The 43694-nt window shown below is 46.6% G+C and carries 37 protein-coding genes; 21 read left to right on the top strand and 16 right to left on the bottom strand.

Going from position 1 to position 43694, the window contains the following annotated elements; all coding sequences use genetic code 11:
* Positions 1–150 precede the first annotated feature (150 nt).
* A complete protein-coding gene (locus B3S93_RS08660) occupies positions 151–1287 on the top strand; it encodes a PepSY-associated TM helix domain-containing protein (protein WP_292402812.1) in 1137 nt (378 codons plus the stop codon).
* A gap of 8 nt (positions 1288–1295) precedes the next feature.
* Here B3S93_RS08660 and B3S93_RS08665 read toward each other — a convergent pair whose 3' ends face one another.
* The 5 genes from B3S93_RS08665 to B3S93_RS08685 form a co-directional block, all read right to left on the bottom strand.
* Positions 1296–2030, bottom strand: coding sequence for a cytochrome b/b6 domain-containing protein (locus tag B3S93_RS08665; protein ID WP_292402810.1), 735 nt, complete (start codon positions 2028–2030; stop codon positions 1296–1298).
* Positions 2031–2115: 85 nt separating this feature from the next.
* Positions 2116–2547 carry a bacteriohemerythrin gene (locus B3S93_RS08670; RefSeq protein ID WP_292358323.1) on the bottom strand — a complete coding sequence of 144 codons (432 nt, stop codon included), beginning with the start codon at positions 2545–2547 and terminating at the stop codon, positions 2116–2118.
* 1 nt (position 2548) lies between these two features.
* Positions 2549–3382 carry a thymidylate synthase gene (locus B3S93_RS08675; protein ID WP_292358325.1) on the bottom strand — a complete coding sequence of 278 codons (834 nt, stop codon included), beginning with the start codon at positions 3380–3382 and terminating at the stop codon, positions 2549–2551.
* A gap of 118 nt (positions 3383–3500) precedes the next feature.
* Positions 3501–4439, bottom strand: coding sequence for a sigma 54-interacting transcriptional regulator (locus B3S93_RS08680; RefSeq protein ID WP_292402807.1), 939 nt, complete (start codon positions 4437–4439; stop codon positions 3501–3503).
* 15 nt (positions 4440–4454) lie between these two features.
* Positions 4455–5207: a sulfite exporter TauE/SafE family protein gene (locus tag B3S93_RS08685; RefSeq protein ID WP_292402805.1), complete on the bottom strand. Its 753-nt coding sequence runs from the start codon at positions 5205–5207 to the stop codon at positions 4455–4457.
* 145 nt (positions 5208–5352) lie between these two features.
* Here B3S93_RS08685 and B3S93_RS08690 point away from each other — a divergent pair, with 145 nt between their 5' ends.
* A complete protein-coding gene (locus B3S93_RS08690) occupies positions 5353–7401 on the top strand; it encodes a TonB-dependent receptor (RefSeq protein WP_292402802.1) in 2049 nt (682 codons plus the stop codon).
* A 25-nt stretch (positions 7402–7426) separates the two neighbouring features.
* Positions 7427–7828 (top strand): c-type cytochrome, encoded by a 402-nt coding sequence (locus B3S93_RS08695; protein WP_292402799.1) that lies wholly within the window; start codon positions 7427–7429, stop codon positions 7826–7828.
* A 76-nt stretch (positions 7829–7904) separates the two neighbouring features.
* On the opposite strand, the gene B3S93_RS08700 is transcribed toward B3S93_RS08695, so the two are convergent.
* The 11 genes from B3S93_RS08700 to B3S93_RS08750 all read right to left on the bottom strand — a co-directional run bounded on the left by B3S93_RS08700 (position 7905) and on the right by B3S93_RS08750 (position 21929).
* Positions 7905–8435 carry a hypothetical protein gene (locus B3S93_RS08700; RefSeq protein WP_292402796.1) on the bottom strand — a complete coding sequence of 177 codons (531 nt, stop codon included), beginning with the start codon at positions 8433–8435 and terminating at the stop codon, positions 7905–7907.
* A gap of 54 nt (positions 8436–8489) precedes the next feature.
* Positions 8490–9995 (bottom strand): exopolyphosphatase, encoded by a 1506-nt coding sequence (ppx, locus tag B3S93_RS08705; protein WP_292358336.1) that lies wholly within the window; start codon positions 9993–9995, stop codon positions 8490–8492.
* 134 nt (positions 9996–10129) lie between these two features.
* Positions 10130–10846, bottom strand: coding sequence for a phosphate signaling complex protein PhoU (gene phoU, locus B3S93_RS08710; protein WP_292358337.1), 717 nt, complete (start codon positions 10844–10846; stop codon positions 10130–10132).
* A gap of 23 nt (positions 10847–10869) precedes the next feature.
* The gene (pstB, locus tag B3S93_RS08715; protein WP_292358339.1) at positions 10870–11712 is read right to left on the bottom strand and encodes a phosphate ABC transporter ATP-binding protein PstB; all 843 of its coding nucleotides are present in this window, start codon (positions 11710–11712) and stop codon (positions 10870–10872) included.
* Positions 11712–13379 carry a phosphate ABC transporter permease PstA gene (gene pstA, locus B3S93_RS08720; RefSeq protein ID WP_292402793.1) on the bottom strand — a complete coding sequence of 556 codons (1668 nt, stop codon included), beginning with the start codon at positions 13377–13379 and terminating at the stop codon, positions 11712–11714. Before pstA ends, pstB begins: the two co-directional genes overlap by 1 nt.
* A 12-nt stretch (positions 13380–13391) precedes the next feature.
* A complete protein-coding gene (locus B3S93_RS08725; protein WP_292402790.1) occupies positions 13392–15668 on the bottom strand; it encodes an ABC transporter permease subunit in 2277 nt (758 codons plus the stop codon).
* 155 nt (positions 15669–15823) lie between these two features.
* Positions 15824–16780: a PstS family phosphate ABC transporter substrate-binding protein gene (locus B3S93_RS08730; protein ID WP_292358344.1), complete on the bottom strand. Its 957-nt coding sequence runs from the start codon at positions 16778–16780 to the stop codon at positions 15824–15826.
* Positions 16781–16921: 141 nt separating this feature from the next.
* Positions 16922–18211: a phosphate regulon sensor histidine kinase PhoR gene (gene phoR, locus B3S93_RS08735; RefSeq protein ID WP_292358346.1), complete on the bottom strand. Its 1290-nt coding sequence runs from the start codon at positions 18209–18211 to the stop codon at positions 16922–16924.
* Positions 18212–18223: 12 nt separating this feature from the next.
* Entirely contained in the window at positions 18224–18916 is a 693-nt protein-coding gene (gene phoB / locus B3S93_RS08740; protein ID WP_292358348.1) for a phosphate regulon transcriptional regulator PhoB, read from the bottom strand.
* Between the two features lie 81 nt (positions 18917–18997).
* Positions 18998–20221, bottom strand: coding sequence for an organoarsenical effux MFS transporter ArsJ (arsJ, locus tag B3S93_RS08745; protein ID WP_292358349.1), 1224 nt, complete (start codon positions 20219–20221; stop codon positions 18998–19000).
* 58 nt (positions 20222–20279) lie between these two features.
* Complete coding sequence (locus B3S93_RS08750) at positions 20280–21929, bottom strand: inorganic phosphate transporter (RefSeq protein WP_292358351.1); 1650 nt, start codon at positions 21927–21929, stop codon at positions 20280–20282.
* A 136-nt stretch (positions 21930–22065) separates the two neighbouring features.
* Between B3S93_RS08750 and dsbD the strand changes: the two genes are divergently transcribed.
* The 18 genes from dsbD to B3S93_RS08840 all read left to right on the top strand — a co-directional run bounded on the left by dsbD (position 22066) and on the right by B3S93_RS08840 (position 43373).
* Positions 22066–23904, top strand: a complete 1839-nt coding sequence (gene dsbD, locus B3S93_RS08755; RefSeq protein ID WP_292402787.1) for a protein-disulfide reductase DsbD — start codon at positions 22066–22068, stop codon at positions 23902–23904.
* A gap of 135 nt (positions 23905–24039) precedes the next feature.
* Positions 24040–24477 carry a type II 3-dehydroquinate dehydratase gene (gene aroQ / locus B3S93_RS08760; RefSeq protein WP_292358353.1) on the top strand — a complete coding sequence of 146 codons (438 nt, stop codon included), beginning with the start codon at positions 24040–24042 and terminating at the stop codon, positions 24475–24477.
* A 9-nt stretch (positions 24478–24486) separates the two neighbouring features.
* A complete protein-coding gene (gene accB / locus B3S93_RS08765) occupies positions 24487–24957 on the top strand; it encodes an acetyl-CoA carboxylase biotin carboxyl carrier protein (protein WP_292402784.1) in 471 nt (156 codons plus the stop codon).
* 54 nt (positions 24958–25011) lie between these two features.
* A complete protein-coding gene (gene accC / locus B3S93_RS08770; RefSeq protein WP_292358356.1) occupies positions 25012–26352 on the top strand; it encodes an acetyl-CoA carboxylase biotin carboxylase subunit in 1341 nt (446 codons plus the stop codon).
* An 11-nt stretch (positions 26353–26363) separates the two neighbouring features.
* Positions 26364–27233, top strand: a complete 870-nt coding sequence (gene prmA, locus B3S93_RS08775; RefSeq protein ID WP_292402781.1) for a 50S ribosomal protein L11 methyltransferase — start codon at positions 26364–26366, stop codon at positions 27231–27233.
* Positions 27226–28227 carry a tRNA dihydrouridine synthase DusB gene (gene dusB / locus B3S93_RS08780; protein WP_292402779.1) on the top strand — a complete coding sequence of 334 codons (1002 nt, stop codon included), beginning with the start codon at positions 27226–27228 and terminating at the stop codon, positions 28225–28227. Before prmA ends, dusB begins: the two co-directional genes overlap by 8 nt.
* Complete coding sequence (fis, locus tag B3S93_RS08785) at positions 28224–28514, top strand: DNA-binding transcriptional regulator Fis (RefSeq protein WP_292358361.1); 291 nt, start codon at positions 28224–28226, stop codon at positions 28512–28514. Before dusB ends, fis begins: the two co-directional genes overlap by 4 nt.
* A gap of 29 nt (positions 28515–28543) precedes the next feature.
* A complete protein-coding gene (gene purH, locus B3S93_RS08790; RefSeq protein ID WP_292402775.1) occupies positions 28544–30109 on the top strand; it encodes a bifunctional phosphoribosylaminoimidazolecarboxamide formyltransferase/IMP cyclohydrolase in 1566 nt (521 codons plus the stop codon).
* Positions 30110–30122: 13 nt separating this feature from the next.
* The gene (locus tag B3S93_RS08795) at positions 30123–32756 is read left to right on the top strand and encodes a class I adenylate cyclase (RefSeq protein WP_292402773.1); all 2634 of its coding nucleotides are present in this window, start codon (positions 30123–30125) and stop codon (positions 32754–32756) included.
* 54 nt (positions 32757–32810) lie between these two features.
* Positions 32811–33839, top strand: coding sequence for an N-acetyl-gamma-glutamyl-phosphate reductase (argC, locus tag B3S93_RS08800; protein ID WP_292402770.1), 1029 nt, complete (start codon positions 32811–32813; stop codon positions 33837–33839).
* Positions 33839–34543, top strand: coding sequence for a DUF6776 family protein (locus tag B3S93_RS08805; RefSeq protein ID WP_292402767.1), 705 nt, complete (start codon positions 33839–33841; stop codon positions 34541–34543). The genes argC and B3S93_RS08805 overlap by 1 nt, the downstream gene beginning before the upstream one ends.
* A gap of 8 nt (positions 34544–34551) precedes the next feature.
* Positions 34552–34989, top strand: coding sequence for a bactofilin family protein (locus B3S93_RS08810; RefSeq protein ID WP_292402764.1), 438 nt, complete (start codon positions 34552–34554; stop codon positions 34987–34989).
* Between the two features lie 151 nt (positions 34990–35140).
* Positions 35141–35485, top strand: a complete 345-nt coding sequence (gene erpA / locus B3S93_RS08815) for an iron-sulfur cluster insertion protein ErpA (protein ID WP_292402761.1) — start codon at positions 35141–35143, stop codon at positions 35483–35485.
* A gap of 130 nt (positions 35486–35615) precedes the next feature.
* The gene (locus B3S93_RS08820) at positions 35616–36905 is read left to right on the top strand and encodes a DUF2254 domain-containing protein (protein WP_292402757.1); all 1290 of its coding nucleotides are present in this window, start codon (positions 35616–35618) and stop codon (positions 36903–36905) included.
* A 77-nt stretch (positions 36906–36982) separates the two neighbouring features.
* Positions 36983–37609, top strand: a complete 627-nt coding sequence (locus B3S93_RS08825; protein ID WP_292402754.1) for a TetR family transcriptional regulator — start codon at positions 36983–36985, stop codon at positions 37607–37609.
* A 3-nt stretch (positions 37610–37612) separates the two neighbouring features.
* A complete protein-coding gene (locus B3S93_RS08830) occupies positions 37613–38785 on the top strand; it encodes an efflux RND transporter periplasmic adaptor subunit (protein ID WP_292402751.1) in 1173 nt (390 codons plus the stop codon).
* A gap of 2 nt (positions 38786–38787) precedes the next feature.
* Complete coding sequence (locus B3S93_RS08835) at positions 38788–41934, top strand: efflux RND transporter permease subunit (protein WP_292402748.1); 3147 nt, start codon at positions 38788–38790, stop codon at positions 41932–41934.
* A complete protein-coding gene (locus B3S93_RS08840; RefSeq protein WP_292402746.1) occupies positions 41931–43373 on the top strand; it encodes an efflux transporter outer membrane subunit in 1443 nt (480 codons plus the stop codon). Before B3S93_RS08835 ends, B3S93_RS08840 begins: the two co-directional genes overlap by 4 nt.
* The last annotated feature ends 321 nt before the right edge of the window (positions 43374–43694 follow it).

Here is a 43694-nt window from a genome sequence, read left to right on the forward strand (position 1 = left end):
AGGCGCTCCTCGTGCCTTGATTGACACTTTTTCAGCTCACAACAGAGGCGGAGATGAAAGATCAACAAGCCCTAGCCCATAACTTTTTTCGTTGATTCGCTGTCGATATTCGGCAGCGAATCAGCTACGTCATTCGGATAAAAGCCCACCATGAAAAACGCCCGCCGACTCTGGCTGAGCATTCATTTATATCTCGGTTTAAGTATCGGTGCTGTGCTGGTATTACTGGGGTTGACTGGCAGTATTCTGGTGTTTTATCTGGACATCGATCAAATCTTCAATTCGCAAATGGAACCCACCAGCGTTCCTTACGAAATGCCGGCCCAACAGGAAATTTTGGATGCTCTGCAACAGGCACATCCCACTCGAACCGATCCGTGGCGTATTGAACAGCCAATGCATACAGACTGGCCAATTATGGCGCGTTATTACACACCAGTTGAGTCCAATGGAAAAAACTTTGCGCCGTTAATGCTGACCGTGGATCCCGTCACATTGGAAGTCACCAGCTCCCGTTTGTGGGGGGATTATGCAATGACCTGGATTTACGATTTGCATTACAGTCTGCTGCTGGAAAAACCCGGCAAAATCATTATCGGCATTATCGGGCTGATTTCTTTGATCTCGTTTATTTCGGGGATTTGGCTTTGGTGGCCGGGTTGGGTTGGCTTGAAACACGCATTAAAACCGCAGCTTCGCTCTGGCAAAGCTCGACTCAATTACGATCTGCATGTGTTGTCGGGTAGTTATGGGTTAGTATTTTTGCTGATTTTAAGTCTGACCGGTGCAGCACTCGCCTTACCTGATGAGACGGCCATATTGGTGAAGCCTTTTTCACAGTTAACCAGTGCACCGAAGATTGCCTTAGACCATGGCGAAAGTGCAGATCTAATTACGGCGGATCAGGCTGTTGAGATTGCCAAAAACCGGTTTCCTGACGCGGAATTACGTTGGGTTGAAACACCGGGTTTGAATAACCAAAAAGCCTGGCGCATTGCGTTTTACCAAGAAGGAGAACCCAGTCGACGTTTTCCACGAACTCAGGTGTGGATTGATCCAATTAGTGGAGAGATTTTAGGGCTTCGTGATACTAAAAAAGACACTGGTGGCGATGTATTAATGCACTGGTTACATCCATTGCATAACGGTGAAGTGTTTGGCATGACCGGCCGGATTCTGGTGTTTATTGCTGGCCTTTTACCGCTGATATTATTTGTGACCGGTTTGATCCGTTGGTCACAAAAGCGCCGGGCCCGGCGACTGGTGAACAGTCGCCATAAGGCTTAACGATTTAGTTAATCCGCATCAAAGGGTTTTTCTTTAAAGACTTTCTCACCGGTAATCATCGCTGAGGTCAGGCCATTACGTCTGCGTTTTTCTTCCACGATAACCGCGGCGATATGAATCACGATCGACAACATCAATAGATAAAACAGATAGGTATGCAGCGTGCGAAAAGGTTTCCGAAAATCGCGCATTTCCTGGTAGGCGATGGGGTCGACACCCTGTTTTTCATAGGGCTGAACAATCGCGATAGCCGCTTCATCCTCCGCGACCCAGGCTTTCATTTGAGAACCAAATGGGGCCATGTATAAGTCAGTACTTGCTAACATCAGGCCGGTGATGCCTTGGCCTATCATCAACAGAAACATCACTAAAATGCTCCAGCGACCTAATGGATTGTGCCCGAGAAAATGCACATTTTGTCCAATTTTACGACCTTTCATATAAGCCTGGAATTGCGCTTTATACACTTTGCCAAACGGTAAAAAGGCTTTCCAACGGGCGAAACGGTTACCCAAAAAAGCCCAGACAAATCGGGCCAGTAAGTTGATCACAAACACATAACCCACCCAGATATGAGTGGCTTTAAGTAGGATTTTGCCATCATCAGTAACGCCCAAATCCTTACTGAACATCAACACTAAACCAATTGCCAGTAATCCCAGAATCGCCAGCACATTTATCCAGTGAAATAAACGAACGCCTCCATCCCATACCGGATAAGCTTTTAAGGTTGATTGTGCCATTATTATGTTCCTTACATTTATCAATTTACCCGTAGCTTAAGCTTGTTTACTTAAATTAATATTAACTACGTTAAAGTGTACTAAATCAGCTTGTACGACAGTAATCACCTTCCCATTTCTGTAAAAATGGCGTGATTTTTTTATGAAGCTTCAGATGGTTCTGCCACCAGTCTTTGAGAAATAGCAGCAATATCTGCGGTTCGTTATCTCTCAAGCCCAGACGGCATTGAATATCAAACTCATCCATTATTTTTGCTTCATCCAGCCGATATTGCTTCAGCAGAGGGCTTTCCAAGGCGTGCAAAATACCTTCTTCAGTTTTGAAATGAAAATTCAGATAGCTTTTCAATACATTGACGGTAGGCATCAGATCTCGCAACCCATAGCCCTGCTGAATAAAATAATGCAGTGAATTGATTATCGCCACCGCTCCACGATGCTGTTCATCAATGATCGGCTCGCCTTGCTGAAACGCATCCTGCCAGACGATATAGAGTGGTTTTGTCAGTTTTTCCATCTCAGACCGCTATGGGCGCTTTAATATGGGGCTGAGCCACATAATCAACTATTTCAAAATCCTCAAAACGGTAATCCAGAATAGAGGCAGGTTTTCGATGAATTTTCAGCTTTGGCAATGGGCCGGGAGTCCTTTGTAACTGCGTTTCAACCTGATCGAAGTGATTGCTGTAGATATGTGCATCGCCAATACTCAGCACAATTTCGCCGACATCCAGATCGCATTGCTGAGCCAGCATATGCGTTAGAAAGGCTAATGAAGCCGTGTTATAGGGATTGCCAAGAAACAAATCGTTGGAGCGGATATACAGCGACGCGCTGAGTTTGCCGTTGGCGACATAAAACTGGTAAAGAACATGGCATGGTGGCAACGCCATTCGGCCTGCTGCGGCATTTTCCCAGGGCTTTTGTTTTTCGTCCGGTAACAGGGCGACATTCCAGCCGTTGATAATATGCCGACGGCTATCGGGGTTACTTTTCAGCCCCTCGACTAATGCCAGAATCTGATCATAGGTTTTACCATCAGCACCTTGCCAGTTACGCCATTGTGCGCCATATACTGGCCCAAGTTCACCCTCTGGAGTGGCCCATTCATCCCAAATCGAGACGCCGTTCTCTTTGAGATAACGAATATTGGTTTCGCCACTGAGAAACCACAGAAGTTCGTGCAGAATGCTGCGAATATGCAGTTTTTTTGTGGTCAGTAACGGAAAACCTTCCGCCAAATCATAACGCACCTGCCGACCAAATACTGAGCGGGTTCCGGTACCGGTTCGGTCACCTTTGTCAGTTCCGTTTTCCATCACATCGCGAAGTAAATCGAGATATTGTTTCATGCTTGATTACTCGTTTATTGCCGTGCCGCTACTGTAAACCATAAGCGCTTTTTTCGCACTGACTGCGGGTTAGTTTGTCGGATCAAAACCCTTTTTAAAAACATTCAACCTCTAAAGTTTATTTTGCGTCGTCTGAGAGGCCATATTTTTGCATGCGATATAGCAAGGTATCGCGTGTAATGCCTAATAGTCTTGCGGCTTTGGAGCGGTTACCAGCGGCCATTTCCAATGCCTGTTCAATCAAATCAAGTTCAATTTGTGCCAAATCAATTCCGGTTGGTGGAATAGAGAACTGCTGAGGCGTGACGGCGGAATTTTGCAGCATTTCCGGGGGCAAATCGGTGAGTTGCAGCATGCTTCCCGGTTGTAACAAACTGAGGCGCTGGCAGAAGTTCGATAATTCACGCACATTACCGGGCCAATTATATCGCTGCAATTGTTGAATCACTTCTTTGGAAAACCGCAACGGTGCATTGTTGCCCGCAAATTGTTTGGCGAAATGGGTTAATAACAATGGAATATCTTCACTGCGATGATTCAACGGTGGTAATTCCAGCGGCACAACCTGCAGACGATAATAGAGATCTGCGCGGAACCGCCCGGCTTTGACTTCGGCAGGTAAATCCACACTGGTTGCGGCCAGAATACGTGCATCAATAAGATGCAGCTTATGACTGCCGGCCAGCTGGCATTCACCAGCTTCGAGAAATCGCAGTACTTTTGCCTGCACCGTTAATGGCAAAGCATCAACTTCATCGAGAAACACTGAACTGCCCTGCGCCGCCAATAAGCGCCCCGGTTCTATCACCTCACCATCCGCATTGGCCCGGCCAAATAAATCCACTTCGGCATCGTGCACCGGTAATGCGGCACAATTAATAGTAACCATCGGTTTATCAGCACGGCGACTTAACTGGTGCAATCGTTGTGCGACCAGCTCTTTACCGGTTCCGGTCGCACCACATATCAATACGCTGGCATCACTTAATGCAATCATTGGCAATACACGCTGAATATGCGTGATTTGCGGAGAGTGGCCGATCATTTCTGTCGTCATGTGGGCATGCTCACCTTAATGCTGATGTCCGTCAGACGAATCATCTGTTACTGAATCAGTGACCGGATTCAACTCCATCGTCCCATGATGATGTTCGCCCTGTGGCCAGAGTAAAACCAATAGCGCCATCAGAATAATCATGGCACCGGCCAGTTTGCGAAACAGTTGATTACGCGCCAATGACGCCAGCATGCCAGCAAACATACCTGCCCCCATCACCGCCGGTAAAGTACCTAATCCAAACGCCAGCATCACTGATGCGGCATACACAACATCACCCGTAGTGGCAGCAACGGCAAGCCCGGCGTAAACCAGACCACACGGCAACCAGCCCCAAACCGCACCTAATAAAAAGGCTTGTTTCAGACTGCGAACAGGTAACAGTTTCTGACCAATGGGTTGCAGCTTGCGCCAGATGGGCGCGCCGATTTTCTCCGCATGGGCAAATTTGGGAAACCAGCCAGCCAGATACAGGCCCATGCCAATCATCACCAAAACCGACAGATAACGTAAAAAGGGCAAACCATTGATTTGCGCCAGAGGAGAGGCAAGTAGACCGACCAGTCCACCCGCAATGGAATAACTCAGGATACGACCGATATTATAGTTCAAAACAAATGGCAGCATTTTGCGTGGCTGCTCGCGAATATGGGCGGGCAAGGTCAATGTTAATGCGCCAATCACCGAACCACACATGGCAATGCAATGCGCCGAACTGAACAAGCCCAGCAGAAAAGCAGTAACTAAAGAAGTTGTGAGCGCATCCATTTATATGGCCTGAAAATCATCTTGCGGACAGATTAACATTTTAACCCTGTAATAATTGTGTGATTTGCCATAGTGATTCTGCAAATAACCCATTTCCCATCCATTAGCCTTTTCTAAAATAGTTTTAAACAGCTTGGAGAGGATTATGTTCAAAAAAACAATTTTAGTCTCATCGTTATTGCTGGCGTTAAATCAGCCAGCGATGGCAGAGCATTTCAGCTTACCGGAAATGTCGGTTCAAGGTACTGCCGGAGAAGGCACTCCTTTGGAATTACCTGCTCATGCTGAGGCCAGTAGTGACAGTGCTGAATGGCTGAAGAAACTGCCGGGGGCCAACGTAAATCGCAATGGACCGCTGACCAGTATCGCACAATATCGTGGTTTATTTGGTGACCGGGTAAATACGCTGGTTGATGGCGTACGCATTAGTCAGGCGGGGCCAAACAGTATGGATTCGCCACTCAGCTATATTGCTGCATCACAACTCGACAATCTCACTTTGTACCGTGGGATTGCGCCGGTAAGCTCCGGTATTGAAACCATTGGCAGCACCATTCAGGCCAGTAAAAAACAGATTAGTTTTACCAACAGTGATGAAGTTGAATTTCATGGTCAGGCGACTTCGGGCTATGCGCACAATAATGATAGTTACCAATTAGGTTTTCTGGGTGGATTGGTAAACCAGAATCATCGTCTTCAATTAGGCTTAACCCGCGACAAAGGCGATGATCAACGCTTTGATGGCGGTAAGATTCTACCCAGTCAACATGAACGTGACAGTTTTGCTCTGGGCTATGGCTATCAAACGGATGAATTGGAAATGTCATTGGATGCAGAACACCATGATACTGGCAACACCGGGACGCCTGCATTGCCAATGGACATTCTGTTTGCCCGCGGTGAGCGTTATAAAGCCGAAATCAGTCAGCAATTAACCAATGGTGGTCTCGTCTCCGCCCGGTTGAATTATCAGGATGCCGATCATCTGATGAATAACTTCAGTCTGCGACAGGCGCCGGTCAGTCCGATGCAATACAGGCAAACCTATGCCGATGTAATCTCCCACGGCTATCAATTGCATTATCAGCAAGATGACTGGATGTTTGGTTTTGATGCCGATAATGCTACGCATAATGCCACTATCTTTAACCCCAATAACCCGGCTTTTCTGGTCGAGAATTTCAATAATATAGAGCGCGATCGCTATAGCCTTTTTGCCGAGTGGGATGGTCAGTTGAATGATGCCTGGCTTATGCAGACCGGTGTGCGTTACAGCCTGGTCGATATGGATGCTGATGCTGTGACAGCGAATGGCCCAATGGGCGCCATGCTGGCCTTACAGCAACGCTTTAATGATGCGGATCGTGACCAGACTGAACATCTTGTGGATCTGGCATTTAACCTGACCCGTAAATTATCCAGTGATCTGGATTTACAAATGGGTGTGGCCCGCAAACAGCGTGCGCCTAGTTATCAAGAACGTTATTTGTGGGGACCGTTTCAATCCACATCGGGTCTGGCAGATGGCAACAATTATCTGGGTGATATTAATCTGGATCCAGAAACAGCTTATCAATTTGAACTGGGGCTGGACTGGCATCAGCCCGATTTTGCGTTGTCACCACGAATTTTTTACCACCATATCAATGATTATATTCAAGGTGTCGCTGCCACCGATCCGCTGGCGATTGCCGCCAGCACCATGATGGGTGATAGCACACCATTGCAGTTCAGCAACGTGGATGCTCAGCTTTATGGTGTGGATACCAGTTGGTTTGCCGCCTTGAATGATCACTTGCAGCTGGATGGAACAATAAGCTATGTTCGTGGTGAACGCCGTGATACCAGCGATAACCTCTATCGTATTGCACCATTAACGGCCCGCACACAGCTCAGCTACGTTGAACTTGATTGGCAGCTTGGGGTGGAACTGGTCAATGTCGCCGCCCAATCAAAAGTGTCAGCAGAAAATGAGGAAGCTAAAACCAGTGGTTACAGTTTAATTAATCTCACCGGCGAATACCGGTTTACCCAGCAACTTACTGTTTATGCTGGGGTGAATAATGTTTTTGATCGTCGATATGACGATCATTTGGGGGGCTATAACCGGGTAGTCAATCCGGATATTGCCATTGGTGATCGCATACCGGGAGTAGGCCGAAATGCTTACGTCACACTGTCGATGTCCTGGTAATCGGTTGTTTCTAAGGAGAATCACGATGCAAAACGTTAAAAAACACAGCTTTTTTATTCTGATGGCAGGTGTGTTAGCTTTCAGCTCGCTTAGCTTTGCCGAAGATAAACCGTATACCGTCACGGATGGACAGTTCTTGGATAGTGAAACCTATAATGGTTATAAGCTCTACCGCAACTGGTGCGCCCGCTGTCACGGCACAGTTGGACAAGGAATGGTAGGGCCAAATCTGGCGGATAGTTTAAACGTCATCACCAAGGAGGAATTCATTGCCACGGTAACCCATGGCAAGATGGGACAGATCGGCATGATGCCAGCTTGGGAAAGTAACCCAAAAGTGATGGAAGGCATGGATCAAATTTATGCCTACCTTAAAGCCCGTGCTGATGGTGCCATCGGCGAAGTCAAGCCCAAAAAAGCCAAATAGGCTCACTCCATCGGCTCTTGCTAAGGCTAGGGTCTGTTGAACTTTCAGACCCTAGACCTAGAGCCAGTCACAAGGATTAGTGCAGTTGGAAAGTAGCCTGGCGACGCTGGCCATCATCGGTAACAAACCGGAATTTCAGTGTCGCTGCAGAGCGCAATTGCTGAGCATTAAGCGCGACATCGCTTAACAGAAAATCAACGGTTTCAGCCCGGCGGTCTGCCATGATCGAAGTAAACACATCACGTTGTCTGACCTGTTGAAAACCCTTCGGCAAAGGCTGAGGGTCAACCTTTGTCAGTAAATCACTGGCGGATCCTGAAAAATCATAAAACACGGTTTGCTCTGCTTTAGCTGGTGACCCACAGCTGAGGTTTCCATGTTCAAGTGAGATGGGCGTTTGATCATCAATTTGCAGCAGAATCAGTTCATTATGGGCAAAACTGGCCGTGTGTCTGTCGCTGATGATTAACGTGCCCCAGTGCTTGCCATCCGGAGTTTGACTGATGGTAAAGTGATCTCCTGTCTCGCTCTGATAACGCATTTCTTCAGCATAAAGCGGTGACACCAACATCACAGCTGACACCATTATCGATAGAGATTTCCACATAACCCTGCCCTCACTTGTAAATAATTGACTGTTGCTGTGAGGCGAAATTCCATTTTAATCCCGAATTTTCAGACGGATATCAATTTCCTTGAGTTCCTGCCTTTCCTGCAATAGATCGGCTTCGGTCAATGGATGTTCTTCCAACCAGCCAGAAGGCAGGGTCAATATTAACGTATTACGATGCAGACTAAGGCCAACATGGGTATCGGTTTTTTCACTACGCCCACGATTGAATACTAGTGATAAACGTAACAGAATCGTTAATCGCAACGTAGCCTGCTGCATATCATCCGATAACTGCTTGATATGTTTACGTGGAAAACTCCGTCGCTGGCCTCGTACCATCGCTGCGAGTGCCTGCTGTTCTTCTCTGGAAAAACCCGGTAAATCTGAGTGCGCTACTAAATAAGACGAATGTTTATGATATTGATAATGCGAAATTTCCAGTCCAACTTCATGGAGTTTGGCCGCCCATTGCAAACGGTGTAACTGTTCTTCGGTATTAATTTGCCACTCAGCAGCCACTTGCTCATATAATTCGGTGGCCATTTTACTGACGCGCTCGGCATGGGCTTCATCTACATGGTAACGTCGTGCCAGGGAGTTTACGGTGCGATCACGTTCATCGTCATGTTGAATACGACCTTGCAGATCGTAAAGCAAACCTTCACGTAATGCTCCATCCGAGACGATCATGCGATCAATTTTTAACCGATCAAATGAGGCTTTCAAAACCGCGACACCACCGGCCAGCACATTGGCCCTTTCAGGACTCAAACCTTCCAGTTGAAACTTATCCTGATGACCTGCTTCCACCATGTGAGCAATGATTTTATCCAGCGCTTCATTCGTGATAACGCCGTTTTCACTCCAATTCTGCGCCGTGACAATACTGGCCACAGTGCGAATGGTTCCAGAAGCACCTACCGCCTCGACCCAGCCAAGGTTTTGATAAGGCCGTTGAATAGAACGTAATTTGATTGCTGCAGTGAGTAACGCCGCCTGCATACGTAATTGACTGACGTTGCCATCATTGAAAAACCGTTGACTGAAACTGACACAGCCCATTTCCAGACTTTCGCGGCGTAGCCCTTCCAGGCCCTCGCCAATGATAAATTCGGTACTGCCCCCACCAATATCCATGACCAGGCGACGGGTGTTATCAAACGCCAGTGAGCGGGAAACGCCCATGTAAATCAGTCGGGCTTCTTCTTCACCAGTGACGATCTCAATAGGATGCCCCAAGGCCTGACGGGCTTTGCGAAGAAATTCACGACTGTTTTCAGCGATGCGTAAGGTATTGGTTCCGACGACCCTCACCTTGCCTGCCGGTAAATGGCGAATACGCTCACCAAATCGCTCCAAACAGGCAATGGCACGTGTCTGGGCCTCCTCAGAGAGGACATTCTGCTTATTCAACCCGGCACGCAACTGCACCATTTCACGCAGTCGATCCATGATCTGGAAATGTCCATCCCTCAGGCGGGCAATAATCATATGAAAGCTGTTAGAACCAAGATCTACAGCGGCAAGTACATCATAATCTTCGGGTGTTTCCATAAACTCAGCTTGCTTATACGAAGGTGATGGCATTTTGCCTGACTAAGACCATCGATGCTATGAACTTTGCGTTTTATACTCAAAAAAAAGCCCGCTTCCATAATGGAAACGGGCCTAAGTCGCACCGAGAGAAATTATTCGCCGCCTTTAATTACTTTTTCCATTTTTTCGACGGATAAATGTCTGACATCCTTGCCTTCGACCAGATAGATAATATGTTCAGAAACATTACGTGAATGATCGCCAATCCGTTCCAGCGAACGCGCTGACCACATCATGTCGATCACTCTGCTGATAGTACGGGGATCTTCCATCATATATGTCATCAACTGACGCATAATGCTTTCGTATTCAGCATCAACCTGACGATCTTCATGTGCTACCTGCAAGGCAGCATCCACATCAAATCGCGCAAAGGCATCCAGAGTGTTATGCAACATACCTGACACATGCTGACCCAAGGCGTGCAGTTCACGGTAATTCTTTTTCGGCCGATCTTTTTCAGCCAGATTTAGTGCCATTCTGGCAATGCGTGCTGCTTCATCGCCAATGCGTTCCAGATCGGTAATGGTTTTCAGAATACCGGTCACCAGACGTAAGTCACTGGCGGTGGGCTGGCGCAGTGCAATAATCTGAATACATTCTTCATCAATGCTGACATCCAGTTTATTAACGTCTTCATCGCCACTGATTACCTGACGAGCCAGATCGGCATCCCCCGTAATCAAAGCTTCCATTGCCTCCGAAACCTGTTTTTCGACCATACCACCCATGGCTAAAACGCGGCTGCGGATATCTTGAAGCTCTTTTTCGAACTGTTGCGAAATATGTTGTGATTGATTTGTAGCCATAAAGGATCTCCTGAACCTGCAGCCTAGCCGTAACGGCCAGTAATATAGTCTTCCGTTTGTTTTTTGCCAGGATTGGTAAATAACTCATCCGTGGCACCAAATTCGATTAATTCACCCATATACATAAACGCTGTGTAATCCGAGACTCTCGCCGCCTGTTGCATGTTATGTGTGACGATGACGATGGTGTATTTTTCTTTCAGCTCGTAAATCAGTTCTTCGATTTTAAGCGTAGATAAAGGATCCAGAGCTGAGGCCGGTTCATCCAGCAATAATACTTCCGGTTCAATAGCAATGGCACGGGCAATCACCAGTCTTTGCTGTTGACCGCCGGACAGCCCCATTGCTGAGGATTGCAATCGATCCTTTACTTCATCCCACAATGCAGCGCCTTTCAGCGATTTTTCCACGACCTTATCCAGCGTCTGGCGATCGTTCACACCTTGTAAACGCAGGCCATAGGCAACATTTTCATAAATTGTTTTTGGAAATGGATTCGGCTTCTGGAATACCATGCCAACTTTACGACGCAAATCAGATACATTGACTGCCGGCGAGTTCAGTTCTTCGCCATCCAGCAGTAATTGTCCCTGAATATTGACGTTATCAATCAAATCATTCATTCGATTGAAACATCTAAGGAAAGTTGATTTACCGCACCCACTTGGACCAATAAAAGCCGTTACTCTATGACGCGGAATGGTCAGGTTGATATCTTTTAATGCCTGAGCGTCGCCATAAAACAGATTGAAATTTTTAATTTCAATACAGGCAGTTTCATCAGCCATATTCAGTTTCGGGCCACGATTCATTGATTCGATATCAATACCACGCGCCGCGTTTTTTTGTTGATTGACTGCTTCCATTAGTTATCACTCGCTTTAAAGTTTTCACGCAGACGATTACGGATACTAATCGCCGTTAAATTCAACACTACAATTATCAGCAACAACAGAAATGCTGTGGCATATACCAGTGGACGCGCTGCTTCAACATTCGGGCTCTGAAAACCCACGTCGTAAATATGGAAGCCCAGATGCATAAACTGACGATCCAAATGCAGATAAGGCGCAACAGAATCTACCGCTAACGCTGGCGCCAGTTTCACCACACCCACCATCATCAACGGAGCAACCTCACCCGCTGCTCGGGCGACCGCCAGGATTAACCCCGTCATCATAGCCGGAGCCGCCATTGGAATAACTGTACGCCATAAGGTTTCTGCTTTAGTGGCGCCCAAAGCAAGACTGCCTTCACGCATCGCTCGTGGAATACGTGACAGACCTTCTTCGGTTGCCACGATAACCACCGGCACGGTGAGAATAGCCAGGGTTAACGACGCCCACATCAAACCGGGTTGACCAAAGGTTGGGGAAGGTAATTTTGCCTGGAAGAATATCTCATCAATATTGCCACCAAGGAAATAGACAAAGAACCCCAGACCAAATACACCGTATACGATTGACGGAACACCGGCCAGGTTATTGACCGCGATACGAATCGTTCTGGTTATAACCCCCTGTTTTGCATACTCTTTCAGATAAATTGCGGCAATGACACCAAAGGGCGTGACGATCACAGACATAATCAATACCATCATCACGGTGCCAAAAATGGCCGGGAAAATCCCGCCTTCAGTATTGGCTTCGCGTGGCTCGCCGGAAATAAACTTCCACACTTCATGAAAATAGTGCTGCAGTTTTTCGAAACGATTCATGTCGTTCGGCTTCACAACATCGACGATTTTCGCCATCGGAATGACCACTTCATCGCCATTGGACATTTGCATGACCACCTGATCACGTATCAAAGCCTGGCTTAACTCGCTGAGACGGATTTGTAATTTTGCGTATTTTTCATTTTGTACCGCTCTTGCAGCTTCAATCTCAGCATAGGCAGCATTATCTTCAGGTACGTTATCCAGCTCCAGACGCCGCTCATCCAGACGCAAAGATTCAAGTGCCTGATTTATTTTGCCGATTTCGATCTTTTCAATATATTTGATTTCAGCAACCAGGTTATTGCTTCGGTCCAGCCTTTGCTGAAATTCTGGCCAGGCCTGTTCACCATCGGCTACCGTTTCGCCCTGTTGCTGCACGGACAGCAGATAACCATAGAAATGCCCCCATTCACGACGTTCAATAGACAGGATATCTTCCGGGTAGCTGACCTCCCCCATCCAGTCTTTGTTGATCCAGCGAAAATCCAGGCCGAACTGGTCGCGATTACCGATTTTCAGCAGGTAACGCTCAACACTAATCTGACCTTCTTTTAGCTGGTAATCAGAAGGCACTCTTTCGGCAGGGACCACTTCATGATCAACTCTTTCACCGATTAAAACCGTCGGCTCCAAACCAGGCTCGTTATATTCCACTGACATAATATCTGCTGGCCAGAAATGACTCAGGCCACGAACCGCTATCAATAAGACCAGACCAATAACCGCGATCAGACTGATGGAAACCGCACCGGCATTCAGCCAGACCCACGGACTACCACTTTGATACCAGGATTTAAATGTTGAATTAGACATGCTGATCTCTGTTTAAAGGCTGCTATATTTCTTACGCAGACGCTGGCGAACCAACTCTGCAAGGGTGTTAAACACAAAGGTCGCTGAGAACAGTACCAGCGCTGCAAGGAACAGCACACGATAATGGGTACTGTTGACTGCTGCTTCAGGCATTTCTACCGCGATATTGGCTGATAAGGCTCTGAATCCCTCAAAAATATTGAAGTCCATAATTGGCGTATTACCGGTCGCCATCAATACAATCATCGTTTCACCTACCGCACGCCCAAGACCGATCATAACGGCCGAGAAAATCGCCGGACTGGCGGTAAGTAACACCACTTTTGTTAAGGTTTGCCAAGGTGTTGCACCCAAAGCTAGTGATCCGATGGTCAATTGTTTGGGCACACTGAAAATGGCATCTTCGGTAATCGAAAAAATGGTCGGGATAACAGCAAAGCCCATTACCATACCAACGACTAACGAGTTACGCTGGTCATACCCGATACCGGTTGATTCCAGCCAACCTGGCATATCACCATCAAATAACAGTTTTTCCAATGGCAGACTTAATTTCATCGAAACAATACCGACCAAAATAACGACTGGAATTAAAATCGCCGCCTCCCAACCATCTGGAATTCGCTGGCGCAATGATTTAGGTAATTTGGTCCATAGCCAGGCTGTGAGCAACACCATAATGGGAGTGAGGATCAGAATACTAAAAACACCAGGCAGGTTGTTTTCCACCAGCGGGGCCAACCATAAACCTGCCAGAAACCCTAGAATAACGGTTGGTAAAGCTTCCATGATTTCAATGGTCGGTTTCACCAGATTACGCATTCGCGGTGACATGAAGTAGGCGGTAAAAATCGCTCCCATAATGGCCAGCGGTACTGCGACCATCATGGCGTAAAATGCCGCTTTAATGGTGCCGAAGGTTAATGGGGTAAGACTGAGTTTCGGTTCAAAGTCACTGCTGGAAGACGAAGACTGCCAAAGATACTCAGGTTCGCTACGACTTTCATACCAGACTTTTTCCCATAAAGAATGCCAGGAAACTTCAGGGTGTTCATTTTCAATTTCATGAAACTGCGTTTCACCATCCCTTGCAACCGTTATCAGACCATTTGCCCGGGGTGACAGGGCCATTTTGGCATTGGCGTCGGCCAGAATGTTCTCCACCAACAGATTTCTCTCTGCTGTGGTGTGATAAATACCGATATCACCGGTATCATCCAACGCAACAAAGCCTTTACGAGCTTGTTCAGCCAGGATGCTACGGATGGGTGCTGTCTGTTCAGAGAAGCTTCTGACCCGCTCAATGGTGTAATTATTGTCAGCATCACGCACAGGAAACCACTGGTCAATCTGGCCGTCACTGCGTCCTATTAATATTGAAATACCGCCCGTCAGAAATTCTGCTGCCGTAATTTCAACATCCTCAGGTACTGCGCTGACCCGCTGCAGCATTCTGACATCGTCTATATTCTGTACATCGTAATAGGCAATATCACCATCATTGTGAATGACATATAACTCACGCTGATCGATATCTAGCCGAATCATCGACACCGGAGCATTACTATCCAAAGGGATTTCGCGGTTTTCGCTGTCCAATGTAAAGTCGGTTTCATCAAGAAAGTTCACATCCTTGGTAATCCGCGACATAACCAGTCGATTATCAGCAGTGAGTGCCACCAAGGTGGTGAGATCATCATAACTTTGAACCGTCAGCATCTGCAGCGGCTGTCCCTGTGGATCGACTTCGACCAGTTCTTCACCAATGGGATACCGGATCTCTGGTGTAATCAGTCGCTGTGTTCCCTGCGGATAACTGATTTTGTAGGCTTCCTGAAAGACTATCGCCTGACCATTATCCAGCCCATAAGCAAACACACCGGTTGAGGCACTACCTGCTGAGAAACTGCTGATGGAACTTTCAGCTGGAATGGGTAAATCAAAAGTGGCTATTTCATTGCCATTATGCGCATTAAAAAAACGTAAATTAGCTTTTTCATCCAGCGATAACGCCACTTCATTATATTCATCCAGGGTCAGATGAACATTATTGATTGGCTCTTGTTCAAATTGTTGTTCGGTTCGCAGATCTGCGCTATTGAAGAGTGGTATGACCACATATAGCAGATAAAAGAAGATCAGCACGATGGCGACAATCACCATAATGCCACCACCTGTTACAACGACCCGGGCTAATTTATCTTTAAACTCGCGCCAATTTCGCCGACGACGGGCCGTTTTTGAATTTGCAGCAGCTATAACGCTGTTTTCAATAGTTTGCTCAGCCATAATCTGATTTGGTTTCCGTTTAAGAAATACGCACGCAACATGGTGATTGCTTAATTTTAATACTGCTAATCAATCTGCAGGCAAATTGATTAACGCTATTAGATAAAAAAACCCCGCACATCTTGCAATGTGCGGGGTAATTTTAATTTGCAATATTACTTCAGCATTTCCATATATTTTGCTGCAGTTTTAGCTGGCAATGGAACATAACCATCTTTAACAACAACTTCCTGACCCACTTTAGAAAGAATCATTTTCATGAATTCACGGTCAAGTGGTGACATTGGTTTGTTAGGTGCTTTGTTCACATAAACCCACAGGAAACGTGACATTGGATAAGAACCATCAGCAGCATTTTCACCACTTGCTTCAATGAAAGGTTGACCCGCTTCTTTCGCCAACGGAACCAGTTTTACGCCTGATGTTTTGTAACCAATACCGGAATAGCCCAGACCATTGGTTGATTTAGTCACACCTTGAACAACTGAAGCTGAACCTGGTTGCTCATTTACAGTGTTTTTGTAGTCACCTTTGCACAAAGCGTTATCTTTAAAGTAACCGTAAGTACCTGATACTGAGTTACGACCATATAACTGGATTGAACCCAGACCTTCAACACCTAATTGTGACCAGTCAGTGATATCTTCTGGATAACCACACTTACGTGTTGCTGAGAAAGCAGCATCAACTTGAGGGATAGTCATGCCTTCAATTGGGTTGTCTTTGTGCACATAAACAGCCAGAGCATCGATAGCAACAGGGATAGCTGTTGGTTTGTAACCGTATTTGTTTTCAAATTCTTTGATTTCGCTGTCTTTCATCTCACGGCTCATCGGCCCAACGTTTGATGTACCTTCAGTTAACGCAGGAGGCGCAGTTGAAGAACCAGCCGCTTGAATCTGGATGCTGACATTAGGATATTCACGTTTGAACTCTTCTGCCCACAAGGTCATCAAGTTAGCTAATGTGTCAGAACCGACGCTTGATAAGCTACCTGAAACACCGCTTGTTTTTTCATATTCTGGCAGGTTTGGATCGACGTCTGCAAAGCTGGCAGCGGAAAACGTCATTGCCAAAGCGGCGCCGTATAAAGCAAATTTTTTCTTGAACATGAGTCATTAACTCCTTGGGTTAAAAATAAGTTCCAACGCTTACCGCGTTGAGCACCCGAGCAGTATCGCGATTAACTGTGACAAGGATATGAAAGAAATATGACAATACTGTGACATGACCGAAAACAGTAGTCAGTAAGGCTAAATGTCTATTTTATCCATCACATTTTTGGCGGGAAAACAGCATTTAAAACTTGAACCTTCACCAATAGCACTCTGAATCAACAGTTCAGCTTTGTGTCGTTGCAACACATGCTTGACGATGGCCAGCCCAAGTCCTGTACCACCGGTTTCCCTGGCACGACCACTATCAACACGGTAAAAGCGTTCTGTTAAGCGGTCGAGATGATGCTGGGCAATACCTTCACCGGTATCTTTTACCTCAATAACAGCAAACTCACCCTCGATATCCCATCTGACATCGATCTGGGTTTCTGCTGGGGTATATTTGACTGCATTAAAGACCAGATTGGAGATTGCGCTGCGTAGTTCATCAGCATCTGCCATTAGCCATTTTTCACTCAAACAATGCAGGTTGATCTGATGTTGATGAAAATGTTCCAGTCGTTTGGCATCCTCCACCACGCTATGCAATAACTTGCAGATATCCGTAGGTCGGTGTTGCAACGGCTTTTCACCGGTTTCCAGTTGAGATAATGCCAGCAGATCCTTGATCATAAGATGCATTCGTTGGCTTTGTTGCTGCATTACCGGTAAAGCCTGTTGCCAGAGCTCCTGATCACTTTCCGTGGTCAAGGTTTCCAGATACCCCCGTAAAACCGTCAATGGTGTACGCAATTCATGCGATACATTGGCCACAAAATCACGCCGCATACGCTGCAGTTTCTGTGTCTGGGTGATATCTCTGGCGATCAGCAACCTGTCCTTGCTTGCATACCGAACGACTTTGAATTCAAGCTGAATGCGATCATTCATCGGTGAAACGGCTATAACCGATTCCTCGGCGTCACCATCAAGTTCCAGTAATTTTTGGAATGCCGGGTCGCGAACCAGATTATTGACTCTGACGCCATTGTCATGCGGCCAGTTGATTCCCAATAACGTCATGGCTGAGGTATTGGCCCAACTGACTTGACCAAACTCGCCCATTACCACCACCGCATCAGGTAAAGCCGCAGTGGCCGATTGGAAACGTTTTAAATAACCGGTGAGCTTTTTTTTACGACTGCTGTTTTGTGCGCGCATCTGTTCGATCTGCCGACACACGTCATTAATAACCCCTTCGGCTTGCGGAGAACTGTTTTTCTTAGGTTTATCCAGCCATGCCTGCAACTGGTTCCATTTACTCTGCATCCAGAAAATGTAAATAAGTGCAGCGACAAACAGAAAAGCCATCATATGACCAACGACCAGTCCCACAAAACCGGCCAGACTGAGCACGGTCAGTAAACGCCAATAATCCCATTGCATCAGACGATCCTGCTATTCAGCAGAAAAACGGTAACCGACACCGCGAACGGTTTGTACCAGGTTGTCATGACCGCTGGGTTCCAGCGCCTTACGCAGACGACGAATGTGCACATCCACTGTGCGCTCCTCTATATATACGGTATCGCCCCAGACAAAATCCAGCAGCTGGGAGCGGTTATAGGCTCGCTCTGGGTTTTTCATAAAAAAGTGTAGTAAACGGAATTCGGTCGGTCCCAATTCAATGCGTTCACCATTCACCGAGACCCGGTGGCTTTTGGTATCCATAACCAGTTCACCCATCTGCAATTTCTGGGCATCATCATCTTCCATCGGACGACAACGACGTAAAACCGCTTTAATTCGTGCAATTAATTCAGGTGGGGAAAATGGTTTATTAATATAGTCATCAGCACCGACGCTCAGACCTTTCACCATATCTTCACTTTCGCCTTTGGCGGTGAGCATAATCACGGGAATGGATGCTAAAAACTCATTGGCACGCAGACGGCGGATAAACTCGATGCCATCAATTCCAGGTAACATCCAGTCCAGCAAAATCATGTCTGGTTGTTGATTTTTCAACCAATCCAGCCCCGTTTCGCCATCCTTGACTGCTTCGCAGGTAAATCCCGTTTGACGCAGACTGAAATTAATCATGTCACGAATGGCGGCGTCATCTTCAACCAGTAATACTGATATGCTCATATCCGATTTTTTCCTGAACTATTTTTCTAAGAATAAAGCTTAACGGCTAAATATGACAATTTGATAACAACGCTGAAAGCTTTATACAGTCTGGTCTTTGCGCGGTAACATTTTTGAAATAAAACTGGCGGACAGAATCATTAAGGCAGAAATGACCAGACAGGCTGCTAACCCGGAAACCTGATAGACCCAGCCAGATAATAATGTACCAAACAATCTTCCAGCCGCATTAGCCATGTAATAAAAACCGACATCCAGGGAAACCCCAGCCGCATCAGCATATGACACGATAAGATAGGAATGGATTGCAGAATTGATCGCAAAGATAGCGCCATAAATTAATAAGCCGACAGTTAAAGCAGGTATGACAGCCCATTCAAAATATACCGAGGCGGCAATCAATAACGGCAACACAAAGAGGGGTAAGGACCATAGCCAGACATGATAGCCATCAGGAGCATTTTGTCTGGAAAAGCCAGTCAGCTTAGGGGCAAGTGCCTGCACAATACCGTAAGCAATTACCCAAGCCGCCAGCAGACCACCGACATAAATAGGTGACCACTGTAATTGGGCATGCAAAAACACTGGTAAGGCCACCACAAACCAGATATCTCGAGAACCAAACAAAAAGAACCTTGCCAACGACAAATGATTCACCGGTGCACTTTTTGACCAGATATCACTGAATTTTGGTTTATTTTTGGCTTTACCCAGATCGCGTTGCAACATGACGATGCTGAAAATCAACACTACCAGAAGCACAATCGCCATGGCCAGTATCGCGCCACGAAAACCGATCCAGGAAAGCAGGGCCGCACCGACAAAGAAACCAACACCTTTCAGGGCATTTTTGGAGCCGGTAAGGATGGATATCCATTTAAATAAGGTTGATTGGGCGTTATCAGCCACCAGCATTTTGATGCTGGATTTGGCACTCATTTTATTCAAATCTTTGGCAATACCGGAGAGTGCCTGCGCGACCATGACATACGCCACAGTGAGCCACTGCGGATCCACCAGCAGCATTGCCAATGCAATAACCTGTAATAACAAGCCCAGATGCATTGTGACGTTTAACCCTACTCTGGCGGCCAGCCAGCCACCGACCAGGTTTGTCACTATGCCGAAAAATTCATACAGAACAAACAGCATTGCCACTTCAAGCGGGCTGTAGCCCAGTTGATGGAAAAACAATACCACCAGCATGCGTAACGCACCGTCGGAAACGGTAAACGCCCAGTAGCTGAAGGTCACCACCAGATATTGCTGAATCGCAATGGGCAATGCTTTAAGTTTATTCAGCATGTTCAAATCGTCCTGACAAATAAGCTGAAAATAATATGTCAGTTTAATGAAGATTTGATTACAGCATGATGCCTCTAATCATAAAGAAGATGCAGGCTGATAAAGTTGCCGCTGCTGGAACGGTGACCACCCACGCTGTGACGATCTTTTTCACCATATCGCGTTTAACGAACAGGTTTTTCTTTTCTTTTTTGAGGACTTTTTTGGCTTTTTTCAGCGCGGACTCTTCCTCATCAATCAATCGATAAAGCTCGGTAATACGTTGATATTCATCCACGGTTTTGGAGGGTTTTTTCTCCAGTTTTTTCAATTCGCCGCGCAGTGCATTAAGCATCTTTTTATCATCTTTGATTTCGGCTTTTTCGCGATCAATCTGGCGTTCGATTTTATTTGATTCATCCAGCCATTCACGCAGGAACCCAACCCCAAATACCCCACCAATGGCAATATGCGTTGTACTGACCGGCAATCCGAGCTGACTGGCAATGATGACGGTCAAAGCAGCAGCCATAGCGATTGAATAGGCTCGCATCTGATCCAGCTCGGTAATTTCACCACCTACGGTACGAATCAGCCTTGGACCATACAGACCCAAGCCAATGGCAATACCTAAAGCACCCACGGCCATAATCCAAAGCGGAATACCGGCTTTATCGGTGATACCACCTGACATAATGGCGTCATTTATTGCGGCCAGAGGACCGATGGCATTTGCCACGTCATTCGCACCATGAGCAAAACTTAATAAGGCCGCAGCAAAGATTAACGGAATAGTGAATTGTGCATTGACACTGGCACGATCATTTTTCATGTATTGCAGATTACTGGCCAGAGACTTTTTAACGATCCAGAACACCAGCACCCCAATCAGAAAACCAATCAATGCAGCAGCCAAAAAACTGGGGTTGGCTTGCGGAGCTATATCGACAATTGGCAGTCCATTCAGCGTAGTTATGAATTGCCCCCATACCTGCTTAAGCCCTTTGATCACCAGATAAGTGGAAAAAGCCCAGGCCATCACCGAAACATAAATCGGTACCCAACGATAGGAAGCCTGAATTTTGTCGTCGCGAAAAATGATGGTTTTTTTGATAGCCAATAAAAAAGAGGCCGCAATAATGCCTCCCATCAATGGCGAAATAATCCAGGAACTGACAATAGCCCCCATAGTGCCCCAGTCAACAATACCAAAGCCAGCGGCAGCCATACCACCGCCCATTACCCCCCCCACTATTGAGTGAGTAGTTGATACAGGCGCTCCGGCGACGGTTGCCAGATTAAGCCATAAAGCCGCTGCTAATAATGCAGCCATCATGGCCCAGACAAAGGTTTCGGTATCGGTACCAAATTGCTTGATATCAATAATGCCGCCTTTAATAGTCGACACCACTTCGCCACCAGCGATAAAGGCACCGGCTGCCTCAAAAATCATTGCGATCATAATCGCGCCGCCCATAGTCAGCGCCTTGGAGCCGACCGCCGGGCCAACATTATTGGCTACATCGTTGGCACCAATATTCATCGCCATATAACCACCGAACACGGCGGCAATGGCTAGAAACAGGTTATTGGGAACACCACCCGAGGTAGCAAAACTGTATGCAAGAATGCCAGCGAGGAAAAATAGAGCGAAGCCTATTCGGGCTAATTCGGCATGGCTTTTTTTGTAGGCCTGTTTTTCAAGTTTATGAATGGTTTTGATTTCCACAAGACACCTGTGTTTCGCCAAAAAAGAAGGCAATTATTACAGTTTAAAGACAACATGACATCCTGTTGCACTCACCCGTGTAACGTTCGACTGTTAGAATGGTCTGTAACTGCAATGAATCAGTGGCGATAATGTAATGAAACAATTTTTAATCCTGCTCATGCTGCTCAGCAGTTTTTCCGCACAGGCGCGCCCGAGCCTGTTGGAGAAATTTGGTTTCGACAGTGCAGACTCTCCTCCTGAAGTTGATGAAGCCTTTGACTTTGAAGCGATAGTGACTGATCCCGAAACGATATTGGCAGGCTGGCAGATAATGGAAGGAAATTATCTGTATCAGAATAAAATCCGCTTCGAAATAATCGGGGATGACTCTGTACAGTTGGGCGAATTTACTTTGCCCGGCGGGCATATGAAAAATGATGCATATTTTGGTTTATCCGAGGTGTATACCAGCGATGTGCAAATCAAGCTGCCGCTGATACGTACTCAGTCCGAACCGACCCGCATCACATTAACAGCCCATTATCAGGGCTGCTCTGAAACGTTTGGTATCTGTTACCCCCCTACCCGCAAAACCTTCGATCTGGAGTTACCGGCAACAACCACAGTCAGCAAGACTGCAACCACTGAGACACAAACCTCGGCCCCGACCTCACTGCTATCTTCCACACCCCTAAGTCAGCAGGATGAAATTTCACAGCGTCTGCAAAATGACAATCTGTTGCAAATTCTGTTTGGTTTTCTGGGGCTCGGCTTATTACTGGCCTTTACCCCCTGCGTTTTCCCAATGATTCCGATTTTGTCCGGCATTATTGTCGGCCAGGGTGAGCATATTACGACCCGCCGGGCGTTTATTCTGTCACTGATTTATGTACTGGCCATGTCCGTTACCTATACAGTGGCAGGGGTTTTAACCGGCTTACTCGGCGGCAATCTCCAGGCTATGCTGCAAAATCCGTGGGTGATATCAGGCTTTGTTGGCATTTTGCTGTTACTGGCGTTATCGATGTTTGGCTTTTATGAATTGCAGTTGCCACATGCTCTGCAACAACGATTGCATCAACTCAGCCACCGTCAGCAGGGCGGTACATTAGCCGGCGTGGCATTGATGGGGCTGCTATCAGGATTAATTGTCGGGCCCTGCCTGGCTCCACCACTAGCAGGTGCCTTATTATTTATCAGTCAGCACGCAGATCCGGTGCTGGGAGGTGCGGCATTATTTGCAATGAGTATCGGCATGGGAATTCCGTTACTGATTATTGGCACCTCAGCCGGAACCCTGCTGCCCAAAGCCGGACGCTGGATGGAAAATATCAAGGCTTTTTTCGGTGTGATGCTGCTCGCTTTGGCGATATGGATGCTGGATCGCATTCTGCCGGGTTGGGCCATTCTGTTTATGAGTGGCGCCCTGCTGGTGATGACCGCAGTGTATCTGGGTGCCCTGAACAATCTACCGATTGAAGCAACTGGCTGGCAAAAATTCTGGAAAGGTCTGGGACTTTTATCACTTATCACGGGTGCATTAATGCTCATCGGCAGTGCCAGCGGCGGACAATCCATTTTGCAGCCTTTGCATAAATTAAGCCTTTCGCCCGGCACAACAGCCCCTCAACCCGCTCTGCAATTTACCTATGTCAACTCACTGGAAGAACTGCAGTCTCAGCTGCAGCAAAGTAATAAGCCGGTGATGCTCGATTTTTATGCCGACTGGTGTACCGATTGCAAAAACATGGAACAAACGACTTTCCGTGATGCCGAGGTCATCAGCACGTTGCAGAATTTTACTTTGCTGAAAGTGGATCTCACAGACAATACTGATGCGCATCAAACCTTGTTAAAATCATTGCGGGTATTTGGTCCACCCAGCATGTTGTTTTTTGACGAAAATGCAGAAGAATCGGCTGAACATCGTCTGGTCGGGCACGTCTCAGCCGCCCAGTTGAACGCTCATCTGGCGGATTTCCAGGCCAGATAATTAAAACTGCAAGAACTTCTCTATTTCGACGAAATTAGCGACAAAAAGCCGGATTTTTAGTTAAAAAGCTGGACAATAAAGCGTTAGCTGGTGCAAAATCTCGGCTTATATTTCCAGTGTTGGTGTGTTGTTATTATGGCGAAATTTCTAGTATTGCATGGCCCCAATCTGAATTTGTTGGGTCAGCGCGAGCCTGAAATTTATGGTGCCACCACGTTAGACGATATCAATACCCGCCTGGCTGAGTTAGCTCAGGCTGATGGCCATCAACTTGATTCACTGCAAAGCAATGCCGAACATGAATTGGTCTCGGCTATACAATCAGCACGTCAGCAATATGATTTTATTTTAATTAATCCCGCAGCTTTTACTCACACCAGCGTAGCCATTCGTGATGCATTAGCTGCGGTCGCAATACCTTTTATAGAAATACATCTTTCCAATGTGCATCGTCGTGAAGCATTCCGGCAACAGTCCTACTTTTCAGATTTGGCTGTTGGCGTGATTTGCGGTCTCGGTGCTCAGGGATATGAATTGGCATTACAAGCTGCCACTAAACAACTCAACCCTTAAGGCTAAATCATGGATATTCGTAAAATAAAAAAATTGATTGATTTGATTCAGGAATCGGATGTTGCTGAAATCGAAATTTCTGAAGGTGAAGAATCTGTTCGTATCAGCCGCGCCAGTTCCGCTTATCCACAACAACAATATTTTGCTGCACCACAACCCGCACCTGCTGCACAGAGCACACCGTCATTTGCCAGTGATGCGGCAAACACCGCGACGGCAGCAGCGGCAACAAAATCCTCTAACGAAGCCAATGCTGTGCGCTCGCCCATGGTTGGTACCTTTTACGGTTCACCCTCACCCGATGCGGCGGCTTTCGTGGAAGTAGGTCAGCAGGTATCCGCCGGTGATGTGATTTGCATCATCGAAGCGATGAAAATGTTCAATCAGATTGAAGCGGATCGTAGCGGTATTGTTAAAGCCATCCTGGTTGAAGATGGTCACCCGGTTGAGTATGACGAACCATTAATCGTTATCGAATAATTTTGCTGACAGCTTCGGCTGTTATGGCAAACCAAAAACTGCGGATAAAACAACATGATTGATAAAATTGTCATCGCTAATCGTGGCGAGATTGCTTTGCGTATTCTCAGAGCATGCTGGGAATTAGGCATTAAAACGGTTGCTGTTCACTCTGATGTGGATCGTGATTTGAAACATGTATTACTGGCTGATGAAAGTGTCTGCATTGGTCCAGCGGCATCGAACCTCAGCTACCTGAATGTCCCCGCGTTGATCAGTGCCGCCGAGATTACCGATGCAACGGCTATCCATCCCGGATATGGCTTCCTGTCTGAAAATGCAGACTTTGCTGAGCGTGTTGAACAAAGCGGCTTTATTTTTATCGGTCCGCGTTCTGAAACAATTCGGATGATGGGTGACAAGGTTGAAGCCATCAAAGCGATGAAAGCGGCCGGGGTTCCGTGTGTTCCCGGTTCAGACGGCCCGCTGGGTAACGATGATCAGACCAATCTGCGTCTGGCAAGAGAAATTGGTTATCCGATTATCATCAAAGCCGCCGGCGGCGGTGGTGGACGTGGTATGCGTGAAGTGCATAGTGAAGCGCATCTGCTCAATGCTATTTCCCTGACCAAGAGTGAAGCAAAATCTGCCTTCAGTAATGATATGGTTTACATGGAAAAATTCCTGGAAAACCCACGTCATATCGAGTTTCAGGTGCTGGCCGATGAGCATGGCAATGCAGTGCATTTAGGTGAACGGGACTGCTCAATGCAGCGTCGTCATCAGAAAGTCGTCGAAGAAGCACCGGCTCCGGGTATTACCCCTGAAATGCGTGCTCGCATGGGTAAAGTCTGTGCCGATGCCTGTGTCCGCATTGGCTATCGCGGTGCGGGTACCTTTGAATTTCTTTATCAGGACGGTGAGTTCTATTTCATCGAGATGAACACCCGCATTCAGGTAGAGCATCCGGTCACTGAACGGGTCACCGGTATTGATCTGGTTGCCGAACAGATTCGTATTGCTTCTGGCATGCCATTATCATTCAGCCAGGAAGACATCATTATCCGTGGTCATGCCATTGAATGCCGAATTAACGCTGAAGATCCACGTACTTTTATGCCAAGTCCTGGTCTGGTCACCCATTATCATGCTCCGGGCGGTGCGGGTATTCGTATGGATTCACATCTGTACAGTGGCTATAAGGTTCCACCTAATTATGACTCGTTAATAGGCAAACTCATTGCCTATGGTAATACCCGTGAATCAGCCATTGCGCGGATGCGTACTGCATTGAAAGAAATTGGTATTGAAGGCATTAAAACTAACGTTGAACTACAACGTGACATTATGGATGACACGCATTTCCAGACCGGTGGCACCAATATCCACTACCTTGAAAAGAAACTCGGACTTTAAGTCCGTTCGTTATGGCCTGGATCCAACTTATTTTTACCAGCTCACCGAAGCAGGCAGAGTCATTATCTGATGCTCTGTCTGAATGCGGAGCAGCCGCTGTTACCTTTCAGGATAACGCTGATCAACCTATCTATGAACCAGCTATTGGTGAAACCCCTTTATGGTCTGCGACGTCGGTCATCGCCCTGTTTGATGCCGAGACAGACACAGAATCACTGCTGACTGCCCTTCGCTCCCAGATTGGCGAGTTGCCTGACCATCGTATTGAAGCCGTGGAGGATAAAGACTGGGAACGCGAATGGATGGAAAATTTCAAACCCATCTGTTTCGGTGAGAAATTATGGATCGTGCCCAGCTGGCATGAACCGCCACAGCCCAACGCCGTCAATATTCTGCTGGATCCGGGACTGGCCTTCGGTACGGGAACGCATCCGACAACGGCTTTATGTCTGCAATGGCTGGATAAAGCCGATTTAACCGGTAAAACCGTAATTGATTATGGTTGTGGCAGTGGCATCCTGGCGATAGCCGCCGCCTTGTTAGGCGCCAATAAAGTGATTGGTGTAGACACTGATCCACAGGCATTGGAAGCAACTCAAGCCAACGCACAACGTAATGGTGTGATCATCGAGACCTACCTGCCACAGCATTGCCCAACGGTTGAATGTGATTTACTGCTAGCGAATATTCTGGCGGGTCCTTTAATGGAACTGATGCCACGCTTTGTAGAATTAACCCGACCTGACACACAACTGGTGTTATCGGGGATTCTGGATGTGCAGGCGGAAACCGTTAGCCAGCATTACCAGACCGAGTTTAAGATGGATAACGCGGTTGTGCTGGAAGAATGGGTGCGTTTGAGTGGAGTTCGTCATGGCTGATAAAGCGCTATCTATCGGTCCTTATACCCTGCCAAATAATCTGTTTCTGGCACCGATGGCCGGGGTCACTGATCGTCCTTTTCGCCAATTGTGTCGAAAACTCGGTGCCGGAATGGCGGTTTCAGAAATGATCACTGCCAATAAAGCGTTATGGGCCAGTAAAAAATCACTATTACGTGCCAACCATGAAGGTGAACCAGAGCCACGCAGCGTACAGATTGCCGGCGCCGATCCACAGATGATGGCTGAAGCTGCACGCCATAATGTGGCGGAAGGCGCCCATATTATTGATATCAATATGGGTTGCCCGGCGAAAAAAGTCTGTAATGTGATGGCCGGTTCAGCATTGCTGCAACATGAAAAGCTGGTCGGCGAGATTCTGAAAGCCGTAGTGAATGCCGTTGATGTTCCGGTGACATTAAAAATCCGTACCGGCTGGGATCGTGATAATCGTAATGGCGTCAGGATTGCCCGAATTGCCGAAGATGCTGGAATTAAGGCTCTGGCAGTACATGGCCGAACCCGTGCCGATGCCTATAAAGGTGATGCCGAATACGACACCATTGCTGAAATCAAATCCCGTATCGCCATTCCTGTCATTGCCAATGGTGATATCGAAACGCCAGAAAAAGCCTTGTTGGTTTTACAGCAAACCGGTGCTGATGGTTTGATGATTGGTCGGGCTGCCCAAGGCAACCCTTGGATATTCCAGCAGATAAATCATTTTCTGCAAACCGGTGAGAATTTGGCAGAACCCTCTGTAACAGAAGTGCAACAAATCTTGATTTGTCACCTCAACACGCTGTACGATTTCTATGGTGAATATTCCGGTGTGCGCATGGCACGCAAGCACATTGCTTGGTACAGCAAAGGGTTACGTAATGGCAATGCCTTTCGCCAACAAATGAATACACTGGAGAAAGCTGAACAACAGCTGGCTTTTACAGATGCATTTTTTGCGCAACTCGCTGACAAGGATTCACTGGCCGCATGAATAAAGCATTGAACGACGAATTTGCTGACTGTATTGATCTGGGCGTAACCGCGGAACAACAACACGCGCCCTTAAATCAATGTGTCACCAATGCACTGAAAACCTACTTTGAACAACTGGACGGCCACTCCCCTGCTAATTTATATGAAATGCTGATGACCGAGGTTGAAGTACCTCTGTTACAAGCCGCCTTGGCCCATACCCAAGGCAATCAAAGTCGCGCTGCTGAAATTCTGGGCATTAACCGCGGCACGCTACGAAAAAAACTCAAGCAATACGGCTTGTAAACAAGCCTGAATCCCAATCTGGAATCCTGATGAACTCGATTAAACGCGCACTGTTGAGTGTTTCTGACAAAACCGGCATTGTTGAATTTGCCAAACAACTGCAAGATCTGAACGTTGAACTACTCTCCACCGGCGGTACAGCTAAATTACTTAGCGAAGCCGGCCTGAACGTCAAAGAAGTCTCCGAACACACCGGTTTTCCGGAAATGATGGATGGCCGCATTAAAACCCTGCATCCGAAAATTCATGGTGGCCTGCTGGGTCGTCGGGGCAAGGATGACGACATCATGCAGCAACATGACATCGCTCCAATTGATTTGGTAGTCGTAAACTTATATCCGTTTGAAGCCACCGTGGCGCGTGAAGACTGCCCGCTGGAAGACGCTATAGAAAATATTGATATTGGCGGCCCGACCATGTTGCGTGCAGCAGCAAAAAATCATGCTGATGTGACGGTTGTTGTAGATCCGGCTGATTACTCGCGAGTCATTGAACAGATTCAATCGCAGGGTGGAACGGATGATCACACCCGTTTTGATCTGGCACTGAAAACCTTTGAACATACAGCACACTACGATGGTGCGATTGCCAATTATCTTGGCACTATTCAGGCTGATAAAAGCAAAGCCGCATTCCCGCGTACATTTAACAGTCAGTTCCAGCTCAAACAAGCGATGCGTTATGGGGAAAACCCACATCAAAAAGCTGCTTTTTATGTGGAGAAGCAGGCTGAAACCGGTTCAATCGGTGCCTCTACCCAGTTACAGGGCAAGGAATTGTCCTATAACAACATCGCCGATACTGATGCCGCGCTGGAATGTGTCAAAGTCTTTAACGACAAACCGGCGTGTGTCATTGTTAAGCATGCCAATCCCTGTGGTGTCGCCACAGCAGATGATTTGCTGACAGCCTATGATCTGGCCTATCAAACCGATCCGACTTCGGCATTTGGCGGCATTATCGCCTTTAACCGTGAACTGGATGGAAAAACGGCACAAGCCATTATTGATCGTCAGTTTGTTGAAGTGATTATCGCACCTAAAATCAGTGATGCCGCCAAAGCCGTTGTCGCTGGCAAAGCCAATGTGCGTTTGCTGTGCAGTGGTGATTTCCCGACGACTCCTGCCACTGATTTTGATTTCAAACGTGTGACAGGTGGGTTACTGGTGCAGGATCGTGATATCCAGATTGTCAGCGAGGCTGAATTAAAAGTTGTCACTAAACTGCAGCCTACCCAAGAACAACTGGCTGATCTGCTATTTGCGTGGCGTGTAGCCAAATTTGTGAAATCCAATGCGATTGTCTATGCCAAAAATCAGCAGACGGTTGGAATTGGCGCCGGCCAGATGAGCCGTGTGGTTAGCAGTCGCATTGCTGGAATTAAAGCCAATGATGCAGGCTTGACTGTTCCGGGCGCAGTAATGGCATCCGATGCCTTCTTCCCGTTCCGTGATGGTCTTGATGCGGCTGCCGAAGTAGGTATCAGTGCGGTAATCCAACCGGGTGGTTCGATGCGCGATGACGAAGTCATTGCTGCAGCGGATGAGCATGGTATTGCAATGGTCTTTACCGGCATGCGGCATTTCCGCCACTAAGTTTGAGTGACTTGTGGATCGCGCCCAGGCTCTACGTGTATTTCAGGCACATAACCGCGCCCGAATCAGCCGTTTAATAGAGCTGGCACCACACAAACAGGCGATGTTCTATCGCCTGTTGCCATTATTATTTCATATCAACCATAAACTGCTGCCGGGGTTTGTCAGTGATGACTGTCCGGCTGGCATTATGGATTACCAACCTGATAGCGAAGCGCTCAACAGTGCTATCAATCTGAATCGAAATTTCAGTCATCGCCGCAAAGCATTAAGACGTTATGCATTACGCGGTATCTACTTGCTTAATCCTGCAGGACAAATCCGCTATCCAGACCCTGCCAGCTTTGATCTATGGCTGGTGCATCATGCCACCTTAAAACCTGATCAACTGGCTATTTTGCAAAACAAAGTTGAAGGTATTGTTCAGTGGGCGGCAACGCTGGGCATTGAGTTGCGATTTCGATTACTGGATGAAACACAGTGCCAAAACGAGACTATTTCAAGTGCCGAAAGAGAAGCATTTTATTTACAGGGTCTGTGTATTGCCGGCAGCGCCCCGCTTTGGTGGTTAATTACCAGCGAAGAACATCAGACATATTTGCAAATTGCTGAAAGGTTATTGTCGCAAAGAGGCTTAACCCAAATCAGTTTGCTGAATTTTGGTTTTGATCGCTCCCCCCATCCTGAGCACCTGTTTAATCAGGCCTGCCAGATGTTTAGCAAAGCTATTGATGGTGATGTAACAGCATTTCTGGATTTAATCTTTATACAGTCTCAATTGAAATTATTTCCTGGGATTGTGCATTTGTCTGACCGCTATAAAGAAAAGGTCGAGCATGGCGAAACCGATAGTCTGCAAGTAGAACCTGCCAGTCTCAAACTGACCGAAATAGAAAGAAACGCAGCGAATGATGTGCAACAACTAGCAAGGCAGGCTTATTATGTTTTGTGTGGAGAACGCTTATCCCAACAGGTAAAACATCCCCAGTTTGCCTGGCGCCGCCATAGCCTGCAAAGCATTTATAAAGACTGGAACTGGTCGGCAGAAACCTTAAAAAAAGAAGATAGCCGTTCAACCTGGGATTATCCCCAACGTCATCAATGGTGGTCGAGTCTTAGCCCAAAACTAAATGGATTCGCATCAGATCTGCAGCAGTTTGCCAGGCAGCATCCGGGCAGCGATGCGAGTCAGCTCAAGGTGCTGGAAAAAGCACTCGCGCTATCGCTGGATACTACCGAGTCAATTATTGAACAATTACCAGTTGCGCTACAAATGACAGATGGGCCGGAGCAACTTTACCTTTACCGGTTCACTGATCAAATGGAATGGAAACTCAGCTCAATACCGCTTAATGACGCGAAACAGGTTGGCCTGAAACAGCATAAATCGCTGACATATCTTCTGGTGTGGGCCGTTCGCAATCATATTCTGACCACACGTAGCTGGTTAAGAGTGGCAGATCAAAAGCAGCAGATAAACATTAATCTGGTACTTGAACTGACCCAAAACTTGTTGAAATCATCATTACCGTTGCATCAGAGCGTCGAGAGTAAGGAAGTATTTCTGCAACCGGCTAAAGCGGAGCGTTTAATGCTGTTTGCCAATCTGCAAACGACTGGTAATGATATCCAGCAAAGTGGTCCGATACAGATGGCCAGTCTGAACAATGATCCCTTAAGTTATACTTCAAACAGACAGAATCTTGTCAGCAGTCTGGATCTGTTGCTCTATACCAGTTGGGGACAATGGCATCATTACCGTTTTGATGGCAATAATGCGGTCACTGAAGCCCTAAGCCAGGTACTTAAATGGCAGCCAACCGCACAACTGAGCAGCCATATTTCATGCTGGTGCGCCACCGGCTTTTTTGGTCAGGCGATTAATACCCGTTTGCAGCAATTGTTTGACGCCGTATTGACCCATTATCAATATCATCCAAGGCAAGGTCGTTATCTGATGCTGCTGGGAGACCATCTATCTCAGCTGCAATGGCAAGATGATCAACTGCAAATAAAACAGTTTGCAGCAGAAAAAGACCTCAAGCATGCTCTCGCAGAGGAACAAAAACATTACCTGCCGACCCGCGTCGATAGCTATCTGGATAGTGACAATCTGCTTAATTCGATGCTGCTATATCAACAACCGCAGACAGTAAGTTTGTTTGCCTATCGCCTGACAGATACCACAGAGATCTATGTTATTGATGAACTCGGACGTCTGCAGCAATTTGCCTATCCATCATTAACGGAAGCGCAGATCCTTGCCCAGTTGAAACTGTTTATTAGTAATAGCGTGGGTGATGCGGTAGTGCAATGCGATTGTTATCAACTTTTAAGACAGCAACAGCGTTGGCAAATAAATCCGATCCAACCCTCCAGACCAGAGTCAGCCACGTTCTCGGTTATTTGGCAGATTACCGGTGCTCAACTGGCATTAAGCCTGAAGTCACAAACCGTTAAAACCGATCTCGGTGATCCGCAGCTCATTCCGCTTCTGGCTGAATTATTTCAACACAATACGGGTCATAAACCTGCGATTTATTTCATTGATAAATTACAGTTTGTGCCTAAGGCACCTTATTCGAGTCTGTTTTTCCTGAACCGCAAATACGAATTAGAGCAGCAGTTTAATCAGGTAAAGCTTTAGATTTCGCCGCAGCTCTTTTATGATGTGGAACCTGACTCATTACAAAGAATACGTATGATTAAAGTAGGAATTGTTGGTGGCACGGGATATACCGGTGTTGAACTGCTTCGTTTATTAGCCATTCATCCTGAGGTCTCTCTGGAGATCATCACTTCACGCAGCGAAGCTGGTATGCCGGTGAGTGATTTGTATCCTAACCTTCGCGGCCATGTTGATTTGTGCTTTACCGTTCCTGATGACGATGCATTAGCGGCCTGTGATGTGGTTTTCTTTGCCACCCCTCATACCGTTGCTATGGCAAGTGTGCCATCGTTAATCGATCGTGGCGTTAGAGTGATTGATTTATCAGCTGACTTTCGACTGAAGAATATCCCGTTGTGGGAGAAATGGTATAACACTCCCCATACCTGCCCACATTTAGCAGAACTGGCCGTCTATGGATTGCCAGAGCTCAATCGTGAAGCCATTCGCGAAGCACAGTTAGTGGCTGTTGCCGGGTGTTATCCGACTGCTGTGCAGTTAGGCTATATGCCTTTGCTGGAAGCTGGGCTGATTGATCCACTACATTTGATTGCTGATGCGAAATCAGGTGTCAGCGGCGCCGGACGCAAAGCCAGCTTTGGCACTATGCTGACTGAAGCCAGCGAGAATATGAAGGCCTATGCCGTTGCCGGTCATCGTCATTTACCTGAAATCCGTCAGGGTCTGAATCAGATGCATGGCACCGAAGTAGGTCTGACGTTTGTACCTCATCTCACACCGATGATTCGTGGTATCCATGCCACTTTGTATAGCCAGCTACTCAAATCAACTGATCTACAAAGCTTATTTGAGCAACGTTTTGCTGATGAACCCTTTGTTGATGTAATGCCCGCAGGTTCTCATCCTGAAACCAGGAGTGTACGTGGTGCCAATATTTGCAGAATAGCCGTACATCAACCTGAAAATGCTGATACTGTTGTGGTGTTATCAGTTATTGATAATCTGGTTAAAGGCGCATCAGGACAGGCGATACAAAATATGAATATCATGTTCGGTCTTGATGAGCGTCTTGGCATTAACCACATAGCAACCCTACCCTGATGAGCTCACCTCTCGATAGTTACGTTATAAAACCAAAGCGCCCGCTGCGCTTTGTTGTCTGGTTAATAATAGCTATCGTTATCAGTGGACTTCTCCAGTGGTACTGGTTTAATCGTGACAGCGGCAATACAGCCCAGCTGATCGAGCAAAATCAGCAAATGACGGAACAGATTGCTGCAATGAAAACCGAGCTGATACAACAGTCGGAGCTGCTGCAAAACCAGGAACAAGTTCAGGCCATGCATCAGGCAACAGCCCAGCAATTACAGAATCGATTGCAACAACTGCAAAAGAAAGTAATTGAGCTAAATAAAGAATTACTTTTTTATCAAAATATTACCCAGGGTAACAGTACCAGTGAACTGCAAATCCGCGATTTGCAGTTACGGCCAGAAACCGAGAACTCAGATCAAGTTCGCTATCGGTTGGTCATTACTCAGGGTAAAAATATCAGCGAACCGATTACCGGTGAGGTGATTATCCGATTGCAAAATACTGAAGGTGAAGGCGACGAGGCCAAAGCGATCGATCTCAACATCACCGAGCATCCTCTTAATCTCCGTCATGTTCAGGTTATTGAGGGTGTCTTCAATCTTGGTGAATTATCAGATCCTGAACAAATCAGCGTCAGTTTGCGCCAGAAAGACAAAATACTAATTTCACGCAGCTTTGATTGGCAAACAGAAACACCCGTCGGGCAATGAGGTAATTCATGTTCAGCAGCAAAAAAAATAAACGGCGTAAGGCCGCCCGTATTGACACATTAATTGGTGAGAACACCCATTTTAAAGGCGATATTCACTTTAGGGGTGGTTTACGAATAGATGGTGTAATCACTGGTAATATTACTGCTGATGAAGGTGAGCCCGCATTATTAACGCTGAGTGAAAAAGGCCGCATAGAAGGCGAAGTCCGGGTGCCATTTCAAATTATCAATGGTGATGTCAAAGGCAATTTATATGCAGTTGAACATATTGAACTCGCCAATAAAGCACGTATCAATGGCAATGTTTTTTATAAGTTGCTGGAAATGGCAGTTGGCAGTGAAGTCAACGGAAAATTAATTCATGTCGGCGAAGCGGAAGAAACCGACTTGAGCCTTGAACATTCCCAAACCGATCCCAATTTAAACCTTGAACAACAGACCTAGGGGCTGTTGATCTTTCAGAGCCGCTTCTGTTTTGACTGAAAAATGGCCTCAATAATTGGTAGCGCTTAAAGATAAAGAGACCATAATACTTGACTATTTTAGTCAGAATTGGATAATAAATGAACAATCTTAGATATCAACGGAGTAAATCATGACGAGCGAAATGCCAAGTCCAGTTCTATTCACCGATTCGGCTGCGTCAAAAGTCAGCGAACTCATTGCCGAAGAAGGTAATGATCAATTAAAACTGCGCGTATTTATCACTGGCGGTGGTTGCTCCGGGTTTCAATATGGTTTTACATTTGAAGAAGAAGTCAGTGAAGGTGATACCGAAATCGAAAAATCCGGTGTCACTTTATTGATTGATCCTGCGAGTTACCAATATCTGGTAGGTGCCGAAATTGACTATACTGATGGAGTGGAGGGCTCACAATTTGTGATCCGTAATCCTAACGCTACGACAACATGTGGCTGTGGTTCTTCTTTCTCTCCATAACCGTCCCTGAACATAATTGAATCAAAACCACTATACCGCCATGCGGTGTAGTGGTTTTTTTATGTCCATTGATTTTATTTTCTAATCGCAGACAAACTGATATAAAGTTTATTTAAGGAAATCCACCTGCATGCTCTCCAAATGGCAATGGTTACTCACACAACTCACTCGCACATTATGGGTTCGTGCTTCTTTTTTTGCGTTGCTCGCAGTGGTGACAGCTCTGATTGCCATTCCAGCTCAGCAAATGATCGACAACCCATTTCCGTTTAGCGTCGGTTCAGATTCCGTCGGGCAGATTTTAGATATCCTGGCATCAAGCATGTTAGCGGTAACCACATTTTCATTAAGTGTGATGGTGTCGGCCTATACTGCAGCAAGTAGTAACGTAACACCTCGTGCCACCAAACTAGTAGAACAAGACACCACTACTCAGAATGTTTTAGCCACATTTATTGGTTCTTTTTTATATAGTCTGGTCGGCATTATTGCTTTGAGCACCGATCAATATGGTGAAAATGGTCGCCTGATTTTGTTTATTGTGACCATCGGTGTGATTATTTTGATTGTCATTACCATTCTGCGCTGGATTGAACATCTTTCTCAACTTGGTCGCGTGGGAGAAACCACCGAGCGGGTCGAAAATGCAGCCGCCAATACCATTACTCAGCGTATTCAACATCCCACTTTTCGCGCAAAAAGGCTCTTTGAGAAAAATGATATTCCTGACAATGCCAACGCTATTTATGCCAAAAGCATTGGCTATGTCCGGCATATTGATGTTGGTGCATTAAATGATTACGCCAAACAATATGAGGCTGAAATCGGTGTACTGGCATTACCAGGTGAATTTGTACACCCAGCCAAGCCTATTGGGTGGATAAATACCGAGACCAGTGATGAAATGATTACTAAAATCTGTTCTGCTGTGACATTAGGTAATGAACGTTCATTTGACCAGGATCCCCGCTTTGGTTTGTCAGTTTTAGCCGAAATAGCCTCGCGGGCACTTTCCCCTGCCGTAAATGATCCCGGCACCGCTATTGATGTTATCAATCGTGGATTTCGACTTCTTGTTCCCTGGAAAGGCTATAAATTTGCTGATAGCGATGAGCAGATAATCTATCGCCATGTTCGGGTGCCAGAATTGGAATTGGGTGATCTGCTGGATGATATTTTTATGCCAATCGAACGTGATGGTACCAACATGATAGAGGTGCAACTTCGCTTGCAGCAAGCACTTGCGGCCTTACATAAAATCTCGGCAGAAGTCTTTGGAGAAGAAGTATCCCGTCATTTACAGCTGATGAAACAGCGGACAGATCAATCTTCATTGGTGGAAGCGGATAAACAGCGTTTAAAACCAATTTACGATCAATTAATCTCATCCGAACCAATTATTCAGGACACCTTACTGTAAAAATTTTCTGACGTTAACTTTACCTTAACTTAACGCATGTATATTATGAATGAACGTTCATTCATAATAAGTCAACTATGTCTCCAGCCAAAAGCACTGCCGATAAACGTGAAGCTATTTTCTGTGCCACCTTAAAGTTGCTCTCCAACTACGGTTTTCATGGTTTTTCGATTAAACAACTTGCCGAAGAGGCTGGTGTTGCCACTGGCACCATTTATCTTTATTTCAAAGATCGGGATGAACTGATCCGTGAGCTCAATACCCACATAATTGATGACTTTATCAAAGCAACACTGGAGGGCCATGATCAGCAGCAACCACTCAAACAACAATATCGACGAATGTGCTGCAATCTCTGGCGCTTTTGCATCGAAAATCCCTGCATAACGCACAGCAAAGCACAATTTGATCATCTGCCCCCGGATATTTTACGTAGCCAGCGTAGTCATGCCTGGGATGCGCTTCAACCGCTTAAGGATTTGTTTGAAAAAGGACGGGCAACACAACAAATTAAAAACTTATCCGACGATATTCTGATCAGTCTGAGTTTTGAACCTTATCTGTTTCTCGCCCGCCAACATTTAATCGACGTTATCAAAGTCGATAACGATGCCCTGACTAATATTATTGATGCAAGCTGGGATGCAATCGCCTGCTCGCCTTCACAGAATGACGATACTGACGGACAAGACAATCAGGAGTAGTAAATGCCACGCCATTTTTTATCTGTTAAAAAATTGATGTTGATAAGTTTATTGACGCTCAATATGGCAGCATGCCAATCCTCCGACTCTCAAGATGCCCAGCAAAATACACAGCAAGCTGCTCCGAAAGTGGATGTGGTGAACCTGATTCCACAAACGGTCACGATCAAAACAGAATTACCGGCAAGAACGGTAGCTTTCCGCCAGGCTGAAGTCAGACCCCAGGTAAATGGCATTATTCAAAACCGACTGTTTGAAGAAGGCGCTGACGTTAAAGCCGGTCAACAGTTGTATCAAATCGATGAAGCACCTTTTCAAGCGGCTTTACAAATGGCTAAAGCAGAACTGGCCCGGGCCCGGGCCAATATTCAATCAACTAAAGCCCGTGCAGAACGATTTAAAGGGCTGATTGATAACAAAGCCATCAGTCAGCAAGATTATGATGATGCCCAGGCAGCGTATTTACAGGCACAGGCAGAAGTTTCCGTGGCGCAGGCGAATATTCAAACTGCTGAAATAAATTTACGGTATACCAAGGTAAATGCCCCTATAGATGGTCGCACTGGACGGTCGAATATTACCGAAGGTGCCCTGGTCACAGCACAACAGGAATCACCTTTAACCACCATAACGCAGACCGACCCGATTTATGTCGATATATCGCAGGCATCAAAAGAGGTGCTTCGTTTACGCAGGCAATTACTCTCCGGGAGAATTTCAGAAGAAGATACCGTGCAAGTTAAATTAACGCTGGAAGATGGCTCAACCTATCAACATCAAGGTGAACTGCAATTCTCTGAAGTTAATGTCAATGAAGATACTGGCAGTCTGGTGATGAGGGCTAAATTCCCCAATCCGGATGGCTTGCTGTTACCAGGCATGTATGTCAAAACTGAAATCAATGAAGGAACCATGCCTGACGCCATTTTGGTTCCCCACAAAGCCGTGATGTTTTCTCGCGAGGGAACCGCAAGCGTAATGTTGGTAAACGATGAAAATATTGTTGAACAACGGCCAATAGAAGTCAGACAGTCCATTGATCATAACTGGCTGGTCTCTGACGGGCTCTCCGGTGGAGAAAAAGTAGTTGTGGAAGGTTTGCAAAAAATTGCCGTCGATTCTGCCGTGGAGATTGAGATTGAAACTGAAACCTCCCTCCAGCAGGCTCAGGAGTAATCATGGCACGTTTTTTTATTGATCATCCGATATTTGCATGGGTTATTGCGATATTAATCATGCTGGCTGGCTTGCTGTCGATTTTTCAGCTGCCGATAGCACAATATCCCGGTATAGCTCCAACAGCGATTGAAATCCGTACCGCCTACCCTGGCGCCTCAGCCAAAGTAGTAGAAGATTCAGTAATTCAGGTAATCGAGCAAAACCTGACCGGACTGGATGATCTGCAATATATCAGCTCCACCAGTGACTCCAGTGGTGTTGGCCAGATTACGGTCACTTTCCAGGCAGATACTGATCCGGATATTGCTCAGGTTCAAGTGCAAAACAAACTGCAGGCAGCCATGCCTTTATTGCCTCAGGATGTTCAGCAGCAAGGGATTCGGATCACTAAATCCAGTACCGGTTTTTTGATGGTATTGGGCTTTGTTTCCAATAATGGAAAAATGGATCGCTATGATATTGCCGACTATGTGGCGGCTAATATTCAGGACCCTGTCAGCCGGGTAAATGGGGTTGGGCAAATTAATTTGTTCGGGTCGCAATATGCGATGCGGATCTGGCTAAATGCCAACAATCTGGCCAACTATAAATTAACCACCGAAGATGTCGTTAACGCGATTCGCGAGCAGAACGTCCAGATTGCAGCGGGTGAGATTGGTGGAACACCAGCTGTTGAAGGACAGCAGATTGCCGCCAGCATAGTGGTTGAAACCCGGATGGAGACGGTTAGTGAATTTGAAAATATCCTGCTACGTGTCAACCAGGATGGATCGGAAATCCGCATTAAAGACGTAGCCAATGTGTCACTGGGTGGTGAAAACTTTCAATTTGAAACCGAATACAACAAACAGTCAGCTGCCGGTCTGGGCATCACACTAGCGTCGGGTGCAAATGCGCTGGAAACCGCTCAAATGATCCGTGACCGAATATCCGAACTTGAACCGTTTTTCCCTGAAGGCCTGGAAGTCACATACCCTTATGACACCACTCCTTTTGTCAAAATATCCATTGAAGGGGTAGTCAAGACTCTGGTTGAAGCCATGATTCTGGTATTCCTGGTGATGTATCTGTTCTTACAGAATTTTCGTGCCACGCTGATCCCGGCGGTTGCCGTTCCAGTGGTTATTTTGGGAACGTTTGGCATCCTTTTCGCGTTTGGCTTTTCCATTAATATGCTGACCATGTTTGCCATGGTGCTGGCCATCGGGCTGTTGGTCGATGATGCCATCGTGGTGGTGGAAAACGTCGAACGTGTTATTCATGAAGATGGTTTATCACCCAAAGAAGCCACGCGTAAGTCGATGGATCAGATTACCGGAGCTTTGGTCGGTATTGTGTTAACGGTTTCTGCCGTGTTTATTCCAATGGCTTTTTTCCCGGGCTCAACCGGGGTCATTTATCGGCAATTTTCCATTACCGTTGTTGCGGCAATGGCTTTATCACTTTTGATCGCGTTAACGCTCACCCCAGCTCTATGTGCTTCATTATTAAAAGATGCTAAACACGACCCATCCAAAAAACGTGGCTTTTTTGGCTGGTTTAATCGCAGCTTTGAAAAAACCAGCAAGGGAACTCAGAATGCCGTTGGCTATCTGATCAAACGTTCTGCACGCGTTATGCTGATTTACCTATTGATTGTGGCAGGTCTGGCCTACTTATTTACCCAGTTGCCTTCGTCCTTTTTCCCGGATGAAGATCAGGGCATTTTATTTACTGAAATGCAGTTACCGGTCAACGCCTCGAAACAGCGTTCTATTGAAGTGATGAATCGCATTGAAGATTATTACCTTGAACAGGAAGGTGATAATGTCGAATCAGTGTTTTCTGTTATCGGCTATAGCTTTAGTGGTCGCGGACAGAATAGTGGTCTGATTTTTGTTAATTTAAAAAGCTGGGATCAGCGCACAGCGCCAGAACAAAGTGCTCAGGCAATTGCCAATCGTGCTTCGGGCTATTTCAGTCAGTTTAAAGATGCGGTGGCTTTTGCTATTGCCCCTCCTCCCATTCGTGAGCTGGGTAATGCCAGTGGCTTTAATATGATGTTGCAGGATTTAGGTGGCATGGGTCATGAAGAACTGGTCAAAGCCCGAGACACTCTGTTAATTCAAGCTAATCAGGATCCACGTTTAAATCAGGTGAGGCACAGCGGTTTGCAGGATCGCCCCCAATTCAAAATTGATATTAATCACCAAAAAGCCATGGCTTTTGGTGTCTCGTTGGATGATATCAACAGCACCTTTGGAACAGCGTGGGGATCCACTTATGTAAATGATTTTATTGACAAAGGTCGTGTCAAAAGAGTCTATGTACAGGGTGATGCCCCGTTTCGCATGATGCCCGAAGATGTAGGAGACTGGTATGTGCGTAATAGTAGTGGAGAGATGGTCCCTTTATCAGCCATCAGTGATTCGCGATGGATATACGGGTCACCACGCCTTGAACGCTACAATGGTGTTCCTGCGATGAACATTCAGGGACAAGCCGCCGCAGGATTAAGCTCAGGTGAAGCCATGCAAGCCATGGAAGAACTGGTTGATCAATTACCTGAGGGCTTTGGCTATGAATGGACGGCTCTGTCTTTACAGGAACGTGCATCCGGGGCCCAGGCACCACTTTTATATGCGTTATCGATTCTGGTGGTATTTCTGTTTTTAGCCGCTTTATATGAAAGCTGGTCGGTACCTTTCTCTGTCATGCTGGTGGTTCCGCTGGGTGTACTTGGAGCTGTGCTGTTTGCCTTAAGCAGAGGAATGTCCAATGACATCTACTTTCAGGTTGGCCTATTAACCACCATAGGTTTATCGGCTCGAAATGCCATTTTAATCGTCGAATTTGCTAAATCCCTTTATGAAGAGGGTAAGTCGCTATCGGAGGCGACACTGGAAGCCATCAGAATGCGTCTGCGCCCAATTGCCATGACAGCACTTACTTTCATGCTGGGGGTAACTCCGCTGATGTTAGCAAGCGGTGCAGGCAGTGGTGCACAAAATGCGATTGGTACCGGCGTATTCGGCGGCATGCTGGCAGCAACAAGCCTGGCAATATTTTTTATTCCTGTGTTCTTTGTAGTGATCTTTACATTGGCACAAAAAATTACTGGTAAAACACCTGCTAAACAGCAGGTTTCTCAAGGAGAATCGGCATGAATGCCAAATTGAAACTGATTTCTGTAATGACATTATCAGCAGTGCTCAGCGCCTGCTCGATGATTCCCGATTATCAACGTCCTGCAAATCCAGTGATGCTGGAAAACAGTGAGGCTGTCGTTAATGCCTCGTTAGCTGCTGACACAGGCTGGCAGGAATTTTACCAAGACGAGCAGCTGCAACAACTGATTGCATTATCACTGGAAAATAACCGTAACCTTCGGGCCACGGTGTTGCAGGTAGAGCAATTGCGTGCACAGTACAAAATCCAACGTGCCGAACTTTTGCCAGCAGTCGATGGCACTGCAAGCGCCACTCGTCAACGCGTACCTGAAGGCGTTAGCTCCGGCACCCAGACTGTTGGTGGCGGTGGAATTTATGAGGAATACCAGATTGGTGTTGGAATCTCGGCCTGGGAAATAGACTTTTTTGGTCGGATTGACAGTTTGCAGCAAGCCGCTCTGGAACAGTTTCTTGCCAGTGAGGCCAGCCGTAGAAGTATTCAGCTGACATTAGTTTCTGAAGTGGCCGATGCCTGGTTCAGCTGGCAGGCCACCGTTGCCCAGCTGGAATTTTCCAGCTCCACACGCGAAGCCCGGGAAGAAAGTTATGAACTGATCAACAAACGCTTTGAGTCTGGTCTGGCATCAGAACTTGCGTTAAGACAAGCTGAAACAGCATTACATGAAGCGCGTATTGCCGAGTCGAGTTTTCAGCAGCAAGCCAATCAAAACTTTACCGCGCTGGAGTTGTTAGTTGGACAGAGACTGGATCGTCAGCATTGGCAGGCTGATTGGGAAGATGATGATCCATTATTGCAGGACTTACCGGTAAATCTGTCTTCTGAAGTGTTGTTGGCCAGACCGGATGTGATGCAGGCCGAACATCAGATTAAAGCTGCCAATGCCAATATTGGTGCGGCAAGAGCAGCTTTTTTTCCACGTATCAGTTTGACAACCGCCATTGGTATTGGTGGCTCAACCCCTTCTGATCTGAGTGATAGCGGTAATCGTTTGTGGCAGATTTCTCCACAGCTATCAGTTCCTTTACTTGATTGGGGTGTGAATGATGCAAACCTGGATGTCGCTGAGTTAGAAAAAGACATCAATATTGCCCGTTATCAGGAAACCATTCAGCGGGCATTCAAAGAGGTGCTTGATGAAATGCAGGCAAGAGAAACCCTGGATGCTCAGCTGGATGCTCAACAGGATTTAACCAAAGCAACCAATCGCAGCCTGGAATTAGCTCAAATCCGTTACGGTGCCGGGGTGGACAGCTATCTGGAAGTTCTGGATGCGCAGCGCAGTCATATTGATGCCCAGTTAGCTCAAATTGATACCCGACTGGCACGGTTACGTAATCAGTTAACACTTTATAAGGCATTGGGTGGGGGCCTAAAAGCATACTCCGGCGAGGTGATTGAACCGGCAACGCCATGAAAAGAGTTGGTTTAACAATTGATTTATCGTTATGCTAGGGCTTGTTGATCTTTCATATCCACCACTGCTGGTGGCTATTTTTGTGTCCGACAAGGCGGAAAGAACGCCGTGTAGCCTTCCTACATAAGTGATTGACAACGCAGGCGGGCGCAAAAATAGTCCCAGCCCTTCGGGGTGTGTCTGAAAAAGCGCCACTTATGTCCACGGATGGACTGTATGCCGGCGCGCCAGGGAGGTGCGCGCCGGTCTGCGTTGCTCGTCGCTTATTTAGAACAACTAAAAGGCGCTCCTCGTGCCTTGATTGACGCTTTTTCAGCTCAC

This window comes from Methylophaga sp. UBA3613, from assembly GCF_002375415.1.
Taxonomy (GTDB): Bacteria; Pseudomonadota; Gammaproteobacteria; order Nitrosococcales; family Methylophagaceae; genus Methylophaga.

Bases quoted from the DNA above. Each gene is read 5' to 3' on its own strand.
- B3S93_RS08820 (WP_292402757.1), top strand. From the start codon at position 35,616: ATGCTCTCCAAATGGCAATGGTTACTCACACAACTCACTCGCACATTA.
- phoU (WP_292358337.1), bottom strand. From the start codon at position 10,846: ATGGCTACAAATCAATCACAACATATTTCGCAACAGTTCGAAAAAGAG.
- pstB (WP_292358339.1), bottom strand. From the start codon at position 11,712: ATGGAAGCAGTCAATCAACAAAAAAACGCGGCGCGTGGTATTGATATC.
- purH (WP_292402775.1), top strand. From the start codon at position 28,544: ATGAACTCGATTAAACGCGCACTGTTGAGTGTTTCTGACAAAACCGGC.
- B3S93_RS08685 (WP_292402805.1), bottom strand. From the start codon at position 5,207: ATGGATGCGCTCACAACTTCTTTAGTTACTGCTTTTCTGCTGGGCTTG.
- arsJ (WP_292358349.1), bottom strand. From the start codon at position 20,221: ATGCTGAATAAACTTAAAGCATTGCCCATTGCGATTCAGCAATATCTG.
- aroQ (WP_292358353.1), top strand. From the start codon at position 24,040: ATGGCGAAATTTCTAGTATTGCATGGCCCCAATCTGAATTTGTTGGGT.
- B3S93_RS08675 (WP_292358325.1), bottom strand. From the start codon at position 3,382: ATGAAACAATATCTCGATTTACTTCGCGATGTGATGGAAAACGGAACT.
- B3S93_RS08680 (WP_292402807.1), bottom strand. From the start codon at position 4,439: ATGACGACAGAAATGATCGGCCACTCTCCGCAAATCACGCATATTCAG.
- B3S93_RS08670 (WP_292358323.1), bottom strand. From the start codon at position 2,547: ATGGAAAAACTGACAAAACCACTCTATATCGTCTGGCAGGATGCGTTT.
- phoB (WP_292358348.1), bottom strand. From the start codon at position 18,916: ATGAGCATATCAGTATTACTGGTTGAAGATGACGCCGCCATTCGTGAC.
- B3S93_RS08805 (WP_292402767.1), top strand. From the start codon at position 33,839: ATGAGCTCACCTCTCGATAGTTACGTTATAAAACCAAAGCGCCCGCTG.
- B3S93_RS08665 (WP_292402810.1), bottom strand. From the start codon at position 2,030: ATGGCACAATCAACCTTAAAAGCTTATCCGGTATGGGATGGAGGCGTT.
- accB (WP_292402784.1), top strand. From the start codon at position 24,487: ATGGATATTCGTAAAATAAAAAAATTGATTGATTTGATTCAGGAATCG.
- B3S93_RS08825 (WP_292402754.1), top strand. From the start codon at position 36,983: ATGTCTCCAGCCAAAAGCACTGCCGATAAACGTGAAGCTATTTTCTGT.
- B3S93_RS08695 (WP_292402799.1), top strand. From the start codon at position 7,427: ATGCAAAACGTTAAAAAACACAGCTTTTTTATTCTGATGGCAGGTGTG.
- ppx (WP_292358336.1), bottom strand. From the start codon at position 9,995: ATGGAAACACCCGAAGATTATGATGTACTTGCCGCTGTAGATCTTGGT.
- fis (WP_292358361.1), top strand. From the start codon at position 28,224: ATGAATAAAGCATTGAACGACGAATTTGCTGACTGTATTGATCTGGGC.
- accC (WP_292358356.1), top strand. From the start codon at position 25,012: ATGATTGATAAAATTGTCATCGCTAATCGTGGCGAGATTGCTTTGCGT.
- B3S93_RS08810 (WP_292402764.1), top strand. From the start codon at position 34,552: ATGTTCAGCAGCAAAAAAAATAAACGGCGTAAGGCCGCCCGTATTGAC.
- dusB (WP_292402779.1), top strand. From the start codon at position 27,226: ATGGCTGATAAAGCGCTATCTATCGGTCCTTATACCCTGCCAAATAAT.
- B3S93_RS08690 (WP_292402802.1), top strand. From the start codon at position 5,353: ATGTTCAAAAAAACAATTTTAGTCTCATCGTTATTGCTGGCGTTAAAT.
- B3S93_RS08830 (WP_292402751.1), top strand. From the start codon at position 37,613: ATGCCACGCCATTTTTTATCTGTTAAAAAATTGATGTTGATAAGTTTA.
- B3S93_RS08840 (WP_292402746.1), top strand. From the start codon at position 41,931: ATGAATGCCAAATTGAAACTGATTTCTGTAATGACATTATCAGCAGTG.
- B3S93_RS08700 (WP_292402796.1), bottom strand. From the start codon at position 8,435: ATGTGGAAATCTCTATCGATAATGGTGTCAGCTGTGATGTTGGTGTCA.
- B3S93_RS08730 (WP_292358344.1), bottom strand. From the start codon at position 16,780: ATGTTCAAGAAAAAATTTGCTTTATACGGCGCCGCTTTGGCAATGACG.
- prmA (WP_292402781.1), top strand. From the start codon at position 26,364: ATGGCCTGGATCCAACTTATTTTTACCAGCTCACCGAAGCAGGCAGAG.
- B3S93_RS08725 (WP_292402790.1), bottom strand. From the start codon at position 15,668: ATGGCTGAGCAAACTATTGAAAACAGCGTTATAGCTGCTGCAAATTCA.
- B3S93_RS08660 (WP_292402812.1), top strand. From the start codon at position 151: ATGAAAAACGCCCGCCGACTCTGGCTGAGCATTCATTTATATCTCGGT.
- B3S93_RS08835 (WP_292402748.1), top strand. From the start codon at position 38,788: ATGGCACGTTTTTTTATTGATCATCCGATATTTGCATGGGTTATTGCG.
- argC (WP_292402770.1), top strand. From the start codon at position 32,811: ATGATTAAAGTAGGAATTGTTGGTGGCACGGGATATACCGGTGTTGAA.
- pstA (WP_292402793.1), bottom strand. From the start codon at position 13,379: ATGTCTAATTCAACATTTAAATCCTGGTATCAAAGTGGTAGTCCGTGG.
- erpA (WP_292402761.1), top strand. From the start codon at position 35,141: ATGACGAGCGAAATGCCAAGTCCAGTTCTATTCACCGATTCGGCTGCG.
- phoR (WP_292358346.1), bottom strand. From the start codon at position 18,211: ATGCAATGGGATTATTGGCGTTTACTGACCGTGCTCAGTCTGGCCGGT.
- dsbD (WP_292402787.1), top strand. From the start codon at position 22,066: ATGAAACAATTTTTAATCCTGCTCATGCTGCTCAGCAGTTTTTCCGCA.